Source organism: Pseudomonas sp. MRSN 12121 (assembly GCF_000931465.1).
Lineage (GTDB): Bacteria > Pseudomonadota > Gammaproteobacteria > Pseudomonadales > Pseudomonadaceae > Aquipseudomonas.
Window position 1 is genome coordinate 5,609,229 of the sequence record NZ_CP010892.1, and the last position, 57,671, is coordinate 5,666,899.

A 57,671-nucleotide genomic window follows, 5' to 3' on the forward strand; every position below is an offset into this window, starting at 1 on the left:
CCGGGCGCGTCCTATCGCAACGATATCTACCCGGGTGACCTCCTCAGGAAAAGCCACCGTCTTGGGCATCCGGATAGCCTGGCCACGGTTTTTTTTGAATACTGATCCTTGCTCCATGACATCACCTCCGGGACAGGTTCAATGTATGTCCAGTCTATCGAGCAGCATGGATATGCCAAAGGCAAATCCCTGTGTATCTAACGACACCAAGCCCAAAAGCATGCCTACCCATGCACTCTTCAAAGCCCCTGATTGGCCTTCCTCCCAAACTCCAGCTTTGCAAACGAAAGGCGAAGGCACACTATCTCCTCGCATCGATCCCCACGGTTTATTGAACGGACGCACCTGGCGATTCAGACATGGAAGACTTCAGCCCCTCGGATCTGAAAACGATCCTGCACTCCAAGCGTGCGAACATTTATTACCTGCAGCACTGCCGGGTACTGGTCAACGGCGGGCGCGTCGAATACGTGACCGACGCCGGTAAACAATCGCTCTACTGGAATATCCCGATTGCCAATACCACCACGGTCCTGTTGGGTACAGGCACCTCGGTGACCCAGGCCGCCATGCGCGAACTGGCCCGAGCCGGGGTCCTGGTCGGTTTTTGCGGTGGCGGTGGCACGCCGTTGTTCAGTGCCAACGAGATCGATATCGAAGTCGCCTGGTTCTCACCGCAAAGCGAGTACCGCCCCACCGAGTATCTGCAGCGCTGGGTCAGTTTCTGGTTCGACGACAAGCTCCGCCTGGAAGCGGCCAAGGCCTTTCAACGACTGCGCCTGGAACACGTTCGACGCCACTGGGGAGCCAAGGGGCTGTTCGCCAAGGAAGGGGTTCGGATCGATCCCGTGGAATTGGAACAGGCCCTCCAGCAATCCCTGGACCGCCTGAACGCGGCCCCGGACCATAGCTTCCTGCTGACCGAAGAGGCACGCCTGACCAAGCGCCTGTTCAAACTGGCAGCCAATGCGATGCAGTATGGCGACTTCGTCAGGGCCAAGCGCGGCACGGGCAACGATCCGGCCAACCGCTTTCTCGACCATGGCAACTACCTGGCTTATGGCCTGGCGGCGACCGCCACCTGGGTATTGGGATTGCCTCATGGCCTGGCGGTCCTGCACGGCAAGACCCGACGTGGCGGGCTGGTTTTCGACGTGGCCGATCTGGTCAAGGACGGGCTCATCCTGCCGCAAGCCTTTATTTCGGCCATGCGCGGCGACGATGAGCAGGCCTTCCGCCAGGCCTGCATCGAAAACCTGACCCGCAGCGAAGCCCTGGACTTCATGATCGACAGCCTCAAAGAGCTTGCTCAACAACTGGGAACGCCAGCCCCTTGAACATTCTGCTGATCTGCCAATGCGACAAGCGGGCACTGACCGAAACCCGGCGGATTCTCGATCAATTCGCCGAACGCCGCGGCGACCGGACCTGGCAAACCGCGATCACCCAGGCCGGCCTCGACACCCTGCGGCGCTTGTTGAAAAAGACCGCGCGGCGCAACACGGCGGTGGCCTGCCACTGGATCAGAGGGCTCGACCACAGCGAACTGCTGTGGATAGTCGGTGACGCCAGCCGCTTCAACGAACAAGGCGCGGTCCCCACCAACATCACTCGGCGCAACGTGCTGCGGCAAAACGACGAGAACGACTGGCACACCGCACAAGACATCAAGCTGCTGGCCCAGCTGTCGGCCCTGCTGCACGACCTGGGCAAAGCCAGCCTCGCTTTCCAAGAACGCTTGCGCCAGCAAAGGACGGAGAAAAACCTGTTCCGCCACGAATGGGTTTCGCTGCGGTTGTTCCTCGCCTTCGTCGGCCAGGACGACGACCCGACCTGGCTGGCGCGCCTGGCCGCGCCAACGGAGGCCGACGACGCCAGCTGGACCGCCGCAGAGCGCTATTTTCGAGACGGCCTGGACGCCAGCGCACCACCGCCCTTTCGCCAGCTACCGCCTCTGGCCAGCGCCATTGCCTGGCTGGTCGTCAGCCATCATCGCCTGCCGGTACTTCCTGCCGAGGGCAACCTCGACCAGCAACAGCCCTGGTTCGGACAGAAGTCCAAGACCTTCAATCCCGCCCAACTGCCCCGTTTGCTCGAAGGCATCACCCACGAGTGGAACGAACTCAAAAGTGCCGCTCCCCATGACGCCATGGAGCCCTACTGGAATTTTGCGCATGCGCTGCCGGTGACCTTTCCCAAATGGCGCACGCAAGCGGCAAAAATCGCCGGACAACTGTCGGTCCTGCATGGCAAGGCCGGCAAGCGCGATTGGCTGGACAACCCTTATGTCATGCACCTGGCACGCCTGAGCCTGATGCTGGCCGACCATCACTATTCTGCCCTGCCACCGGATTCCGCCCAGCGGGTACGAGGTGACAACACCCATCTGCTGTATGCCAATACCCATACCGACGGCTCCTTGAAGCAACCGCTGGATGAGCATCTGCTGGGCGTCGCGCGCTTGAGCGCCAGCATCGTTCACGGCCTGCCTGGCTTCGAACGCCATCTCCCGCGCCTGGCTCGCCACCGGGGCCTGAAAAAGCGCAGCGCCTCGGAGCGTTTTCGCTGGCAGGACAAAGCCAGCGATGCCGCCACCAGCCTGCGGACGCAGGCCTTCGCCGAAGGTGCCTTCATCGTCAACATGGCCTCCACCGGGTGCGGCAAGACCCTGGCCAACGCCCGCATCATGTATGCCCTGGCCGATCCGCAGCTGGGCATGCGCTGCACCTTCGCCCTCGGCCTGCGCACCCTGACCCTGCAAACCGCGAACAGCTATCGCCAGGATTTGCACCTGGCCGAGGATGAGTTGGCCGTGCGCGTCGGTGGCTCCGCCAGCCGTGCCCTGTTCGACCACTTCCAGGCGCAGGCCGAGGCGACGGGCTCGGCCTCCACGCAAAGGCTGATCGAAGAAGACAGCCATGTCCTGTACGAAGGCCAGAGCGCCGATCATGGCTTGCTGTCGAAGGCCATGGACGACCCGGCCATTCGTTCGTTGCTCAGCGCGCCGATGCTGGCATGCACCATCGACCACCTGATGCCCGCCACCGAGGCACAACGCGCCGGCCGGCAGATCGCCCCCATGCTGCGCCTGATGAGCAGCGACCTGGTGCTCGACGAACTGGATGATTTCGACCTCGCCGATCTGCCCGCGCTGACCCGCCTGGTGCACTGGGCGGGCATGCTCGGCAGCCGCGTACTGCTGTCTTCGGCCACCCTGCCGCCCGCCCTGCTGGACGGCATGTTCCAGGCCTATCGGGCCGGGCGCCGACACTATCGGCGCAATCGCGGGACGCCCCGGGAACAACATGCGCCGCAGCCCGAGATCCCCTGCCTGTGGGTCGACGAGTTCGGCAGCCATGCGTTGCAATGCCAGGACCCGGAGCACTTTCTCGAACAGCACAGGCAATTCGTCGAGCGTCGGGTCCAGGCCCTGGAAAAAGTCGAGCCACGGCGGCGCGGCGAGCTGGTGCCGCTGAAGATCGAAGCCACCGACAAAGAGGCGATTCGCGCGAGCTATGCCCGGCAGGTGCATGAAACCTGGTTGCAGGCACACACTCGTCATGCCCAGACCTGCCCGCACAGTGGCAAGCGGATCAGTTTTGGCCTGGTCCGCATGGCCAATATCGACCCCTTGTTCGATGTCGCCCAGATGCTGTTCCAGCTAGGGGCGGATGCCGACCATCACATCCATCTGTGCGTCTATCACTCCCGCTTCCCGCTGTTGCAGCGCTCGGCCATCGAGCGCCAACTCGACAGCGCGCTCAACCGTCGCGACGAGCAGGCGGTCTATCGACTGCCCGAAATACGCCGCGCTATCGACAGTTTTCCCCAGCACAATCATCTGTTCGTCGTCCTCGGTTCGCCGGTGACAGAGGTCGGCCGGGATCACGACTACGACTGGGCCATAGTCGAGCCCTCGTCCATGCGCTCATTGATTCAATTGGCAGGCCGGGTTCAGCGCCACCGCAACCGGCCCTGCCAGTCGCCGAACATTTTCATTTTCGATACCAACCTGCGGCACTTTGAAAAAAACCAGGATCGGCACGGTCAAGCCGCTGCGTTTGTGCGGCCCGGCTTCGAGCAGGAAGACAGCCCGATCGACCATCCTTTCCGCCTGGCCAGTCATCGCCTGGGCAAGCTGTTGGCAGAAGACGAATATCGAACCCTGACCGCTCGCCCGCGCATCCAGCCGCGCCCCGCAGCCGACCGGCAGCCCAAGTTCAGCCTGGTCGACCTGGAACATGCGCGGCTCGCAGCCCGGATGTTGCCCAAGGACCGCAGCCAGGCCACCCAGGCGCCCCGCCGCGGCGTCAAGCAGCCGGAGCTGGCCCTGGACGCTGCCTGCGCCTGGCAATACCCCAACGCGGCCCTGACCTGGGCCCTGCCGCAGCAGCAACCCTTTCGCGAAAGCACGCTAAGGGAAACCGAACTGGTGTTTCTGCCGGATGAGGACCAGGAACAGTTGGTGTTGCACCGGATCCACGAGCAAGCCCAACGCGGCAAGCCGGCGATCTACGTCCCCGTGGAAGGTAGCCTGCTGGAGCGGGTCGACCTCGACGCACGGATGGGCCCGGGCATTTCACCCTGGGGGCAGCATGAACTGATGGCATTGCTGGGCGAGCTGGGCGAAGCGCAAGGCCTGGCGCTGGAGAAATGCGCCGAACGTTTCACCGTGCTGAGCGTGCCGCAAAGCACCTATGGCTGGCGGTATCACCCGGTGCTGGGGTTTACGAAGAAAAAGTAAGCCGGGCAAGACCCTGCCCGGCTATTTGAAGCTGCTTGTTCAGCAGTGGAGGTAAAGCAAACACAGCATTTTCTGAGCTGCTGATTCAGCATTATCTGAAAGCGAATAAAGCGTGGTTGGTTTTAAAAAAACCTGATTACTATCCAGTTTCCCTGAGAGGTATTGGTGCATCTCCCCTGGACGTCAATTCGAACGGACTCATGACATGAACAATGAATCTGCTCCAACACAACGCTCTACCCTCTTTCATTCCGCCATCACCGCCTTCATCCATGAACGTCGCGAAGCCAAGCTCAAAGGCGACGACACCGACGCGCAAACCACCGCCAAATACGACTACGGCACCTGGCTGGCCGATGCCGCGCGGCGGGTCTCGCAGATCCAGGCCGTAACCCACGTGCTCAAGGCCACCCACCCCGACGCCCGTGGCAGCAGCCTGCACGTCACCCCGGCTGGCTTGCCCCGGCATGCGGAAGTCGGCACCCACGTATTGGCGAACGACTGCGCCGACGATGTGGTCGGCAACGCCGCCGCCCTCGACGTCTATAAATTTCTCAAGCTCGAAGTCGAAGAGCGCCGGCTGCTCGACTGGCTGCTCCAGGACGATCAGGACCTGTTGCAGGCCCTGCATCCGGACCCCGGCACCGCCCGGGAATGGGCGAGCGCCTTCAAGGGCTTGATCCGCCCCGCCGAACGCTGGTCGTCCCATGCGCTGGCCAAGCAGGTTTACTGGAGTGTCAGCGGTGAACCCGGCGACGACACTGGCTTCCACCTGCTGCAACCGCTGTTCTCCAGCAGCCTGGCCCATGCGGCGCATGCGCAAATCAACGACGCACGCTTCGGCGAAAGCAACAAGGCCGCACGCCAGGCCAAACGCGCCAACGTCCCTCATGACGGGCCATACCGCGACTACCGCAACCTGGTGGTGCGCAAACTCGGGGGCACCAAGCCGCAAAACGTCAGCCAACTCAACAGCGAGCGCGGCGGTGTGAACTACCTGCTGGCGTCCCTTCCCCCCCAATGGCAGCAGGCCCAGCCTGGGCCCTTTCTGTCTGAGTCATCCGTATTCGAGCGCTTTCGCCGATTCGAAGGGGTCGAGGAACTGATTCAGGGGCTATGCGCCTTGCTGGAAAGCGATCCCCCCAAGACCCTGGCTACCCGACTCCAACGCGAACGCCTGGAACGCGGAACGCGCCTGGAACAGGGCCTGGGCCAGGCACTGGCGGCGTTCGGCCTGGCCAGTCGCGAACGGCTGGAGCCAGGGTGGAGCCGCCACCGCGATTGTGAACTGCCGCTGTGCGAACAACTGTGGCTCGATCCGCGACGTACCGAATTGCCGTTGCGCGACGATCACCAGGAGCAAGACCAGGCCTTCAATGCCGCCTTCGAATTCAAGGACTGGCCCGACCAGGTCGCCCACCGCTTCGGCAACTGGCTGAACGCCATTCTCCAGCAACGCGGCCTGCCGGTGGGCGATGTCGAGCATGCCCATTGGGCCAGGCAAGCGCTGATCGACGCCGAGTGGCCCGCGCCGATGCAACGCCGCGTCCGCCCTTCAAGCAATGGCCCGGAGCCCCTCCATGATTGACTGCCCAGCCTTCGAGCACCTGCTGATCATCCCGCGCCTGCGTGTACAAAACGCCAATGCGCTGTCCAGCCCGCTGACCCACGGGTTTCCCTCGATGACCGCCTTTCTCGGCCTGATGTGGGCCCTGGAGCGCAAGACCTCGGCCGCCGGGCTGGACCTTCAGTTCAATGCCATCGGCGTGGTCGTCCACCGCCATCAAGAACAGATCACCGCAGACGGCTTCATCAATACCCTGCGCCTGACCCGCAACCCGATTAACCGGGATGGCAGCACCGCAGCCATTGTCGAAGAGGGGCGCATCCACCTGGAAATCAGCCTGGTGCTGGCCGTCCAGAGCGAAGCGCTCAACACCGCCCCTGGCACTGGCGACGAGCTCGCCCGGCAAGTACGCGACCTGCTGCTACAGATGCGGATCGCCGGCGGCAGCGTGATTCCCTCCACGGCGACTCCCGGCAGACAGCGACCTTATCTGCTGCCCCTGACCGGCGATGAAAGCGCCCGCCACGAACTGTTCAACCGCGCCAAGCTGCGCCTGCTGCCGGGCTTCGTGCTGGTCGATCGCCAGGACCTGCTGGAGCAACGCCATCAGGCGCTGCAAGCCACTACCCCTGAGGCGACCAAGCTGGACGCCTGGCTGTCCTTGTCCCGTATCAACTGGAACTACGCGCCAGACGCCGAGGACGGCGCAAGCAAAGGCAACTGGACCCACGACCGGGAAAACCTGGGCTGGATCGTGCCGATCCCGGTCGGCTATGGGGCATTGGGCGAGGTGCTGGAACCAGGCTCGGTGAGCAACGCCCGCGACGGGCACACCGCTTTCCGTTTCGTCGAGAGCCTGTACGGCATCGGCCAATGGATCAGCCCGCACCGCCTGCAATCGCCGCAACAACTGCTCTGGTATGCCGACTCGCACCCCGAACAGGGGTTGTATCGCTGCCACAACGATTACCGACCTACCGCGCTGTACGACCTCGACTGATTCATCGCCTACTTCATAAAGGATGCTGACTATGGCTAACGACACACTCAAGACCGCTTCCGTGCTCGCCTTCGAGCGCAAGCTAGATCCCTCCGACGCGTTGTTTCATGCTGGCGACTGGCACTCGCGCAAGCAATGGACGCCCGTGGCCATCCGCGAGAAGTCGGTGCGTGGCACCATTTCCAACCGTTTGAAAACCAAGGACCAGGACCCGGCGAAACTCGACGCCGCCATCGAGAACCCCAACCTGCAAACCGTCGACGTCGCCGCCCTGCCCCATGACGCCGACACCCTGCGCGTCAGCTTTACCCTGCGGGTACTGGGCGGCACCGGCCAGCCCTCGGCCTGCAATGACTTCGACTACCGACAAAAACTGCTCGCCACCGTCGACAGCTACGTGCAGGCCAACGGCTTCCAGGAGCTGGCGCGGCGCTATGCCCACAACCTGGCCAACGGTCGTTTCCTGTGGCGCAACCGCATCGGCGCGGAGCAGGTAGAAGTCCACATCGCCCATCTGGTCGACGGCCAGGCCGCCAGCGAGTGGACCTTCGACGGCCTGGCCCTGTCCCTGCGCGACTTCGACGCCAGCGCCGAAAGCGCGGGCGCGCTGGACCAGGTGGGCCAACTGATCGCCCAGGGCCTGGCCGGTCACCAGCATGTACTGCTGGGGATCACCGCCTATGTGCGCATGGGCGTCGGCCAGGAAGTCTTCCCTTCCCAGGAATTGATCCTGGAGCGCGGACGCGGCGACAAAAGCAAGACGCTCTATCAGGTCAACGACGTGGCTGGCCTTCACTCACAAAAGATCGGCAACGCCATCCGCAGTATCGACACCTGGTACCAGCAGGCCGACGTCAACGGCCCGATCGCCGTGGAACCCTACGGCTCGGTGACCACCCAAGGCAAAGCCTACCGGCAGCCGCGCAAGACCAACGATGACTTCTACACCCTGCTGGACAACTGGGTCCTCAAGGACAAGGTCCCCGCCCTCGACCAGCAACATTTCGTGATCGCGACCCTGATTCGTGGCGGCGTCTTCGGCGAGGCGGGCTAAGCCATGGACCACTACATCGACCTGCAACTGCGCGCCGACCCGGAGTTCGCGGCGACGCAGTTGATGAGTGCCCTGTTGTCCAAGCTGCACCGCGGCCTGCATGACCTGCGCCGAGACGATATCGGGATCAGCTTTCCGCAGATCGACAACCCGGCCCGCAACCTCGGCGCGCACCTGCGCCTGCACGGCAGCGCCCAGGCGCTCGCCAGCCTGCTGGCGCTGAACTGGCTGAGCGGCATGCGCGATCACGTGCAGGTGGGCAAGCCAAGCCCGGTGCCCGCCAACGTGCGCTACCGCCACGTCAGCCGGGTCCAGGTGGACAGCAACCCCGAACGCCTGCGCCGCCGCTTGATCAAGCGCCATGCCCTGAGCGAAGCCCAGGCGCGCGAACGCATCCCCGACACCGCCGCCAAGCACTGCAACCTGCCCTTCGCGCAACTGCGCAGCCACGGCAGCGGCCAGGTCTTTCGCCTGTTCATCCGCCACGGCCCCTTGCTCGACACCCCGCAACCCGGCCGCTTCGGCAGCTATGGCTTGAGCAGCACGGCAACCGTCCCCTGGTTCTGACCCTCTTTTCCCCCGACCGAAATGCCCCACGTAAAATCAAGGACTTACGTGGGGTCTCAAAAAAAGCCTGAAAACCTGGTTTTGGGGTAGTTTTTCTTCGGGAACAAATGGTTAGGGAGTTTATGGTCGAGTTCACTGCCGTATAGGCAGCTCAGAAAAGGGCCAGGAGGCGCCCGGGGTGGCCAGTGAAGTTCACTGCCGTATAGGCAGCTCAGAAAAACCCCGACGGCCCCGGCCAGAAGTGGGTGATGTTCACTGCCGTATAGGCAGCTCAGAAACGAGAACAATGACCCGGTGATCATTATCGAACCGTTCACTGCCGTATAGGCAGCTCAGAAAGGGCGCAGCGGGAAATCCTGCCGCTCGATCTAGTTCACTGCCGTGTAGGCAGTTCAGAAATTGTGGGTGTACTTGCCGGCCAGCGCTTCGTCGTTCACTGCCGTGTAGGCAGCGGCCACCGGTGAGTTCACTGCCGTGTAGACAGCTCAGAAAAGTTCGCCGTCGCGCAGGACGGAGGTCTCTTTGTTCACTGCCGTGTAGGCCACTCAGAAAAGATCCCCGTCCGCGTCATACAGGCCGAGTTCGTTCACTGCCGCATAGCCAGCTCCTCCCTACCCTATAGAAAGCCCCCCAATCCCCAACCAGAATTTTCATACTGACCCCCGCACTTTATTTCGTTTGCGACCCCACCTCGCTCCTGGCTTAGATAGCTCCCACGTTCCAGCTAGCCAGAGCCTTTAGTCCATGAGCAGCGAAAGCATCAGCCAGTCGATTTCCATCGTGCATCCCATCCGCCTGAGCCATGGCTGCAATGCCGAGGTGTGGGACGAGGATGGCAGGCGTTATATCGATTTTGTCGGGGGGATTGGCGTGCTCAACCTGGGGCATTGCCATCCGCGGGTGGTGGCGGCGATTCAACAGCAGGCCACCCGGCTGACTCACTATGCGTTCAACGCGGCGCCCCATGGGCCTTACGTGGAATTCATGGAGCGGCTGGCGCGGTTCGTGCCGCTGGGGTATCCGGTCAGTGGCATGCTCACCAACAGCGGCGCGGAGGCGGCGGAGAATGCCTTGAAGATCGTCCGCGGCGCCACCGGGCGCACGGCGGTGATCGCCTTCGACGGCGGTTTCCATGGCCGCACCCTGGCGGCCCTCAACCTCAATGGCAAGGTCGCGCCCTACAAGCAGAAAATCGGCGTGCTGCCCGGCCCGGTGTATCACTTGCCCTACCCCAGCGCGGACAACGGCGTGACCTGCGAGGACGCGCTGAAGGCCATGCAGCGTTTGTTCAGCGTCGAGATCGACGTCGCCGAAGTGGCCTGTTTCATCGTCGAGCCGGTGCAGGGCGAGGCGGGTTTCCTGGCCCTGGACAGCACCTTCGCCAAGGCCCTGCGGCGCTTCTGCGACGAGCAGGGCATCCTGCTGATCGTCGATGAAATCCAGTCCGGTTTCGGCCGCACCGGCCAGCGCTTCGCGTTCTCGCGCCTGGGGATCGAGCCGGACCTGGTGCTGCTGGGCAAAAGCATCGCCGGCGGCGTGCCGCTGGGCGCGGTGCTCGGGCGCAAGGCCTTGCTGGACAACCTGCCCAGGGGTGGCCTGGGCGGGACCTATTCCGGCAACCCGATCGCCTGCGCGGCGGCCATGGCGACCCTGGAAGAAATGAGCGACTCGAACCTGCAAGCCTGGGGCGAACGCCAGGAGCAGGCGATTGTCAGCCGCTACCAGCGCTGGCAGGCCGAGCGCCTGACGCCCTACCTCGGGCGCCTGACCGGGGTCGGCGCCATGCGCGGCATCGAGCTGGTCAAGGCCGATGGCTCACCGGCCCCGGAGCAACTGAGCGCGCTGCTGGTTGCCGCCCGGGAAGCCGGCCTGCTATTGATGCCCAGCGGCAAGGCGCGGCACATCGTCCGCCTGCTGGCGCCGCTGACCATCGAATCCGAAGTGCTGGAGGAAGGCCTGGATATCCTGCAGGCCTGCCTGGCACGGCTGGAATAACCGGCGGCCTACAGCTGAAACACCCGCCGCGCATTGCCGTGCAGGAATTGCTCCTGCACTTCGGCGGGCAACTCCAGCGCCTTGACCTGGGCCATGCATTTGTCGAACGGCAGCTGCGGGAAGTTGCTGCCGAACAGCACCTTGTCCTGGCCGTAGGTGCGCATGAAGTGCAGCAGCTGCGGCGGGTAATAGGCCGGCAGGTAGGCCGAGGTGTCGATGTAGAGGTTGTCGTGCTTCCAGGCCAGGCCGATCATTTCGTCGGTCCAGGGGTGGCCGATATGCCCGGCGACGATTCGTAGCTCCGGAAAGTCCAGCGCCACCTCGTCCAGATAGGGCACCGGCCGCCCGGTTTCCGAAGGCATCAGCGGGCCGGTGTGGCCCACCTGGGTGCAGAAGGCGATGCCCAGCTCCACGCACTTGGCGTACAGCGGGTAATACAGGCGGTGGTTGGGCGGCAGTTTCCACAGCCAGGGCACGATGCGCAGGGCCTTGCAGCCCAGTTCCTCGACAGCCCGTTGCAACTCGGCCAGCGCCGCCATCGGCCGGCTCAGGTCCACCGCGGCCACGCCCACGAACCGCTCGGGATAGGCCCGGGTATAGGCCGCGACTTCATCGTTGCTGAACACCCAGCGCTCCGGCCGGCACCAGGCCGCCAGCATCAGCTTCTCCACCCCGGCCTGGTCCATCAGCTCGACGGTCTGTTCGATGCTCAGCGGCTGGTCCAGCCAGCGCGCCGAACCCGACTTCTCGAACAGCCGCACCACCTCCGGCAACAATTGCCGTGCCCGGCCGTTGGCCGGTTGTGCCCAGGCGTCGATGGCTCCTTTCATTGACCTATCCCCTCTGCTGACAGTGATCCAGGCGAAGAGCGATTCAGGCTACGTCCGTGAGATGACAGCGACAATGTTCGCAGCGCTCGGCGGCGTTGACCGATCCGTCCAGCCTGCGCCTCCGCCCTTTTCCCTGTCCCCACTTCCCTTCCTGCCCTCGGCCCGACCAGCGGTTGCAAGAATGAACTTTGCAGGCATCGTCGTGGAACTGGCAGAAAACCAACTTCTATAAACTCCTCAAGCTGAAACGTATCAGCTTATGCAAAAGCGCCAATTATGCATAAATGCAAATTCATCCTTGACCCGAAAAACCGACTCGCCCAAGATGAAATTGCTGTATGCACATACAGTATTTCTGATGCGTTATTTATCCGCATCCATTCACGGACGAGGTAATTCCTATGCAAAACAATCCTGAGAAATTTGGCAAAACACCCCATCGGCCCAGCCTGTGGACCCGCGCCGATGCGCTGAAAGTCCATGCGGACGATCCCACCACCACCCAGCCGCTGGTCAGCGCGGACTTCCCGGTCCTGAGCGACCAAGTATTCATCTGGGACACCATGCCGCTGCGCGACATGGACGGAAACATAACCTCCGTCGACGGCTGGTCGGTGATCTTCACCCTGACCGCCGATCGTCATCCGAACGACCCGCAGTACCTCGATGAAAACGGCAACTACGACATCACCCGCGACTGGAACGACCGCCACGGCCGGGCAAAGATGTACTACTGGTTTTCCCGTACCGGCAAGGACTGGGAGCTCGGCGGCCGGGTCATGGCCGAAGGGGTCTCGCCGACCGTTCGCGAATGGGCCGGCACACCGGTCCTGTTGAACGAACGGGGTGAGGTGGACCTGTATTACACCGCCGTCACGCCGGGCGCGACCATCGTCAAGGTACGGGGCCGCGTGGTCACCACCGAGCATGGCGTCAGCCTGGTCGGCTTCGAGAAGGTCAAGCCGCTGTTCGAGGCCGACGGCAAGATGTACCAGACCGAAGCACAGAACCCGTTCTGGGGTTTCCGCGACCCGTGGCCGTTTCGCGACCCCAACGACGGCAAGCTGTACATGCTGTTCGAGGGCAACGTGGCCGGCGAGCGCGGCTCGCACAAGGTCGGCGAAGCGGAAATCGGCGATGTGCCGCCCGGCCATGAAGACGTCGGCAACTCGCGCTTCCAGACCGCCTGCGTCGGTATCGCCGTGGCCCGCGACGAAGACGGCGACGACTGGGAAATGCTGCCGCCGCTGCTGACCGCGGTCGGCGTCAACGACCAGACCGAACGCCCGCACTTCGTGTTCCAGGACGGCAAGTACTACCTGTTCACCATCAGCCACACCTTCACCTATGCCGACGGGGTGACCGGGCCGGACGGGGTGTACGGTTTCGTCGCGGACTCGCTGTTCGGCCCCTACGTGCCGTTGAACGGTTCCGGCCTGGTACTGGGCAATCCATCGTCCCAGCCGTTCCAGACCTACTCGCATTGTGTGATGCCCAACGGCCTGGTGACCTCCTTCATCGACAGCGTACCGACCGCCGATGGCGGCATCCGTATCGGCGGCACCGAAGCACCGACGGTGGAGATCAGGATCAAAGGCCAGCAGACCTTCGTGGTGGCCGAGTACGACTATGGCTACATCCCGCCGATGCTCGATGTAACGCTCAAGTAATAGCGACACAGGGCGCTCAGGCAGCGGGTTCGAGTTCGATGAAGAACCCGTCGTGGATATGATCGAGATATCCGGCCTGACTCACTGCGACTTTGCTCAGGAGCTTTATTGAACAATGCGTAGTACCGCCCCTTCGGAGCTGGCTACACGGATGTAGCCAGTTCTGCTCCTGCTTGCGCAAACCGCAGCAGCGCCCTCCTCTCTCCGGCCCGCAGCGGCCTTCCCGGGTCAGTTCCCGGTCTTGACCTTGCTCCACACCCGGGTGCGTACCCGCTCCATCTTCAGCGGCAGCGGTTCCAGCGGGAACAGCGTGGCCATCACCTCGGCGGAAGGATAGACCTCGCGGTTGTCGCGGATCTTCGGGTCCACCAGGGCAGTGGCATCGCGGTTGGCGTTGGGGTAGCCCAGGTAGTCGGATGACTGGGCAATCACGGACGGGCGCAGCAGGTAGTCGATGAACTTCAGGCCGTCCTGTGGATGCGGCGCATCCTTGAGCAGGACCAGGTTTTCCATCCAGACCGGCCCGCCCTCACGAGGAATGCTGTAGAGCAGATGACGGCCGTTGTTGGCCTTCTGCGAAGCGACCTGGGCATCGAACACCCCGCCGCTCCAGCCGACCACCACGCAGATGTTGCCGTTGGCCAGGTCGGTGATGAATCTTGACGAGTCGAAGTAGCGGATATGCGGGCGCACCTTGAGCAACAAGGCCTCGGCCTTCTTGTAGTCCTCGGGGTTCTGGCTGTTGTAGGGCAGGCCCAGGTAATGCAGGGCGATCGGGATGATTTCCCCCGGGGCATCGAGCATGGCGACCCCGCACTGGCCGAGCCTGGCCAGGTTCTCTTCCTTGAAGATCAGGTCCCAGGAGTCCACCGGCGCCTGGTCGCCGAGCAGCGCCTTGACCTTGTCGGCGTCGTAGCCGATGCCCGTGGTGCCCCACAGGTAAGGCGCGGCGAAGCGGTTGCCGGGGTCGTTGCTCTGCACCTTGGCCAGCATCGCCGGGTCCAGGTGCGACCAGTTGCCCAGCTGGCTGCGGTCCAGCTCCTGGAGCACCCCGGCCTTGATCAGGTTCGGCAACAGGTCACTGCTGGCCACCACCACGTCATAGCCGCTGCGTCCGGCCATCAGCTTGCTCTGCATCACGTCGCTGTTGTCGAAGGTGTCCTGCAGCACGCTGATGCCGGTTTCCTTGTGAAACTGGCCGGGCGTGTCCGGGGCGATGTAGTCGTACCAGTTATAGAAGTGCACGCTCGGTTCGGCGGCCTGGGCCGTAGCGAAACCGAACAGTGCGACCAGGGCCAGGGGTAAACAACGGATAGCATTCATCTGAGGGCTCCGAGCGTTGGCACCCGTCCACGGACGTGTACCGCGCCTGCTGATTGTGGATTGTTATGGCAGGGCCGAAAGCGGCGGAAAAACAGCGGTGGGACTTAGGGAATCAACAACTCGCGACGGCCGTCGGCATGTTCGACGCATTCGCCGGGCAGGTGCAGGCGCCGGTCGCGCAGGTAGTCGTAGTCGCGGCGGGCAGCCTTGAGTTGCCCGAGATCGAGTTCCAGCACCTGCCGGCACTCGTCGCGACCGGCCTCGAACAGCATCCGGCCGAAGGGGTCGACCACCGCGCTGCCGCCAGCGAACACCAGGCCATCGCCGCCATCGCCGACGCGGTTCGCCATCACCGCGAACGCCTGGTTCTCCTGGGCCCGGGCCATGATCGCGGTGCGGTGCACCGGGCCGTAGGGGTCCATGTTGCCGTTGCTCACCAGGATCAGTTCGGCGCCCAATTGGCCGAGGGCACGGGCGGTTTCGGGCAGTTCGATGTCGTAGCAGATCAGCAGCCCGACCCGCACACCCCGCCAGAGCACGGTGGTGTAGCGATCGCCCGGCTGGAACAGGCCGCGCTCGTCGGGCCACAGATGGGTCTTGCGATAACTCGTCGCTATCCCTTCGGGGGTCACCAGCAGCGAGGTGTTGTAGTAGTGACCGGCGGCGGCTTCGGCGATGCCGACCACCACCGCGACCCCCTTCTCGCGCACGGCCCGCAACACCGCCTGGATGCTCGGCCCGTCCACGGCCTCGGCCACCTCGGGCAACTGCTGCCGATTGGCAAAACCGCTGATCTGGGTCTCCGGGAATACCAGCAGGTCGATGTCGTCAGCACAGTCGGCAATGCCCCGCAGGACCCGCTCAAGGTTGTAGGCCGTGTCACCGTCGCGGCCGGCCAGTTGCATCAGTTCAATTTTCATTGTGGGTCCCTTGAAGTGCCGGCGGGTCCTGGAACGCCGCATTGGCGGCACCCGGCGGGCTGGCAGCGAGTATGGAGGGCCCGCGGCCGCAAGGTAATCACTTCAAGAGAGTACCCCGCCGGGGTTAGTCGACGGGGCGGTCAGCACCAGGCGTGAGGGTTCAGGCGCTCCCCAGCGGCTGGCGCGAAGCCTGCGGCGCCTTCAGCGCACGCCAGGTCCACAGCGCGCTGCACAGGTCCGGCAGGGCCAGCAGCAACAGCACTGGCGCTACCAGCCCGGCGGTGACGAAGGCGGCAAAGAACAGCGGCACCGACAGGCGGATGGCCACGGTCAGGGCCATGAATTCGCGCCGTTCGGTATAGCCGGCCCACACGTAATACACCCCCAGGTACAGCGCCAGCTGGCCCATCACCCGGATCCACACCTCGTCGGTCGGGGCAAAGCCGAACAGCGGCAACAGCAGGTTGGGCGCCAGCACCAGCGCGGCGCCGAGCAGCAACATGTACAGGCCGAACAGCAACACGCTCTTGCCCGGATGGCTCATGGTTTCACTCCTTGGATGGGGGCGGTGAGGCGGTAGGCCTCGGCATCGAAACGCCGGGTCTGCCGGCGGAACTGCCAGGTGAACCCCGGCCACAGGGCGACATTGCGCCCGCTGTGCGGGTCCCGGTACCAGCTCTGGCAACTGCCGACGCTCCACACCGTGCCGCGCAGCCTGTCGCGCAGGCCCTGGTTGAACCGTTCCTGGGCCTGCGGATCGACGTCGAGGCTGGTCACCCCCAGCCGTTGCAGGGTCTCCAGGGCGCCGAGGATGTAGGCGATCTGCGACTCGATCATGTAGACGATGGAGTTGTGCCCCAGGCCGGTGTTGGGCCCCATCAGCAGGAACAGGTTGGGAAAGCCGCTGACCGTAGTGCCCTTGTAGGCTTCGCTGCCCTGCTGCCAGGTCTCGACGATGTCCACCCCGCCGCGCCCGAGGATCATCCCCGCCGGGAACGGCATGCGGGCCTTGAAGCCGGTGCCGAGGATCAGCGCGTCCAGGACGTGGCGCTGGCCGTCGACGGTGACCAGCGCATCCTCGGTGACTTCGCGGATGCCGCTGGTGACCAGCCGCGCGTTGGCCTGGGCCAGGGCCGGAAAATAGTCGTTGGACAACAGGATGCGCTTGCAGCCGATGCGGTAGTCGGGGGTCAGGCGCCGGCGCAGCTCCGGGTCCTTGACCTGGCGCCGCAGCAGGTTGAGCGCCAGCCATTGGTGCAGGCCCATCAGCCGCGGATTGAACACGAAGCCCAGGACCCGGGTTTCATGGGCGGTGTAGATCAGCCCGCGCAGCAGCCGCTGCAGCGCCGGAAATCGCCGCAGCAGGCGCTGGGCCATGCCGGAGAACGCCCGGTCCGGCTTGGGGATGATCCACGGCGGCGTGCGCTGGAACACTGCCAGGCTGGCCACCCGTGGCTGGATCTGCGGCACGAACTGGATCGCCGAGGCGCCGGTGCCGATCACCCCGACCCGCTTGCCGGCCAGGTCGTAGTCGTGATCCCAGCGCTGGGAATGGAAGACCCGGCCCTTGAAACGCTCCAGCCCCGGCAACCGGGGGTAATCCGGGGTCGACAGGGCCCCGGTGCCGGCCACCACCACCTGGGCGAAGCGCACGCCGCCGCGGGCGTCCGTCACCTGCCACAGCGCGCGTTCTTCCAGCCAGCGCAGGCCGGTGACCCGGGTGTCGAAGCAGCAGTGTTGCAGCACCCGGTATTTGTCGGCGCAGTGCTTGAGGTAGTCGCGGATCTCCGGCTGCGGCGAATAGCGCCGCGACCAGCCGGGGTTGGGCTCGAAGGAAAACGAATACAGGTGGGAGGGAATGTCGCAGGCGCACCCGGGGTACTGGTTGACCCACCAGGTACCGCCGACGCCGGCCTCCTGTTCGAGGACGAGAAAATCCTCCTCGCCGCGCTCGCGCAGCTTGATCGCCATGCCGATCCCGGAAAACCCGGCACCGATGATCAGCACCCGGTAGACCCGCGCCGGATCGGCCTGCTCCTTGGATAACGCACTCATGTTCCTGACTCCTGTCGGCAAAAACACCGGGCGCGACTGTCCACAGCCCATGCCCGGCTGGCGTTTGCGCAATGCGCTGGATCGAGGACGGGCCGTGCGGCGGCCCGAGTGGCTAGGCCGATTCGGCGCGCAACTGGCTGGTGCGGTGCGCCAGGTTCTCCAGCGCCTGCGGGTCGAGTTCGGCGGCAATCACCAGGGCCTGGCGCCGCAGGGTTTCCAGCGGCGTGCGACGGCCGAAGATGCCGGTGAAATGCATGAACATGCGCATCCCAAAGCCCAGCCCATCGCCCCGCTGCCGCGGCACCAGATGCAGGTGGGCATGGGGAATGTGCTGGTTGGTGGCCTTGCCGTCGTTGACGATCAGGTGCGTGCCCTCCACGCCGAAGCCGGCGCGCCGCTGGGCGGCGAGCAAGGTGTCGAACACCTGGTACAGGTGCTGGCGCACGACCGTGGGCAGCTGTTCGAGCTTCTCCACGTGGGCCAGCGGTATCAGCAGCAGATGGCCCTGGCCCAGCGGGTGGACGTCCATGAACGCCATGCAGTACGGGTCGCGATAGACCATGGCGCTGGGCAATTGGTCGGCCGCGATCTGGCAGAAAATACAGGTCATCCGTGAGTCCTCGGTGGGTGGCAGTCCGTTGGGCGCAGTAAATGTAGCTCACGCTGCCCGCCGAGGTTCGGTGCAAGTTGTTACCGGACGTCGCGCGAACATCCGCGCCAGCAGCCAGCGGTCGCGCAGGTAAGGCTTGTCGGCCAGCAGCGCCGCCAGTTGCGGCAGGTTGACGAAGGGCACGCCGGGGTAGATGTGATGCTCGACGTGGTAATTGATATTGGCCCACAGCAGGCCGATCAGCCGGTCGCTGACGGTCACGGTGTTTTTCGCCAGGTCCAGGCGCTGCGGGTCGTCCACCTCCAGGGTGGCCATGGGGAAGTGTTCGTAGCCCCGGGATATCGGGTTGATCACCAGCGCCAGCACCAGCAGCGGCGCGACGAAGATCAGCACGAATTGCAGCAGCAGGCCCTGGCTATGGCACCAGACGCCGATCGCCGCCATCGACAGCAGGTTGAACGCCAGCTCGCGCAGGACCCGGTTGCGCACCGCCTTGCCGTAGCGCACCAGGGAGAAGTAGATGAAACGCGGCACGAACACGGCGATGCGCAGGAACATCCACTTCACCCCGCCGGTGTAGTTCCAGTCGTCGGGGTCCTGGTCCGGGTCGCCCAGGTAGCGGTGATGGTATTTGTGGCACTCGGTGAAGGAGGAAAACGGGAACACGATGAACCAGGCCATGAAGCGTCCGAGCCACAGGTTGCACGCCGCCGAACGGAACGCGCTGGCATGCCCGCAGTCGTGTTGCAGCACGGTGAAGGCATGCAGCTGGTTGCCCAGTACCAGCACCGCCAGGGCCATGCCCCAGGGGTTGTCGCCGAGCAGGATGTACAACGCCGCCGCGCACCAGACCAGCACATGCAGCAACGACCACAGCGCGAACTTCAGCGGCTGCGGCTGCATCAGCGCCTGTAACTGGGCCAGGCGCTCGCGGTCGACCCGCAGCTCGGCGCGCTTGGCCAGCCGCAGTTGGTCCGCGGCGCCGTGATGGGTTGAATGACTCATGAATTGACCTTCCTCTGTCTGGATCGCTAATCGACTTGCAGGCGCACGTCGTCTGTCATGGGGTAGCCCACGCACAGCAGTGCCTGGTCCCGGTTGAGTTCGTCCGCCGACAGCCCGTGGTCCTCGCGCATGCGTACCTGCCCCGCCAACCGGGTGCAGACGCAGGCGGTGCAGAAGCCGCTGCGGCAGGAAAACGGTGGCTGTATGCCGTTGGCCAGGGCCGCGTCGAGCAGGCTCTGGCCCGGGGCGACCGTGAAGCGATGGGCCTGGCCCTGCATCAGCAGCTCCACGCGTTTGGCCGTATCACCGCCGGGCGTCGGGGCCTCGGCCGGGGTGAAGCGCTCCTGGTGCACGCGTTCCGGGGCGATGCCCAGGGTCTCCAGGGCGGCGCTGACCTCGTCCATCATGCCGCTGGGGCCGCAGCTGTAGTACTCGCGGGCCTGGGGCCCGGGCAGCGCGCCGAGCAGGTCCAGCAGCCGCTGCCGGGTCAGGCGCCCTTCCTGGCCCCCCGGCCCCTGCGGCCGCGACAGCACGTGCACCAGTTGCAAGCGCTCGCCGAAGGTCTGCCGCAACTGGTCGAGCTTGTCGCCGAAGATCACCGACTGCCGGTTGCGGTTGCCGTAGATCAGCGACACCTGCGCGTCCGGCTCGAAGTGCAGCGCCGACTTGAGGATCGAGAAGATCGGCGTGATCCCGCTGCCCGCCGCCAGCAGCACCAGGTGCCGGCCCTGGCCCGGTTGCGGAACGAAGGTGAAGCGACCGTGGGTGCCCAGGGTCTGCACCGCGTCGCCGGCGCTCAACTCCTGCACCAGGCGGTTGGACACCTTGCCGCCGGCCACCCGCTTGACGGTGATCGACAGGGTCTTGTCCAGCCCCGGCGTGCTGCTGATGGAATAGGCGCGACAGCCCTTGGCGCCATCGACGTCGACCTCCAGGGTCAGGTACTGCCCGGCGCTGTAGCGGACTTTGCGCAGCAACGGCTGCTTGAGGTGAATGGTCACCGCGTCGTCGGTTTCCCGCTCGATGGCGGCGACTTTCAAGGTCAGGGGTCGGTTCATGGCTGGCCCAGGGCGCTGCGCGCGGGGGTAGGTTCATGGGCGTCTTGCGGGGTGTCGAGGTGCCGTTGATGGGCACGCTCGTGGGCCGCGATGGGCGCCGGCAGCACCCGCTGGCGCAACAGCCGGACTTTCCCGGCGTGGTCCAGCGGCTCCCACCAGTCCAGCTTGTGGGCCAGGGTGTCGAAGCGACGCAGCATCAGCAGCACGAACAGGTCGAACACGCTGAGGTCGCGAAACACCATGGAGCCCGCGGCGGCCAGTTCCGGCTTGAGCCGTTCGAACAGCGCCGGGCTCTCCGACCAGTGGCCGATGGCCCAGTGGTGGTGGCAGGCGTGGTAGCCCTCGTTGAAGCTGTTGACCGGGGTTTCCAGCAGGGTGACGGTGTTGTACATCCAGTCGCGCGGGTCTTGCTGGCCGCCGTAGAAGGCATGCTGGCTCCAGTGGATGACGCCCATCAGGAAATTGCTCGCGCACCAGGGCACCAGCATGTAGAGCACGGCGATCGGCAGGCTGTAGAGCGCCAGCGCGACGAACAGCCCGACGTGCACCAGGTTGCCCATGACCATGGCCCGCGCCTGGCTGCGCTTGTGCTTGCTCTTGAAGTACAGCCAGGGCGAGACCATGAACTGCTGGTACATCACCTCGCGCACCATGTACACGGCGAAATCCCAGGCGCTGGCGTGGTTGTAGCGCGCGGTGGCGTAGACATCCAGCGGCCCGGCGTTCTCCCGGTGGTGCTGTTGCAAGTGCGCCGCCGCGTGGGGGATCAGGCCCATGGGAATGGCGAAGAACATGTACAGGAAAGAGTTGCCGACCCAGCGATCGAGCAGGCTCGAACGCTTGAAGATGCCGCCGGGCACATGGCCTTCCTGGTGCATGGCACTGAAGGAACGGACGAAGCCGCGAATGTTCGGCCCATAGACGCAGGCATAGAACAGCAGCACCAGCAGCCAGGAGATTTCCTTGAGCCACAGCTGGGCGATGAACACCGGCCCGGCGGTCAGGCCCAGGCTGATGGCGGCGGCCAGGATCGGCTCGTCGCGCGGGTCCTTGAGCAGCCGGTCGGCCAGGGGCTGCAACAACCGGTGATACGCCCGGACCAGCCAGCCGCTCAGCGCGCTCACGCCCGGCAGCCGCGCCAGCAGCCAGCGCCCAGCGTGCAGGCTGTAGGACAGGGTCAGGATCACGGCGATGGCCGCGGTGTTGAACACCAGCAGCACGCCGAACAGGGGAATGGCCAGGCAGTGAAACCCGCGACCGACGTTGGCCGGCCGCTGCGGATAGAGAAAATCGCTACTCATGCTTCTACTCCATTAGGCATGTTGCCGGTGCCGCAGGCGACGCCGGGGCGCCGCGCCTGCGACCGCGGTAGCAGGCGAATCAGACGCTGTAGGACTCGCGCAGGAACTGCGCCAGCATCGGCGTGGCGGCGCTGCGGGAGATCGGGTGGAAGCAGATCGCCCGGGAGGCCGCCAGCAGGTAGGCCACCTCGTCGGAGGCGATGAACTCCATGCCGCCCAGCAGCTCGACGCTGAGGTTGGTCGAGCGCTCGATCGCCGCCTGCACCAGGAAGCGGGTGCACAGCGCCTTGTTGTAGGTGTTCATCGGCGTGTCCTGCTGGGCCTGCAATTCGCCGGCGGTGCCGATCAGCGCCTGGTGGGCGCCTTCCAGTTCGATGCCCAGCAGGGCCAGTTGCGCAGGATCCGCGAAGGGCTTGCGCAACAGCCGCTCGACCAGTGCCGAAGCCACGCCCAGGTAGCTGCCACCCACCATCAGCTGGAACCAGCTCAGGCCGTTGAGCGAGGTTTCCATGGCGGTGGCGGCCACCTCCGCGCTGTCGGCGCCATCGGCCAGGAGCATGCGCTCGCTGGGCACGAACACGCCGTTGAACACCAGTTCGTTGCTGTCGGTGGCGCGCAGTACCCTGGCGTTCCAGAAGGGTTCGCGGGTGACGTTGCTGCCGTCGGAGAAGACCACGGCAAAGCCCTGGCTGACGCTGCCGTCGTCCTGCTCGCAGGCGACGCCGACCACGATCACGTCCATGTGGTGGCTCATGGTGCAAGGCTTCTTGCTGCCGTCGAGGACGAAGCCGCCCTCCACCGGCCGCGCCTTGACGCTGGCGTTGAAGATCTGCGAACCCGGCTTGCCCTCGGCGAAGGCCGAGGCGATCAGCAACTGGTTCTGGGTGATGCCCCACAGCAGTTCTTCCGCCGCCGGGATCAGCCCGCCCAGTTGCACGATGGTGGCGATGGTGTGGTGGTGCATGGTCATCATCACCGCCAGGGACGGGCACAGCGAACCGATGGCCCGCAGGATCTCCACGGTTTCCTCCGGCGAGGCGCCGAGGCCGCCGTAGGTCTCGGGGATGATCAGGCCGGCGGCGCGGTAATCGCGAAACAGCGCGCAGAGCTCGGCCGGCTCGGCCTGTTCCAGGGCGCTCAGGCCACGTTCGCGCAGGGCGGCGAGCAAGCCTGGCAGGTACTTCTCGGTGGCGTTGCGGGCGTTGTGCATCGACATGGTGGGGACTCCTTTCTCGTGGTCAGGGTTAACCGGCTTTTTCGATCAACTGCTCCACCGCGGGGGCGAAACCGAAGGCTCGGGCCAGGTCGAAAATCGCTTCGGCATCCGCCAGCGGCGGGCGCTTGCCGATGCTGTAGTCGCGCCGCAGGCCGGCCATGGTCAGGACCATGGTTTCGGCCAGGCAGCTGAAGGTCACGCCGGTGGGCAGGCCGGTGAGGTTCTGCTGGCCGAAGCGCTGGCCGCGGTCGGGCAGGTGGATCAGGCCGCCTTCGATCACCGTGACGTCCGGGCGCAGCATCAGCGTGGCGTGGCCGATGTCCGGCGGCTGCGCGCAGTCGCAGATGATCGCGTTGTGGTGCAGCGCCACCGGGTCGATGAAGGCCGAACCGTTGGAGGTGGCCGAAAGCACCGCCTCCAGGCGCGGCAACCAGCTCGCCAGGTCGGCGGTGATCACCAGCGGCGGCTGCGCCTGGGGCTTGCTGCGAGCCAGGACATCGACGCTGTCGAACAGCGCGCGCAACTGGTTTTCGTCGTTCAGGTCGCGGTCCAGCAACTGCTCGACGCTGGCCAGGCTCGGTAACAACAGCACCAGGCTCTTGGCGATGCCGCTGCTGTGGCCGCCCTGGATCTGCAACAGGGCATCGCGATACAGCTCGCCGGCCACCAGCCGCAGCTCGTCCATCGCCCCGCGATTGGCGGCGTTGCCGAGCAGCACCAGGTGTTCGCAGAAGCGTCCCAGGCGCAGGCTGGCCAGGCGCCCCACCGAACCGTAGGCGCCGATCACCCCGGTCAGGCGCTTGGCCAGCGGCGCGCCGCGGTTGGCGCAGGTGCTCAGCAACGCATCGACGCCGACCATGGCGGTCAGGCTGTTGCCGGTGGTGGTGTGGAAACGCGGGTTGACGACGTCCAGGCCGGCGCTGGAAATCACCGAGGTGTAGGCCCCCAGCCCGACGAAATCCACCTCCAGCCCGGCGACGCTGTCCAGGTAGTTGGCCAGCAGCTTGCGCCGCTTGCCCAGGCTCAGGCGCATCAGGTCGCGTGGCAGCAGCAGGCTGCCGACCAGCCAGCCTTCGACGTAGTCGCCGGCATCGTTGTAGACCCGCCGCGCGTGGTAGGACACGCCGGCGTCGAGGTCGGGCTTGGCCCATTCGGAGAAGTCGTCGAGCCAGCCCTGCATGAAGGTCTTTTCCGCCGCCGACAGCCCCAGGCCGTCCACCACGCTGTCGCCGTTGACGCTCTCGGCGGTGGTCGGGTGCAGCAGGAAGGCGAAGCGTCCCAGGCAGCGTCCGCCGCTGCGCAGTTTGCCGGGCGCGCTCCAGGGGCTCAGGGCGCCCCGTGGCCCGGCGTAGCCATGGGCCTCGAGGATCAAGCGGTGTTGCTGGTCGTGCACCACCAACTCCGCCACCGCCTCAAGGCCTTCGAGCAGCACGTCGATATCGGCGCGCTCGATGCACAGTGGCGGCTGGATGCGCAGCACATTGCCTTCGGTGAGGGTCGGCAGGCAGTACACCCCATGCCGGCTTTTCAGATAGCCGCAGACGATCGGCACCAGGGCGCCGAAGGCACTGGCCAGGGACAGGGTGTAGAGGCGCTCGCCGCTCCAGCGACGGAATTTCAGGCCGAGCATCAGGCCGCGACCGTCTAGGCTTTCGAACACCTCGGGATAGTTGCGCACCAGGCGCGACAAGCCGGCGTGCAGGTAGGCGCCCTGCTCTGCCGCGTGCTTGAGCAGCGCCCCGTCGTTGGCCGTGAGCTGGTCGAGCACCGCCAGGCCGATGGTGGCGCTGAAGCCGTTCACGGCGAAAGTGGAACTGTGATGGCGATCGAAATCGCGGCTCCAGCACTGCTCGCCGTAGATGCACGCACCGATGGCCGCGACCCCGCCGCCCAGGGCCTTGGCCAGCAGCACCACGTCCGGTTCCAGGCCGTGGGCGGTGGCGGCGAACAGCTCGCCGGTGCGCCCCAGGCCGGTCTGGATTTCATCGAGCACGAACAGCGTGCCGTACTGCCGGCAGAGCTGCTGCGCCGCCAGCAGGTAGCCGGGCGGCGGCGTGATCATGCCCGCCTCGCCCTGCACCGCCTCGACGAAAAAGGCCGCGGCGCGACGGCCCTTGAGTTGTTCTTCGAGGGCCTGCAGGTCGCCATAGGGCACATGGCTGAAACCCTCGGCGCGGATCTGGAACGGCTCGCGATAGATGGCCTTGCCGGTGACCGCCACCGCGCCCTGGGTCTTGCCGTGGAAGCCGGTCAGGGTGCCGATCACCTGCTCGCGCTGGGTCGCGGCGCGGCACAGCTTGATCGCCGCTTCGACCGTCTCCGCACCGCTGGTGGTGAAGGTCACTTTCGAATGCGTGCCCGGCGCCAGCTCGATCAGGCGCCGCGCCAACGCTTCGGCGGCGGGGTTGATCAGCGGCTGGATCAGCGAAGGCTGGCCGCTGGCGAGGAACGCCTGGATCGCCTCGGTGACCGGTGCCGCGCCATAACCGAAAGGCACCGCGCCGAACTGGCCGACGAAGTCGATCAGGGTCTGGCCGCTGGCGGTCTCGATACGCGTGCCCTGGGCACGCACCACCGTCTCGTTGAGGCCGACGAACTCCAGCAGTTCCTGGCGGGTGACATTGAGCAGCGAATCAGCCATGGCTCACCTCCGCCAGGGCCTGCAGCGCGCCCTGGTTGATGACGCCGTACAGGTGCTGGCTGACCTTGCGCACGGTGTCGTGCTGGTAGGCCAGCTCGGGGTCCAGGGAGATGCCGAAACGGTCCTCGAACTCGGCGGACATCCCGACGATCAGCACCGAGTCGACGCCCATTTCATGGAACGAACGCTCGACATCCAGCGACCCGGAATCGACCTCCAGCAGGCTGGCCAGGGTCTCGGTCACGGCAAAGGTTATTTCGTCTATGTGCACAGTCGCCTCCCAGCGTATTCCGCTTCCTTTGCATGGCCGTTGGCCCGCGCCACCCGAGCTGAAAAGCCGCGGAGAACGCTTGGACAGGCGTCTTGATGCAAACGCGTTTTGAGTGTGGATGGCCGCGGCAGGGCGGCCATTTGCTACACCCAGATGCTCGGCGCGATGGGGCCTGCGCTCAATACTCCGTAAGGAGTAGCGGCGGGCCGCAAGGCGTCACGGGATGGCACACGCAGCACATAACTCTGTAGCCGCTGCCGAGCCCCGGCGAGGCTGCGATCGACCCCGAAGGGGGCGCAGGATCCTGATACCGCCGGAGGACCTGCGGTCCTATCGCAGCCTCGCTAAGGCTCGGCAGCGGCTACGGGGAGCGGCGGGGGCTTGCCGACCCGTCGAGCAATGCATCCACCACGGCGCGCGCCATTTCCACCGAGTGGATCATCGACCAGATCAGACCGCGCTCCACGCCGCTGGCCCGTTCGGTGATCTCGTCGGAGACCTCCTCGGCCGCCTTGAGCAGGATCGACACATGCACCAGCGCCTCCTCGGCATTGACGCCCTCGCGCACGGCAAACAGCGAATCGCGGCCCACCGCATGCCCCGCGGTGGAGCCCAGGGACTGCAAGAGAAGCCCCTCCCCCGAACCCTTGGCCAGGGAATGCAGGACCGCCTTGTTCGTCAGGTCATGTTCTGGATTGCGACGTGCAGAAAGAAGAGAAACAGGTGGATCGGGGACGAGCTTTTTCATGGTGGATCCTCTTGGAATGGAGCCACCACCGACCGCTGCTAAACGAATAAGGGTGGCAGCTATACGCGGGTTAGCAGACCGGTCCAAGAATTCCGGCGCACCCAAGGGTGCCCCACGCATAGCCGCCATGACAGCAACCGAAATAACTGGTTGAGTTGAGCGCAATACCTGCGTGACTTGGAAGCGAGCTGCTAAACCCGATCACCGAAAATTCAGTGACGAACCCGAGGCTAGACAGCGCCCTTCCCAGACACAAGCGGCCCAGAGCTTCTCGGAAAAGCCCTACGAAAGAAAGCGAAGCGCCTCACTTTCAGACAGCGTCCTACAAGGCAAAACCTGTCTCATCCCAACAATCTGATCGCAAGCAAGCTCGCCCCTACACAAGGTCCCGATCTACCCGCGATCCTGTAGCCGCTGCCGAGCCCTAGCGAGGCTGCGATAGGACCGAAGGTCCTCCAGCGATTTCAAAATCCTGCGCCCGCTTCGCGGTCGATCGCAGCCTCGCTAGGGCTCGACAGCGGCTACAAAGGCGCACGCGACCGGAAAGCGCCGAGCCCCGTCAGCACTGTGGGATGGTTACTGGATAAACGGCAGGCAGGCGCCCTCACTCGTCGCAGAACAACGCCGCGATCTGCGCCCGACTCGACGCCTGGAGCTTGAAGAAGATGTTCTGCAGATGGGTCTTCACGGTCTTGTCGCTGATGCCGAGGATCTGACCAATCTCCCAGTTGGTCTTGCCTCGGGCCACCCAACGCGAAATCTCCGCTTCGCGGCCGGACAGCACGGATAACAGTTGATGGTTCGGCCCCGGGTTGTGGCGCAGCAGCTTGCTGCCCAGCGCCCGGTTCAGGGCGATGTGCAGGTAGGGCGCAAAGACCATCATGCGCATCTTGCTTTCATGGGCCACGGTGGCCGAGATGTTGTGAAAGAAATAGCCGGTGAAGGTATTGCGGTGCAGCCCGGGCAACAGCGTCCAGCCCAGATTGCGGATCCCGTGTTCGCGAAAGATCTTCGCCCACACCTGGTCCGCCGAATTGCCCAGGCGCTCCACCGTGGTGAACTTGGGGCGCCCGCAATGCTCGATGGGGTCGATGCCCAGCGGCGGGATCATGCCGTCGCGGCCGACGATGGCCTTGATCAGGCTGTCGGACACCGTGTCCGGATGGATCAGGTGGGAAAAGAACACCCGGTGCGCGCGGACCCGGCCGCTGGCGAACACGAAGTTCTCGCACGGCAGGATCTGCGGCAGCGCCAGCTGGGTCTGCTGCGTCAGCTCGGCGATGCTGCGCGCCGAGGTGATGGAGTTGAGCACGCTGGTCAGTTGCAGGCGCTGCTGGCTGTCGGTGGGCGGCAGCGCCAGCACCGTCCGCGGGCGGCTGGCCAGTTCCAGCCGCGGCTCGCAGAAGGCCGGCTGGGCGAACAGCAGCGCCGCGGGTTTGTGCGCATGCACCGGGCCGATCGATAGGCTAGTCATGCTTGCACGACCTGCGTATCGAGGGTGATGTCCCGCAGGATCCGGCCATTGCTCTGCACCGCGACCACCGATTTGTCCAGGGGATGGGCCTCGACCGGCGCCGCGCCATCCAGCGCCGCCAGCCAGGGCTCGAACTGCTTGCGGCATTCCTGGCGCTTGATCTTGCCGCTTGAAGTGCGCGGCAACGACCCGCCGAATACCAGCAACAGCACCGGCCGCGCCAATTGGTGCTGTTGCCATAGCCGCGTCTGCAATTCGCCGAACAGCTGCGGCAAGTCGAAACTGCGCAAGGCGCGCCGCTCGATCTCCTGGGCGATCACCACCTGCTCGCTGTCGCCGGCATCGATGCTGAAGGCCGCGGTGCCGTCCGGACGAAAACTGTCATGGGTGCGCAGCACGGTGTTCTCGATATCGCCGGGGTGATGGTTGACGCCATTGACGATGATCAGGTCCTTGAGCCGGCCGGTGACGAACAGCTCGCCGTCGAGCAGGAACCCCAAGTCGCCGGTGCGGAAGTAGCGCGGCCAGCCAAGCGTCGGCGGGGCCGGGCGAAAGGCCGCGGCGGTGCTGTCCGGGCGCTGCCAGTAACCGCTGGCGACGCTGTCGCCGAGGATGCAAATTTCCCCGACCCGGCCGTCCTCCAGCGGCTGCTCGGTGTGCGGGTCGCAGATGAACGGCCCCTGCCCCGGAATGCCGCGTCCGCTGCTGACCAGGGTGCGCAGGCGCAGCTCGGCCTCGTGGCCCGGGCCGTCATGCAGGCGCGCCACGTTGTCCTCCAGCAGGCCGGCATGGAACTGGCGGATCACCGGCTCGCGCTTGCTGCCGCCGGCGCTGACCATCAGCGTGCCCTCGGCCAGCCCGTAGCAGGGAAAGGCCGAGGTGCTGGCAAAGCCGGCGCGGGCGAAACGCGCCTGGAAGGCGGCGATGGTCTGCGCCCGCACATGTTCGGCGCCGTTGAAGGCCACCTCCCAGCAGCTCAGGTCGAGGCCGGCGAGCTCTTCGTCCTTGATCTTGCGCAGGCACAGTTCATAGGCGAAGTTCGGCCCGCCGCTGACCGTGCCGCGGTAGGTGCTGATGGCCTGCAACCAGCGCAGCGGCCGTTGCAGGAAGTGGATCGGCGCCAGCAGCGTCGAGCCGAAGCCGACGAACAGCGACTGCAGGATGCCGCCGATCAGCCCCATGTCGTGGTACGGCGGCAGCCAGCTCACCAGGTGGCTGTCCTTGTGGGTCAGGAAGCCGCGGCTGATGCTGCGCGAGTTGTGGATCAGGTTGCCGTGGGTCACCGCCACCCCGTTGGGCGTCCCGGTGGAACCGGAGGTGTATTGCAAGAAGGCGATGTCATCCCGGGTCACCGGCACGCTGCGCCACTGGCTGGCCAGCGCCAGGTCCAGGGTCGCCATGTCCAGCACCAGGGGCCGCGCGGCGTGCCCCAGCCGGGCCTGGATGGTCGCGACATCTTCGCCGCTGGCCAGCGCCGCCGTGGGCTGGCAGTCGTCGACGATGCCGTCGAGCCGGTCCAGGGTCTTGGTCGCCCCCGGCGGGTAGGCCGGCACCGCCACCAGCCCGGCATACAGGCAGCCCATGAAGGCAATCACATAGTCCAGGCCCGGCTTGAGCAGGATCAGCACCCGGTCCCCCGCCAGGCAATGCCCCTGCAACCGGGCCGCGGCCGCTCGTGCCGCGCGGTCCAGTTCGGAGAAGGTGATCAGGGTTGCTTCGTCGCGCCCGTTGTGCAGAAAACGATAGGCCAGTCGGTCCGGGATCGTATGGGCGTGAAGCTGCAGACATTCCGAAAAATTCGCATACGGAACGTCGCTATCGTGGTCGTTCGTAGTCATTATTTTGTCCAGGCAGCCGTACTTAGCCATCTCCCGCAAGGCCCGAAACATGCGGCCTTGCGCATCCATTACGCTTGATCATCCTCTGGGAGCGCGCAGTCGAAGTTAATACTCCGAACGGCGTATACCCGCAATTTCCGCCCCCGGCGCATATTCGCCCCATGGTTCGCCGCACGCCCGCTTTTTTGCCCCGGTTACCACTGTCATGCCCCCCGCAATGAGGTGAAGTCGATATCCGGAACCTGCGCAAGCCGGGCTTGTGTAACCAGCCATGTCATGAACAAAACCGGCCGGAACGGGAGCGTTCCGGCACCGCCATCAGCGTGCGCAGCACCGGGAGAACAGGATGTCTTTTAGCGAATACGCCAGCTTCGATGCGGTCGGCCTGGCCGATCTGGTCAAAAGAAAGCAAGTACGCCCCTCCGAATTGCTCGAGGAAGCCATACGCCGCATCGAGGCCTTCAACCCGGCGGTCAACGCCGTGGTCTACAAGGCCTACGACAAGGCCCGGGCCCAGGCCGCCGCCCAGGACAACGCACCCGCCACGGGCGCGCTGCACGGCGTGCCGTTCCTGCTCAAGGACATCCTCGGCGACTGCCAGGACCTGCCCTCGACCCTGGCCTCGCGCATGTTGCAAGCGCGGGTCATGCCCCAGGACTGCGAGCTGGTGAAACGCTTTCGCCAGGCCGGGCTGGTATTCGTCGGCAAGAGCAATGCCCCGGAATTCGGCATCCTGCCGACCACCGAAGGCGCCTTCTACGGCCCGGCGCGCAACCCGTGGAACCTGGAATATTCCACCGGCGGCTCCAGCGGTGGCGCCGCCGCGGCGGTAGCCACCGGCATGGTGCCGGCGGCGCACGGCAACGACGGTGGCGGCTCGATCCGCATTCCCGCATCCTGCTGCGGGCTGGTCGGCCTCAAGCCGACCCGGGCGCGCAATTCCCTGGCCCCGGACTTCGGCGAACTGCTCAGCGGCCTGCTGGACGAACATGTGCTGACCCGCAGCGTGCGCGACAGCGCCGCCCTGCTGGACGCCACCCACGGCGTGGTGCCGGGCGACCCGTACCGCGCGCCGCCCATGCAAGGGCGCTTTCTCGACCAGCTCGAGCGTGAACCCGGGCGCCTGCGCATCGCCTTCTCCAGCACCGACCCGGCCGGGCGGCCGCTGCACCCCGACTGCATCGCCGCGGTGGAAAGCACCGCGCGCCTGCTCGAATCCCTCGGCCACCATGTGGAAGAAGCCGCGCCGCCACTGGACCTGCAAAGCTTCGCCGAAGCCTTCAGCGCCCTGTGGTTCTCTGGCATCGCCTTCGCCGTGGAACTGATGAGCCTGCAACTGGGGCGCGGGCCGCTGCCCGGCGAACTGGAAAACCTGACCCAGGCCGTGCATCGACGCGGCCTCGGGGTCAGCGCGGTGGAGTACCAGATGTCCGAACTGGTGCTGCAACAGGTGGGCCGGGAAATGGCGCGTTTCCACCAGACCTACGATTGCTGGCTGACCCCGACCCTGGCCCGGCCGCCGCTGCGCAACGGGGTGGTGGATATCCATTCCAGCGACCTGGAAAACACCTACGGCCCGCTGATCGACTACAGCCCCTTCACCGCCATCCACAACGCTTCCGGGCAACCGGCGATTTCCCTGCCGCTGCACTGGAACGCCGAGGGCCTGCCGATCGGCCTGATGTTCAGCGCGGGCTTCGGCGAGGAAGCCCTGCTGTTCCGCCTGGCCGGCCAGCTGGAGCAGGCGCGGCCCTGGAAGGACCGGCGCCCGCCGCTGTTCCTGCAACATCGCCCGCACGAAGCGGTCATCGGCTAAGGAGAGCAGCCCCCATGCGCACGCTGGACACCCCGACCGCCCCACCCTATTGCCCGCCCGATCGCACCTCGCAGCCCCCGCCGGCGGGGACCATCCCCTGGCCCACCGACGGCCTGGACCGCGAGGCGCTGGCGCGCTACGGCAAGGAGCTGATTCGCCAGACACTGCCTTTCACCGTGGAAAACCGCCGCCTGAGCTGGTGGCATTTCTACTCGACGCTGCTGGTGATCGGGCTGTTCGGCGCGGCCGTGGCCATGCCGCTGTGGTGGCCGCTGCGCCTGGGGTGCAGCGTGCTGCTGGGTCTGTCGCTGGTGCGCATGTTCGTGCTGTACCACGACTACATGCACGGCGCGATTCTCAAGGGGTCGCGTTTCGCCGAGGTGTTCTTCAAGACCTTCGGCCTGCTGCTGATGGCCCCGCCGACCTTGTGGAAGCAGTCCCACGACTATCACCACGGTCACAGCTGCCAGTACGTCGGCGCGGAACACAATCGCCTGCCGCTGCTGTCCACCCATACGGACCTGGGCACCTTCCCGCTGCTGTCCACCGAGGAATATGCCCGGGCCGGGCGCCTCAAGCGCTTGCGCTACCGCATCGCCCGGCACCCGCTGATGATCCTGCTGGCCTCGTTCAGCATCTTTATCTTCAGCATCTGCCTGGTGTCGCTGCTCACCCAGCCGCGGCACCGGCCCTGGGCGCTGCTGGCCCTGGCGCTGAACCTGGCGAGCGCCATCGGCCTGGCGCTGCTGGCACCGGACATCCTGCTGTACGGCGTGCTGCTCCCCAGCCTGTCCGGCTCGGCGCTGGGCGCCTACATGTTCTACTGCCAGCACAACTTTCCCGGTGTGCGTTACCCCGCGCGCGCCGACTGGGACTACGCCGCCACCGCGGTGTTCTCCTCCAGCTACATGCGCACCGGGCCGCTCATGGCCTGGTTCACCGCCAACATCGGCTACCACCATGTGCACCACGCCAACTCGGGGATTCCCTTCTACCGCCTGCCGGAGGCCATGGCGGCGATCCCGGCGTTGCAGAACCCCATCACCACCTCCCTGCACCCGCGGGACATCTATCGCTGCCTGCGGCTCAAGCTCTGGGACCCGACGCGCCAGCGCATGGTGTCGTTCGCCGAGTTCCACCGGCCACTGCGACACTGAAGGAAACGAGGCAGGCACCGCCAGCACTCGGCCAGGAGGTTCGGCGCCGGAATTTTCCCGCCGATCGCCGGTCAGTAGAGCCACGCCTTCCGGCACCGGTCCGTTGGCCCGTGACAATGGGCCCCCGGTCCCCTAAATTAGGCGCCCTGAAAAGGCCCGGTGCTTTTCTAGCCTCATTTCCAGTTAAAAGAAGTAGTGAAAAATCAATGACTGATTCCAGTACAGAAGAATCCGTAAACGCCTTGTCGTCCAAAGCCGAATACGAAAACGCCATCAATCTTTCACAGCATGTTTCCCAGGCCAAGACCATCAGCGAGATGGTCCTCGACGCTTTCCAGTCCTCCAAGGAAAGCGACCAGATCCGCGAGCTGCGCACCGAGATCCGCCAGGCTCACGACCGCTTCGACGACGACCGCGCCTATGAACTGATGGGCCAGCTCAAACAGCTCAAGGACGCCGAGGCCGCCGACAGCGCCGCCCTGGAAGAACTGAGCAGCAAATTCCCGATCAGCCGCATCCTGTCCAGCTACAAGGACGACCCGAGCTTCCAGGAGCTGGTCTACGGCCTGGCGCTGAAGGTGTTGAACCAGACTCACCAGGCCATCAGCAACCCGGGCGGCGGCAAGAGCAAGGCACGGCCGAAGAAGGAAATGGAAGTGTTCGCCATCAGCAAGGACGGCATCAGCGTCACCCTGCCGATCCGCCCGCGCTCCAAGGCCAACGTCGACCGCGAAGCCTTCGAATTCCTCGGCTTCGCCTTCGTCGGCGAAGGCGACGAGGCGGAGCTGACCAGCGAAGTGTTCTTCGACAAGGACGGCAACGAACAGCCGGCCACCCGCAAGAACATCGTCACCGCGATCCAGCAGCAGACCGCGTTCGAAGGCTACAGCGCGCTGCAGCAGTAAGCCCTGGTATGGCGCCATCGCGAGCAGGCTCGCGATGGGCCCACCGCCGCACAGGCCAAAAAAAAGCCCCGCGCTTCTCTCGAAGGCGGGGCTTTTTTACAACCTTTGCCACTTACGGCGCGTAGGTCAGCAGCAGCTCGCTGGGTACCTTGAAATCCAGGGACATCATCACGCTCAGCGCGGTGATGGTGAAGATCGAGAACACGAACAGCTTGCGTGCCCAGACGGTGTCGTCCACCGCCTTGTAGCCGGTCCAGGCCATGTACAGCCAGTACATGCCCATCGCGGCCGCCACGGCCAGGTAGCTCATGCCGGCGTAGCCGCTGAAGGTCAGCATCAGGGTCGCCACCAGGAACGCCAGGATGTAGAGCAGGATGTGCTTCTTGGCCACCAGGATGCCGCGCTTCACCGGCAGCACCGGAATCGATGCGGCCAGGTAATCGTTGAAGCGGAAGATCGCGATGGCGTAGGAATGCGGCATCTGCCACAGGCTGAACATCACCAGCAGGGTCAGCGCGGCCATGTCGAAGCTGTTGCTCACGGCCACGTAGCCGATCACCGGTGGCATCGCCCCGGACAGGCTGCCCACCAGCGTGCCGTGCACCGACTTGCGCTTGAGGTACAGGCTGTAGAAGCCGACGTAGATGACGAAGCCGATCACGGCAAACAGCGCCGCCAGCGGATTGGCCACCTTGTACAACAACGCAACGCCGGCGACACCCAGGATGGTCGCGTAGGCCAGGGCCACTTTCAGGGAAATCAGGCCCTGGACCAGCACGCGGTTCTTGGTGCGCTCCATCTTCAGGTCGATGTCGCGGTCGATGCAGTTGTTGAACACGCAACCGGAAGCCACCACCAGGGACGTGCCGATCATCGCGGCCAGGAAGATGGCCAGATCGACATGTCCCTTGGAGGCCAGGAAAAAACCGCCCGCCACCGAAAGCACGTTACCGAAAATGATCCCCGGTTTGGTGATTTGGATAAAGTGCTTGAGCGACATCGGGTCTTACCTCACTTCGCCATCATGTAGGTGTGGATGCTGAACATGATCCACAGCGACAGGCCAACCAGCAGGATGATTACCAGGGCAGCGAAGACGAACGCGATCACGTTGTTGCGCTGGGCCTCGGAGCGGTCCAGGTGCAGGAAGTACACCAGGTGAACCAGGACCTGGATCACCGCGAACGCCAGGACGATCATCAAGGTGATCGACTTCGGCAAGGTCGGGTACATCACCAGGCCGAACGGGATCAGGGTCAGGATGACCGACAGGATGAAGCCGATAGCGTAAGACTTGACGCTGCCGTGGCCAGCATCATGGCTGTCATGGGAGTGTGCATTAGCCATTACAGGGTCCCCATCAGGTAGACAACGGTGAAGACGCAGATCCAGACCACGTCCAGGAAGTGCCAGAACAGGCTCAGGCAGCTCAGGCGGGTCTTGTTGGTCGCGGTCAGGCCGTGCTTGTTGACCTGATACATCATGACGGCCATCCAGATCAGGCCGGCGGTCACGTGCAGACCGTGGGTGCCCACCAGGGTGAAGAACCCGGACAGGAAGCCCGAACGGCTAGGGCCGTAGCCTTCGGAGATCAGCAGGTGGAACTCGTTGACCTCCATGCCGATGAAGCCCAGGCCGAACAGGAAGGTCAGGGCCAGCCAGCCCAGGACCTGCTTCTTGTTACCCCGGAAGAACGCCAGCATGGCGAAGCCGTAGGTGATCGAACTGAACAGCAGCAAGGCGGTTTCGCCGAGCACGTAAGGCAGTTCGAAGATGTCGTGGCCCGCCGGGCCACCCGCTACGTTGTTTACCAGTACCGCGTACACCGCGAAGATCGACGCAAACAGAATGCAGTCGGTCATCAGGTAGAGCCAGAAACCGTATACGGTCATCTCGCCCGAGTCGTGGTGGTGGTCATCGTGCCCATGGTCATCGACATGGGTGTGTCCAGCATTGGTCACTAAGTTCGACATGGTTTAAGCCTGTTCCAACGAGGTTTCTACACGGTTGGCCGGGATCTTCTTCTCGGCGACCAGGCGAGCGTGCTGCTCGGCTTCGATGCGTTCGATCACGTCGACCGGCACCATGTAGCCTTGATCATCACGCGCCGCGTGGATCACGAAATAGATCACGGTGCCAGCCAGGCTGGCGATCGCCATCCACCAGATGTGCCAGATCATCGCGAAACCGAACACGGTCAGCAGAGCACCCATCACCAGGCCGGTGGCGGTGTTGTTCGGCATGTGGATCGGCTCGTAGCGAGCAGGCTTCTGGTACGCGGTACCGTCTTCCTTGGCTTCGGTGAACGGATCGATGCTGTTGGCCTTCGGCAGCACGGCGAAGTTGTAGAACGGCGGTGGCGACGAAGTCGACCATTCCAGGGTGTGGGCATTCCATGGGTCGCCGGACACGCACTGGTTCTGCTTGCGATCGCGGATACTGACGTACAGCTGGATCAGCTGGCTGGCGATACCGCAGGCGATCAGCACCGCACCGAACATGGCGACGTACAGGTACGGCACCCACTCAGGGTTGGTAGTGGCGTTCAGGCGACGGGTCATGCCCATGAAGCCCAGTGCATAGAGCGGCATGAACGCGACGAAGAAGCCCGAGATCCAGAACCAGAACGCCGCCTTGCCCCAGCCTTCGTGCAGCTTGAAGCCGAACGCTTTCGGGAAGTAGAAGGCGAAACCTGCGATGTAGCCGAATACCGCACCGCCGATGATCACGTTATGGAAGTGCGCGATCACGAACAGGCTGTTGTGCAGCACGAAGTCGGCACCCGGAACGGCCAGCAGTACGCCGGTCATGCCGCCGATGGCGAAGGTCACCATGAAGCCCAGGGTCCACAACACGTGGCTGGTGAAGCGCAGGCGACCGTGGTAGATGGTGAACAGCCAGTTGAACAGCTTCACCCCCGTCGGGATGGAAATCAGCATGGTCGCCAGGCCGAAGAAGGCGTTGACGCTGGCGCCCGAACCCATGGTGAAGAAGTGGTGCAGCCAGACCATGAAGCCCAGTACCGAGATCGCGCCGGAAGCGTAGATCATCGAGTGGTGGCCGAACAGGCGCTTGCCCGAGAAGGTCGAGATGACTTCGGAGAAGATGCCGAACGCCGGCAGGATCAGGATGTACACCTCAGGGTGACCCCAGGCCCAGAACAGGTTCACGTACATCATCGGATTGCCACCAAGTTCATTGGTGAAAATGTGGAAATCCATGTAACGGTCGAGGGTCAGCAGTGCCAGCGTAGCGGTCAGGATCGGGAACGAAGCGACGATCAGCACGTTGGCCCAGGTGCAGGTCCAGGTGAAGATCGGCATGTCCATCAGCTTCATGCCAGGGGTACGCATTTTCAGCACGGTGGCCAGGAAGTTGACCCCCGTTAACGTCGTCCCTAGCCCTGATAGCTGTAGCGCCCAGATGTAGTAGTCCACACCCACGCCCGGACTGTATTGCAGGCCCGACAGCGGCGGATAGGCAACCCAGCCGGTCTTGGCGAATTCGCCGACGCCCAGGGACAGGTTGATCAGCACGACGCCGGAAACCAGCAGCCAGAAGCTCAGGGAGTTGAGGAACGGATAGGCAACGTCACGCGCGCCGATCTGCAGCGGCACTGCAAGGTTCATCAGGCCGGTGAAGAAAGGCATCGCCATGAAGATGATCATGATCACACCGTGGGCGGTGAAGATCTGGTCATAGTGTTCAGGCGGCAGGTAGCCGGGCGAGCCCTCGGTGGCCATGGCCATCTGGGTACGCATCATGATGGCGTCGGCGAAGCCGCGCAGGAGCATGACCATGGCGACGATGATGTACATCACGCCGATTTTCTTGTGGTCGACCGAGGTCAGCCATTCGGTCCACAGGTAGGACCACTTCTTGAAATAGGTGATACCCGCGACAAGCGCCAGACCACCGAGGATGATCATGGCAACGGTCACCATGACGATCGGCTCGTGGAACGGTATCGCGTCCAGACTTAATTTACCAAACATCGTTTACTCCTCTGCCCCAGCAGCTGAATGCGAGCTCATGTCCATCTCTGCAGCGGCCACTTCTTTCTTCTCGTGCTCGACCGGCTTGCCTGGTTTCATGCCTTCGTACTTGTCGACGATTTTCTGAAACAGGTTCGGCGTGAACGAGGAGTACAGCGCGACAGGATTGTTTTGGCTTGGCTTGGCCAGAGCGTCGTATTCAGCTTGATCAAGCTGTTTAGGTGCGGCCTTGACTTCGGCAACCCAGGCGTTGAAGTCTTCCTGGCTCGTCGAGATCGCTTTGAATTTCATGCCGGTGAAGCCAGCGCCGCTGTAGTTGGCGGAGATGCCTTCCATTTCAGCTTTCTGGTTGGCGATCAGGTGCAGCTTGGTCTGCATGCCTGCCATCGCGTAGATCTGGCCGCCCAGGCCCGGGATGAAGAACGAGTTCATCACGGCATCGGAGGTGATCTTGAAATTGACCGGGGTGTGCTCGGGGAACACGATCTTGTTGACGGTGGCGATGCCCTGGTCGGGGTAGATGAACAGCCACTTCCAGTCCAGCGCGACAACTTCGATGTTGATCGGCGCGGCCTCGGACTCCAGCGGACGGTAAGGGTCCAGCGCGTGGGTGGACTTGTAGGTCACATAACCCAGGGCAATGATGATGAGGATCGGTACCAGCCACACCGCGACTTCGATCTTGGTGGAGTGCGACCACTTCGGCGCATAGGTAGCGCTGGTGTTGGAGGCGCGGTATTTCCAGGCGAACGCGAGGGTCATCACGATCACCGGGACCACGACCAGCAACATCAGCAGGGTAGCGGTGATGATCAGGTTTCGTTCATCCAGACCGACCTGTCCCTTGGGGTCGAGCAAGGTCCATTTGCAGCCTCCCAGCAACAACATGCTGAGCAGCGGCAAAAAGCCTAGTAATCGGGGGTACCTGTTTTTACTCATCTCACGACCTCTAAAGCAGCTTGCGCAATGCAGTTGGGTTTTGATCGCCAACACTTCACCGTGCCAAGGGTTGGCATTTTTTCTTCGATTGAATAAGGGCCTGCCCGACGCATTACGCGCTGATCGACAAATCCTGGGCTAGCAGTGAGTTCTTATTCGAATTCGTGGTCAAAGGCCTTGTTACAGACCAATTCCATTTGGTGCGGAAATTTGGAAGGTGCCGACACCCGGGGTCGCATGGAGCGTCCAACGCTCCTCGACCGCCACCGTAAGCTCAGGGGTGAGCAGCGCCGGAATTTCAGTGCGGGCGATTGTAGATAGGTAGGGTTCTATACACCATGTCTTATCCCGAAATAATTTTTATCGGCTAGCGCAACAATGAGTGACGGTTATTGCCCAGGCTCGCGATCATATCGATATTCATTCGCATTAAAAAGCCCCAAAAACGCCTTCCCCGCCCGCTCGAAAAAGCCGCCTTTCGCCCTTGGGAAAAAACCGATGTCACCGCGCTATCCCTTGTAATACGAGGGTTGAGCCGGTTTATTCAGAACCCCGCGCCCGGCGCCCGAGGCACCTTGCGCAGCGAGACGAACTGACAGGCATTCATCGCCACCAGTGTTACAAAAAACGCTCCATGACCACCGACCCAAATGCCGCTGCGACAGCCTCCATGTGACAACATGTCGCACTTTTGCCGCGCCCTCCGTTGCCCCATATCAGCCCCCCTTGCGCACCTTGTCCTACACAAAAAAACCCCGGCCACCGAACGTCGGCGACCGGGGTCTTTTCCACCCGATCAGGCGGCTTGGCGACGATTGCGCACAATGCCCAGCGGCACCAATACCAGGGTCAGGACGAACGCCACCAGCGCCCATTGCGCCAGGGACAGGCCCAGTACCGGCGGGTACGGCGTGGAGCAGAAACCGTCGACCTGGAACCCCAGCGGGAACACCGTGGCCAGCGGCAGGCTGTCGACGATCGGCTGCAGCACATCGATGCCGCAACTGACGGCGGGATGCGCCTGGGTGTAGACGTGGTGCCCCGCCACTGCGGCGCCGAACAGCGCGCTGAGGACCACCAGGACCTCCAGCACGGTGAGGCTGCGACGGGTGCGCATGGCGGCGCCGATGAAGGCGAAAATGGCGATCAGCAGCAAGGCGTAGCGCTGCAGGATGCACAACGGGCATGGGGCCTCGCCCAACACCACCTGCATGTACAGCGCACCGCCGATCAACGCCAGGCAGATCACCCCCAGCAACACCAGAAAGCGTCGCTCGCGCCCCAGGCGCAGTGTGTCGTCAGTCATCCTCAATTCCTTTCCTGTGTGTGGTTCAACCCGGCGGCAACGCTTGCAGTTGCTGCATCAGGCTGAGGTTGTCTTCGATATGCCAGTTGGCGGCGATCCGCCCATCGGCGATCTGATAGATATCGGTTGCCCGGAAGTCTACACGCTGACCATGACCTTTGAGTGCATTGAAGGTCCCGCTGAAATGCCCGCGAAAATGCAGGTGCACCACCACCCGGTCCCCGGCCACGATCATCTGCTCGATCTCGGCGCTCAGGTCCGGCACCGCCGTGCGAAAGAAGCGCGAGGCCAGCAAGGGCCCGGTCGGGCCCTGGACCCGTCCTTCGGGCGGCGTCATGTCGACGAAGTGCTCCGCCAGCGCCGCCTTGGCCAGGCTCTCGTCGCCGCTGTTCCAGAAACTGCCGTAACGGCGCGCGGCCAGCTCCATCGCTTGTTGCTGGGCCTTGGGCAGGCTCTGATCGACGATCAGCGTCTGCGCCTGGAGCAAGGCCGGCTCGGCGAAAACCAGGGGGCTGGCGAGCAAGGTAGCGGCCAGGGTGAGACGGGAAATGGCTGGGAACTGCATGGAATGATCCTGATCAGTGCGAATGAACGCCTATCATCAGCATCGGGGAATTAACGATAAACAGGTTAAGAACGGATTAACCTTTAAAGGATTTTTAGCAATCCTTTGGGACCGCCGCCGCTGGGCGACCGAGCGTCAGCGGCAAGCGGAAAGCCAGCCTCCGGACGGAGGCTGGCGCAGGTCTCACTCCAGCGCCGCGGCCGGGCCGAAGAACTCGTAGCGGCTTTGCTGCTCCGGCACCCCGAGGGCCTTGAGGTGGCGCTTGACCGCCGCCATGAAGGCTTTCGGACCGAGGAAGTAGGCATCCACGTCGCGCTCTTGCGGCAACCATTGGGCCAGTTGCTCCTGGCTCAGCATGCCGACCTTGTCCGCCGCCGGGCTGACGCCGTCGTCCTCGGCATAGCAGTAGAAGCGCTTGAGCTGCGGATGACGCTCGGCCAGGCCGTCGACCCAGTCGCGGAATGCATGCACCCGGCCATTGCGCGCGCAATGAATGAAGTGCACCGGGCGCTCGGTGGCCAGCGCCGCTTCCAGCATCGGCAGGGTCGGGGTGATGCCGACGCCGCCACTGATCAGCACCAGCGGCTTGTCGCTGTCCGTCAGGGTGAACTCGCCCGCCGGCGGAAACAGCTGGATACGCGCACCGACCTGCAGCGCATCGTGCAGGTAGTTGGAGGCGCGGCCACCGGCTTCGCGCTTGACGCTGATGCGGTACTGGCCGGCGTCGGACAGGGCCGACAGCGAGTAGTTGCGACGGATTTCCTCGCCCTCGAGGAACAGCTGCATGCCGATGTACTGGCCGGGTTCGGCGGCGAGGATCGGGCCCTTGTCCACAGGCTCGAAATAGAACGAGGTGATTTCCGCGCTCTCCTGCTCGCGACGGACCAGGGTGAAGTCCCGCGCGCCGCGCCAGCCGCCCGGGGCCTGGGCCTTCTGGTCGTAGATCGCGCCTTCGGCGCCGATCAGGATATCCGCCAGCTGGTTATAGGCCGCGCCCCAGGCGCTCATCACCGCCGGCGTGGCAATCTCGTCGCCCAGCACTTCGGAAATGGCGCGCAGCAGGCAGCTGCCGACGATCGGGTAATGCTCCGGCAGGATCTGCAGGGCCACGTGCTTGTTGATGATCTTCGCCACCAGGTCGCCCAACTGGTCGAGCTGGTCGATATGCCGGGCGTACATCAATACGCCATTGGCCAGGGCCCGCGGCTGATCGCCGCTGGCCTGGTGCGCCTGGTTGAACAGCGGGCGCACTTGCGGATACTCGGAGAGCATCATCCGGTAGAAGTGAGTGATCAGGGCTTCGCCACCGCTTTCGAGCAGCGGGACGGTGGATTTGATGATGGCACGATCTTCGACGCTAAGCATGGGACGACTCCTGGGCTTTCTGGTTTCTTGCAGGTTGCCCTTTACCAGTCAGTTTTCATGCCAAAAATAAAAACCATAAAAATCAATAAGTTAAAATATAAATGGTCATATCGACCATCCGGCATTTATAGTCATTAAGACCATACGGAGTCATTATGACCGCAAAATCCCTGCTGACCGCCTTGCTGCCCCTGGTCGCCGACCTGTCCCGCGAACTGCCCGAAGGCGAGCGCTACCGCCGCCTGCTCGAAGCCATGCGCGCCCTGCTGCCCTGCGACGCCGCCGCACTGCTGCGCCTGGACGGCGAATGGCTGGTACCGCTGGCGGTGGACGGCCTGAGCACCGACACCCTGGGCCGCCGCTTCAAGGTCAGCGAACACCCGCGCTTCGCCGCCCTGCTCAGCCACAGCGGCCCGACCCGCTTCGCCAGCGACAGCGAGCTGCCGGACCCTTACGACGGCTTGGTGGAGGGTCTGCATGAGCACCTGGAAGTCCACGACTGCATGGGCTGCCCGCTGTTCATCGACGAACGCCCCTGGGGGCTGCTGACCCTCGATGCCCTCGACCCTCAGCGCTTCGAGCCGATCGAACTGGACGCCCTGCAAGCCTTCGCCAGCCTCGCGGCCGCCACGGTCAACGCCGCCGAGCGCATCGAGCGCCTGGCGCTACGCGCCGAAGACGAGCACCAGCGCGCCGAGGTCTATCGCCAGGCCAGCGGCCAGCATCGCGAGATGATCGGCCAGAGCAAGGCCCACAAGCGCTTGCAGGAAGAGATCGGCCTGGTCGGCGGCAGCGACCTGACCGTGCTGATCACCGGCGAAACCGGGGTCGGCAAGGAACTGGTGGCCCAGGCCATCCACGCCGCCTCGCCCCGCGCCCATCGGCCGCTGATCAGCCTCAACTGTGCCGCCCTGCCCGACACCCTGGTGGAAAGCGAACTGTTCGGCCATGTGCGCGGCGCCTTCACCGGCGCCACCAGCGACCGGCGCGGCAAGTTCGAGCTGGCCAATGGCGGCACGCTGTTTCTCGATGAAGTGGGCGAGTTGTCGCTGACCGTACAGGCCAAGCTGCTGCGCGTACTGCAAAGCGGCCAGCTGCAACGCCTGGGCTCGGACCAGGAGCATCAGGTCGACGTGCGCCTGATTGCCGCCACCAACCGCGACCTGGCCGAAGAAGTCCGCGCTGGCCGCTACCGCGCGGACTTCTATCACCGCCTCAGCGTGTACCCGCTGCTGGTGCCGGCGCTGCGCGATCGCGGTCGCGACGTGTTGCTGCTCAGCGGTTTTTTCCTCGAGCAGAACCGCTCGCGCATGGGCCTGGGCAGCCTGCGCCTGACCAGCGATGCCCAGGCGGCGCTGCTGGCGTATGCCTGGCCGGGCAACGTTCGCGAACTGGAGCACCTGATCGGCCGTAGCGCCCTCAAGGCGCTGGGCAACCACCGCGAGCGGCCGAGGATTCTCAGCCTGAGCGCCGCCGACCTGGACCTGCCGGCCGCCCTGCCTCCCCTCGAGCCCCAGCCGGCAACCCCGGCCACCCTGGCCGACAACCCCGCTGGCGATCTGCGCCAGGCCACCGAAAACTTCCAGCGCCAGTTGATCGACGCCTGCCTGGAACGCCACCAGCACAACTGGGCCGGCGCCGCCCGCGAACTGGGCCTGGACCGGGCCAACCTGGGGCGCCTGGCCAAGCGCCTGGGACTAAAATAAACAGCGCGAACCTTGTAGGAGCGAGCTTGCTCGCGAGGCGCCAGTGAGCTCACAAACGGCCTGCGGCCTATCGCGAGCAAGCTCGCTCCTACAGTTGCCGCCATACTGGATGCATTGACCCGGAAACCGACAATGCGCCTAAAGCCAGCCCCCTATGCGTCGATAACCCGTTATCGCTAGCTGTTCGCGACCTCGTTGCGCGAACCACCTTTTTCCACAGAAGGTTTTTATGTCCTCCAACAAAGCCCGCGCAGACTCTCTTTCGCTTCTGCTGTTCACCTTGCGCAGCGGCAAGCTGATGGCGATCAACCTGCTCAAAGTCAGTGAAATCATCCCCTGCCCGCCGCTGACCCGGCTGCCGGAATCGCACCCGCATGTAAAAGGCATCGCCACCTTGCGCGGCAATTCGCTGTCGGTCATCGACCTCAGCCGGGCCATCGGCGAACGGCCGCTGGAAGACCCGGACGGCGGCTGCCTGATCGTCACCGACGTCAGCCGCTCCAAGCAGGGCCTGCACGTGCAGGCGGTGAGCAAGATCGTGCATTGCCTGACCACCGACATCCGTCCGCCGCCCTACGGCTCCGGCGGGGTCAAGGCCTACATCACCGGGGTGACCCAGGTCGACGGCACGCTGGTGCAGGTGCTGGACATCGAGAAGGTCATCCACGGCATCGCGCCGGCGCAGATCGAAACCGCACCGACCGAACTGAGCATGGAAGACGCCGAACTGCTGGGCAACGCACGGATCCTGGTGGTGGACGACAGCCAGGTGGCCCTGCAGCAATCGGTGCACACCCTGCGCAACCTCGGCCTGCAGTGCCACACCGCCCGCAGCGCCAAGGAAGCCATCGACTGCCTGCTGGACCTGCAAGGCACGGCCCAGGAGATCAACCTGATCGTCTCGGATATCGAAATGTCGGAAATGGACGGTTACGCCCTGACCCGCACCCTGCGCGAGACCCCGGACTTCGCCCACCTGTACGTGCTGCTGCACACCTCGCTGGACAGCGCGATGAACGCGGAGAAGGCGCGCCTGGCCGGGGCCAACGCGGTACTGACCAAGTTCTCCTCGCCGGACCTGACCCGCTGCCTGATCGAAGCGGCCCGGCACGTCGCCGGCCAGGGGGCCTGAACCGTGGCCAGCGATTACTGCCTGCTGATGCGACGCGACCTGACCGGGGATTTGCCGTCCGGGGCCTGGCCCGAGGCTTTCACCCTCGAACGCTATCGACCGGAGCTGGCCGAAGCCGTGCATGGCCTGATGCACCTCGGCTACCAGGACGGCGGGGGCCGGGTGCCGGCGCTGGACAGCTGGCGCCAGCATTTCGAAAGCGACGCCGAATACGACCCGCAACTGTGCCTGGTGGCCCGGGATGCCGAGGGCGTCGTCGGCGTGGTCCAGGCCTGGACCAGCGCCTATATCAAGGATCTGGTGGTGCACCCGCGGGCCCGTGGTCAGGGCCTGGGCCGGGCGCTGCTGCTGCAGGCCTTCGAGATCTTTCGCCAGCGCCGCGAGGCCTTTGTCGACCTGCGGGTGCTGGAAGACAACCAGCGCGCCCGCGGGCTCTACGAAAGCGTGGGCATGCAGGTCATCCGTCGCGAGCAGGTTCCCCAAGCGACGCATTCCACCTGACCCACCGCGGAGTCAGGTTTGGCGGCAACTGCGTTGCCGATCGCAGCCTCGCTGGCGCTCGGCAGCGGCTACACGTTTTGTGTTGCACGCCAGCTTGAGGCACCACCCGATTCCAGTAGCCGCTGCCGAGCGTGAGCGAGGCTGCGATCGCCTGCGAAGCAGGCGTAATTCCACCTGCCCCACCGCAAAGCCAGCGGCGGACTTTCATCGTGTGTGCCTCAGGCATACTCCCGGGCACGACCGTGAATGGAGGAACACCTGCCATGAAAACCCTGTCCCTGAGCCTCGCCTTGTTGACCGCGCTCCTCGCCAACCCGGCCCAAGCCTCCAGCCCCGATGCCTGGGCCGCATTCGACAAGCAGGTCCTGGCCAGCTGCCTCAAGGCCAGCCAGCTGAAGAACACCAAGGCCATCGGCCAGGCCGCGCAGTTCGACGATCGGGTCGGCTACAGCGCCCTGCTGCTCCAGGGCCAATATCCGCAAAAACACATGAAGGGCCAGACCGGCGTCGAACTGTGCCTGTACGACAAACAGCGCAAGAGCGCCCATGTCACCGAGTGGGATTCGATCCGTCCCGCCCTCGGCGCCCAGGCTCAATGACTGGCGCACAACTTGCTTCGAGAATGCCCTCAACCCGGTAGCGCAAGACTTTCCGTCGCCGCTCCCGCCTCTCGACGATGGCTGCGTGCTCAATGAATACTCGTTTTTCCTGCATAGGCTGCGGCAAGTGCTGCAACGACCACCACGTTCCCCTGACACTCGGCGAAGCACGCCAGTGGGCGCGGGATGGCGGGCAAGTGATCGTGCTGGTGGAGGGCTTCCTGGGCAACGGCCTGGGGCTGCCGGCCGGGCAGCGTGAACACGCCGAACGACGCTCCTGCCTGGTGCCCAGCGGCAAGGCCCAGGCCCATGTGGCGATCACCTTCGCCGCCTACAACGTCGGCCCCTGCCGGAATCTTGACGAAGACAACCTCTGCCGGATCTATGAACGCCGGCCGCTGGTCTGCCGCATCTACCCGATGGAGATCAACCCGCACATCCCGCTCAACCCGGCGCTCAAGGAGTGCCCGCCCGAATCCTGGGAACAAGGCCCGGCGCTGATCGTTGGCGGCCAACTGGCGGACCAGGAACTGGCCGAACTGATCCAGCGCTCGCGCCAGGCCGACCGCGACGATATCCACAGTAAACAAGCCATCTGCCAACGGCTGGGGATTCACACCACTGCACTCAAGGGCGATGGTTTTACCGCCTACCTGCCGGACATGGCCGCCCTGGCCGAAGCCATCGAGCAGGTCCAGGCGCAAGCGACGACGGCAGCGCCCGGCGAATGGCAGTTCCATGTCTCAGGGACGGACGTCGCCGCCCAGGTGCAGGACGCCGGCGCCCAGGTCGTGACCGAGGCACCGCTCACCTACGCCTTCATTTCCCTGCGCGCCGCCTGACCTGCTGCCGACACGCAGGCGGCAGCTGAAAAAGCGCCCGGATCAGCGCTTGCCCATCGAGCGGCGGGTGCCGGGCGGCGCCGCGCCCGGGGTCTTGGCGTGACCGTCGGCGACGCCATTCTTGTACCAGGGCAATTGGTTATTCCTGGCTTGGGCGAATTCGGACGGTTTGAATGGAAACTTGAACGGCGCGATCGCCGGCTTGCCGTTGCCAGGCGCGCTGGCGTCGGCAGCCTGCTCGGCGCCAGGAGCGTCGGGCACAGGCGATTGATCAGGAGAGGTCATGGTGGCTCCGGGTGCGGAACGACCCGATGAACCGGGCCGCGAGGGCCGGCAGTATACCTGCGCAGCGCCGATCTTTAACCTGCCGCCCGACGCCCCGGTTCGGCCTTTGCTGACAGCGCTGTCAGGCAGGCGTCACGTTGCTGACCCGGTTGGCCGGCTATAACGGGGCCATTGATACTGGCCGTTTTCCCGTTCCCCTTGCCCCCCCGGCGCTGGCGTCCATGCGTAATCGAAAAACCGTCGTTGTGCTCGCAGGCGTGCTCGCCGTTATCGTTGCCGGGGGCCTGTGGCTCCAGCTCAAGCCCCCCGGCGCCAAGCTCGCCGCACCCACCGCGGTGCCGGTGCGAGTGGTCAGCGTGGCCCAGCAGGATGTGCCACGGCACGTGACCGGCATAGGTTCGGTGCTGTCGCTGCACAGCGTGGTGATCCGCCCGCAGGTGGACGGCATCCTGACCCGGTTGCTGGTCAAGGAAGGCCAGCTGGTGAAGACCGGCGACCTGCTGGCCACCCTCGACGACCGCTCGATCCGCGCCAGCCTCGACCAGGCCCGAGCGCAACTGGCGCAGAACCAGGCGCAGTTGCAAGTGGCCCAGGTCAACCTGCAACGCTACAAGCTGCTGTCGGTGGACGACGGCGTCTCCAGGCAGACCTACGACCAGCAGCAGGCACTGGTCAACCAGCTCAAGGCCAGCACCCAGGGCAACCAGGCGGCCATCGATGCGGCGCAGGTGCAACTGTCCTACACGCAGATTCGTTCGCCGGTGTCCGGCCGTGTCGGCATCCGTACCGTGGACGAAGGCAATTTCCTGCGCACCAGCGATACCCAGGGCCTGTTCTCGGTGACCCAGATCGATCCGATCGCGGTGGAGTTTTCCTTGCCGCAGCAGATGCTGCCAAGCCTGCAGGGGCTGCTGGCAACCTCCCCCCCGGCCTCGGTGGAGGCCTACCTCGGCGCCGATACCGATAGCGTGACCGGCGACCGCCTGGGCGAAGGCCACCTGAGCCTGATCGACAACCAGATCGATACCAATACCGGGACCATCCGCGCCAAGGCCGAGTTCGACAACCCCGGGCAAAAACTCTGGCCCGGCCAGCTGGTGACCATCAAGATCCGCACCGCCGTGGACAAAGGCGCCCTGGTAGTCCCGCCCGGCGTGGTGCAACGCGGCCTGGATAAACACTTCGTGTATCGGGTCAAGGACGACCAGGTGGAAATCGTCCCGGTGCAGATGGTCTACCAGGACAGCGGCCAGAACATCATCCAGGGCGTGCAGGCCGGCGACCGGCTGGTCAGCGACGGTCAGTCGCGGCTCAAGGCCGGCGCGCGTATCGAAGTGCTCAGCGAACCGCCGCAGCAGATCCAGGCGGCGAATACGGGGCCGCAGCCATGAAGGGCCGCGGCTCGATTTCGGCCTGGTGCGTCGACCATCCGGTCGCCACCCTGCTGCTGACGTTCGCCCTGGTACTGCTGGGCGCCATCGCCTTTCCCAGGCTGCCGGTGGCGCCGTTGCCCGAAGCGGAGTTCCCGACCATCCAGGTCAGCGCGCAACTGCCCGGCGCCAGCCCGGAAACCATGGCCTCGTCCGTGGCCACGCCGCTGGAGGTGCAATTCAGCGCCATCCCCGGCATGACCCAGATGACCTCCAGCAGTGCCCTGGGCTCGACCCTGCTGACCCTGCAATTCACCCTCGACAAGAGCATCGATACCGCCGCCCAGGAAGTGCAGGCGGCGATCAACACCGCCTCGGGCAAGCTGCCCAACGACATGCCGAGCCTGCCCACCTGGCGCAAGGTCAACCCGGCGGACAGCCCGGTGCTGATCCTCAGCATCAGTTCCACACAGATGCCCGGCACCGAGCTCAGCGACTACGTGGAAACCTTGCTGGCGCGGCAGATCAGCCAGATCAACGGCGTCGGCCTGATCAACATCACCGGCCAGCAGCGCCCGGCGATCCGCGTCCAGGCCTCGCCCGACCGGCTGGCGGCCATCGGCCTGACCCTGGCCGACATCCGCGTCGCCCTGCAACAGGCCAGCCTCAACCTGGCCAAGGGCGCGCTGTACGGTGAGTCGAGCATCTCGACCCTGTCGACCAACGACCAGCTGTTCCATCCCGACGATTACGCCCAGTTGATCGTCTCCTACAAGAACGGCGCGCCGGTGCAGCTCAAGGACGTCGCGCGGGTCATCAGCGGTCCGGAAAACGCCTATGTGCAGGCCTGGTCCAACGACCAGCCGGGGCTCAACCTGGTGATCTTCCGCCAGCCGGGGGCCAACATCGTCGACACCGTGGACCGCATCCAGGGCGAGCTGCCGCGGCTGCAAGCCATGCTGCCGGCCTCGGTGGACGTGACCGTGCTCTCGGACCGCACCACGACCATCCGCGCCTCCCTGCACGAAGTGGAACTCACCCTGCTGATCGCGGTGCTGCTGGTGGTGGCGGTGATGGCGCTGTTCCTGCGCCAGCTGTCGGCGACGCTGATCGTATCCAGCGTGCTCGGGGTGTCGCTGGTGGCCAGCTTCGCCCTGATGTACGTGATGGGCTTCAGCCTGAACAACCTGACCCTGGTAGCGATCGTGATCTCGGTGGGCTTCGTGGTCGACGACGCGATCGTGGTGGTGGAGAACATCCATCGCCACCTGGAGGCCGGCGACGGCATGCGCGAGGCGGCGATCAAGGGCGCCGGGGAAATCGGCTTCACCGTGGTCTCCATCAGTTTCTCGCTGATCGCCGCGTTCATTCCCCTGCTGTTCATGGGGGGCGTGGTCGGCCGGCTGTTCAAGGAGTTCGCCCTGACTGCCACCTCGACCATCCTGATTTCGGTCGCGGTATCGCTGACCCTGGCGCCCACCCTGGCGGCGCTGTTCATGCGCGCGCCGATTCATCATCCGCATGATCGCCCGGGCTTTGGCGAACGCCTGCTGGCCGTCTACGAACGCGGGCTGCGCCGGGCACTGGCCCACCAGCGCCTGATGCTCGGCCTGTTCGGCCTGACCCTGGGCCTGGCCGTCGCCGGCTATGTGTTCATCCCCAAGGGTTTCTTCCCGGTGCAGGACACCGGCTTCGTGCTGGGCACCAGCGAAGCGGCGGCCGACATTTCCTACCCGGACATGGTGGAAAAACACCTGGCCCTGTCGCGGATCCTCGGCGCCGACCCGGCGGTGGAGACCTTCTCGCATTCGGTGGGCGTCACCGGCAACAACCAGACCATCGCCAACGGCCGCTTCTGGATCGCCCTCAAGGACCGCGGCCAGCGCGACGTCTCCGCCAGCCAGTTCATCGACCGCATCCGCCCGCAACTGGCCAAGGTGCCGGGCATCGTCCTGTACCTGCGGGCCGGCCAGGACATCAACCTCAGCTCCGGGCCAAGCCGCAGCCAGTACCAGTACGTGCTCAAGAGCAACGACGGGCCGACCCTCACCACCTGGACCCAGCGCCTGACGGAAAAACTGCGGGCCAACCCGGCCTTTCGCGACCTGTCCAACGACCTGCAACTGGGCGGCAGCATCACCCACATCAGCATCGACCGCAGCGCCGCGGCGCGTTTCGGCCTGACCGCCACCGACGTCGACGAAGCCCTCTACGACGCCTTCGGCCAGCGCCAGGTCAACGAATTCCAGACCGAGACCAACCAGTACAACGTGATTCTCGAACTGGACGCCAAGCAGCGTGGCAAGGCCGAGAGCCTCAACTACTTCTATCTGCGCTCGCCCCTGAGCGGCGAGATGGTGCCGCTGTCGGCGCTGGCCAAGGTCGATCCGCCCACCGTCGGCCCGCTGTCCATCGCCCACGACGGCATGTTCCCGGCCGCCAACCTGTCGTTCAACCTGGCCCCCGGCGTGGCCCTGGGCGATGCGGTGATCATGCTCGACCAGGCGAAGAACGAGATCGGCATGCCCGCCTCCATCGCCGGCAACTTCCAGGGCGCGGCCCAGGCCTTCCAGAGCTCCCTGGCCAGCCAGCCATGGCTGATCCTCGCGGCGCTGGTGGCGGTGTACATCATCCTCGGCGTGCTCTACGAGAGTTTCGTGCATCCGTTGACCATCATCTCGACCCTGCCCTCGGCCGGCCTCGGCGCGCTGATCATGCTCTGGCTGCTCGGCCAGGACTTCTCGATCATGGCGCTGATCGGCCTGGTGCTGCTGATCGGCATCGTCAAGAAGAACGGCATCCTGATGATCGACTTCGCCCTCGAGGCCCAGCGCGAGGGCGGGCTGTCGCCGCAGGAGGCGATCTACCAGGCCTGCATCACGCGGTTCCGGCCAATCATCATGACCACCCTCGCCGCCCTGCTCGGCGCCCTGCCGCTGATGCTCGGCTATGGCGCCGGCGCCGAGCTGCGCCAGCCCCTGGGGATCGCCGTGGTCGGCGGCCTGCTGGTGAGCCAGGCGCTGACGCTGTTCACCACTCCGGTCATATACTTGTGGCTCGAGCGGCTATTCCATCGGCCCATACCAGCGCCGGCGCTGGCGACTACATCCTGAGGCGGGGTCATGCGCGTTCTGATTATCGAAGATGAAGAAAAAACCGCGGACTACCTGCACCGCGGCCTGACTGAACAAGGCTATACCGTGGACCTCGCGCGCGATGGCGTGGAGGGCCTGCACCTGGCGCTGGAAGGCGACTACGCGGTGATCGTGCTCGACGTGATGCTGCCGGGCATCGACGGTTTCGGCGTGCTGCGGGCCCTGCGCGCGCGCAAGCAGACGCCGGTGATCATGCTCACCGCCCGCGAGCGCGTCGAAGACCGCATCAAGGGCCTGCGCGACGGTGCCGACGATTACCTGGGCAAACCCTTTTCCTTCCTCGAACTGGTGGCGCGCCTGCAGGCCCTGACCCGCCGCAGCGGCGGCCACGAGCCGGTGCAGATCAGCATCGCCGACCTGTGGATCGACCTCATCAGCCGCAAGGCCAGCCGGGCCGGCACGCGCCTGGACCTGACCGCCAAGGAGTTCTCGCTGCTCAGCGTGCTCGCCCGGCGCCAGGGCGAGATCCTGTCGAAGACCGCGATCGCGGAAATGGTCTGGGACATCAATTTCGACAGCGACGCCAATGTCGTCGAGGTGGCGATCAAGCGCCTGCGGGCCAAGCTCGACGGGCCCTTCGAACAGAAGCTGCTGCACACCATCCGCGGCATGGGGTATGTGCTGGAGAACCGCAGTGTCTCGTAACTCGATCGCCCTGCGCCTGAGCGGGCTGTTCACCCTGGTCGCGCTGCTGGTGTTCCTGCTGATCGGCGGCGCGCTCTACCAACAGGTGGACAAGGGCCTGGGCCTGCTGCCCGAGGCCGAGCTGGACGCGCGCTACAGCGTGCTGGAGTCGGCCCTGACCCGCTTCGGCAACCCGGAGCACTGGGCCAAGATCCACAACAAGCTCAAGCTGCTCAGCGAAGAGGACAAACGCATCCGCTTCTGGGTGGTCAGCAGCGACCCCGCCTACGAATACGGTGACCCCGATCAGCGGCTCCGGCGTTTCGCCCAGGGCCCGGTGGGCATGCGTGACCTGACCCTGCCCGAGTATCGCCATCCGCTGAAAGTGCTGGTCAGCCAGCTGCCGGCCAAGGAGCAGCGACCGCCGCTGCGCTTTCTGATCGCCATCGACACCGAAGCGGTCTACGAGACCCAGCACCAGTTGCTGATCGCCCTTATCAGCCTGGCCATCGTCGGCGTGCTGCTGGCCTCGGCGCTGGGGTACTGGGTGGCGCGCATCGGCCTCAAGCCCTTGATCAGGTTATCCGAGGAGGCCCAGCGCCTGGCTCCGCCAAGGCTGTCCGGGCGCCTGCAACTGTCGTCGCTGCCGCCGGAGCTGACGCAGTTCGCCAATTCGTTCAACTCGACCCTGGAGCGGGTGGAACAAGCCTATTCGCGCCTGGAGTCGTTCAATGCCGATGTCGCCCACGAGTTGCGTTCGCCACTGACCAACCTGATCGGCCAGACCCAGGTGGCGCTGACCCGCGGGCGTTCCGCCGAGCATTATTTCGAGGTGCTGCAATCCAATCTCGAGGAGCTGGAACGGCTGCGTTCGATCATCAACGACATGCTGTTCCTGGCCAGCGCCGACCAGGGCAGCAAGGCCACCAAGCTCACCAGCACCTCCCTGGCCGGTGAAGTGGCGACCACCCTGGACTACCTGGATTTCATCCTCGAGGACGCCCAGGTCAAGGTCGAGGTCAGTGGCGATGCCCTGGTGCGGATCGAGATCGCCCACCTGCGCCGGGCGCTGATCAACCTGCTGAGCAATGCCGTGCAACACACCCGGCCCGGCCAGGTGATCCGGGTAGAAATCGATGCCCGGGAAGGCCAGGTGGCGATCGCCGTCAGCAACCCGGGCCAGGCCATTTCCAGCGAACACCTGCCCCGGCTGTTCGAGCGCTTCTACCGGGTCGATGCCTCCCGCAGCAACAGCGGCGCCAACCACGGCCTGGGGCTGGCGATCGTCAAGGCCATCGCCCTGATGCACGGCGGCGACGTATTCGTACGCAGCGATAAAGGCATCAACACCTTCGGCCTCTACCTGCCGGCCTGAGTGGCGATAGCGGTGCATCAGGCACACCGCATCGCCTGCATCGCCGGCAAGCCTGGCTCCTACAAAAAATGGATCGCCGCAGACCTGTAGGAGCGAGGCTTGCCCGCGATAGCGGTGCACCAGGCACACCGCATCGACTGCATCGCCGGCAAGCCGGCTCCTACGAAAGAGGCAATAACTATTGCTTTTGTGGTAACAGTCCTTATCCTGTTCGGCGCTTTTTCCAACGGCGTTGAAGTTATATTTTTGTCGCACCTAATTTGAACTTGCTCTGCAAGAAGGTCTTCAGAAATGTCCAACAGTATGGGTATTGCCAGCGCGTTTGTTTTGTCCTCCCTGTTCTTGGCCCCTATGGCCATGGCCGAAGAATCGCAGACTTTCGCCGCGCATAACGCCGCGCGCGCCGCTGCATTCCAGGAAGCCCGGGAAGCGCTGGTTGCCAAGCAACAGGGCAGTGAGCCGCAGGAAATCACCGCGGAACAACGCCAGCCGGAAGTTCGCAAAGACAGTTGATATTCATGACCGACTCGTTTCCCTCGACAACTTCTCTGCTCTAACCCTGGAGTAAGTTGTCTTAAAGCCGCTGACAACAGCGGCTTTTTTTTGCATGTAGCGCCGGACTTTCCATTCGTTTCATCCAGAACAAGAAACACCCGATTCGACAATAACAACGATCGTCATTTATCCAAGGAGCGCTATACCGGTGGAGGTCACATCAACACTCAGCCCATTGTTCATTGCAATGGCTGCAACTATCGCCCCCTGCGTGCAGGCCGCCGACGAGGCCCGCCCTGAAGGTTTCGTCGAAGGCGCCAGCCTCAAGCTCAACGCCCGCAACTACTACATGAATCGCAACCGTCACCAGCAGAACGACGACAACATTGAATGGGGCCAGGGCTTCCTGGGCATCTTCGAGTCCGGCTACACCCAGGGCACGGTCGGTTTCGGCATCGACGCCAACGCCATGCTCGGGCTGAAGCTCGATGGCGGTGGCGGCACCGATAGCTCGAGCATCCTGCCGATCAGCGACGGCAACGGCAAAGCGCCGACGGCGTTCTCCACCGCCGGTGCAACATTGAAGGTTCGCGCCTTCGACACCGAGCTCAAGGCCGGCGACCTGTTCCTCAACAACCCGGTGATCGCCGGCGGCCAGTCGCGCATGCTGCCGCAGACCTTCCGCGGCGTCAGCCTGACCAACCACAGCTTCGACGGCTGGCAGCTCGAAGGCGGCCAGGCCAGCTTCACCAAGCTCTACAACCAGAGCGGCCGCCAGCGTATCGGCAGCGCCTACAGCAATCCGGCGAACAGCGTCGACAGCCGACACCTGAACTGGGCCGGCGTGGCCTGGAGCGGCGCCAGCGGGTTGACCAGCAGCCTGTACGCAGCCGAGCTCAAGGACATCTGGAACCAGTATTACTACGACCTGGACTACACCTACGCGGTCAACGAACTGGTCAGCCTGAATCCGGGGCTGCACTTCTATCACACCCAGGACACCGGCGACGCCCTGCTGGGCGACATCGACAACAACACCTACAGCCTGCACTTCACCGTCGGCGTCGGGCACCACAGCCTCACTGCCGCCTACCAGCGGGTAAATGGCAATACGCCCTTCGACTACATCCAGCAGGGCGACAGCATCTACCTGGACAACTCCCAGCAGTATTCGGATTTCAACGGCCCCAACGAACGCTCGTGGAAGCTCAAGTACGCCTACGACTTCGCCGGCCTCGGCCTGCCGGGCCTGACCTCGGCGCTCTCCTATTCGCGCGGCGAACTGGACCTGACCAAGGTCGACCCGCAGAGCCCCGGCTATGCCCAGTGGTACAGCGCCGATGGCGAGCATGCCAAGCATTGGGAGCGCGACGTGGACCTCAAGTATGTGGTCCAGGGCGGCAAGGCCAAGGATCTGTCGGTCCGCCTGCAATGGGCGACCAACCGTGGCGGTAACGGTTATGGCGCGCTGGACAACGACACCGACGAATACCGGGTGATCGTCGATTACCCGCTCAATCTGTTCTAAGCTCGAATCAGCAAAAGGCCAGCATCATTTTGCTGGCCTTTTTCTTGTCCGGGATTTATACATGCGCCCGCAGGCGCAATCGGTCTCTGCAACTCTGCTCGCCTTACCGGAACACCCTTACAACGTATACATCGCAGAAGTCAGAACCATGAGTGTGAGTAGTGCGACACCCCGCAACACGACCACTTTGACACGGTCGGAAAGGATGCTGATTCTTGGTAGCTCGCTGATGGTCATCTCCATCCTGAGCATCGTGACTTTCTTGCTGATTCGCGAACGCGGCAGCGTCGAAATGGCCGCCACTCGCGCGGCGTCCAACATCGTGCAACTGATCGACGCCGACGTGCTGCGTAATGTCGAGCTGTACGACGTTTCCCTGCGCGGCCTGATCAGCGCTTCGCAACGCGAGGACCTGAAACAGGTCTCGCCGACCATCCGCCATATGGCCCTGTTCGATCGGGCCACCGCGGCCCCTTACAAGGGCAATATCCTGCTGCTCGATGCCCATGGCGATGTGCTCGCCGACTCCGCTTCGGTCGAGCCGCGCCAGGGCAACTTCGCCGATCGGGAGTACTTCCAGTCCCATGTGCACAACCCCGATCCGGGCATGCTGATCAGCCGCCCCTTCCGCGCCCGCCCTCCCGAGCTGGACTGGCGCATCAGCTTCAGCCGACGGGTCTCCGGCGAGCACGGAGAGTTCCTTGGCGTGGCCGAGGCGGCGATGCGCCTGGATTACTTCAGCCAGCTGTTCAAGAGCCTGAATGTCGGCCGCGACAGCTCGGTCAACCTGATCAGCAGTGACGGTATCCTGCTGGCCCAGGAACCACCGCGGGCCGACAACCTGATCGGCCAGGACTTCAGCCAGCGGCCCAACTTCATCCGCATCCTGCGCGAAGGCAACGGCAGCTTCAAAGGCCTGTCCAGCACCCAGCAACCGCGCCTGTACACCTTCTCCCAGGTCGGCAACCTGCCGCTGATCGTGATCGTCGCGCTCTCCAGCCAGGAGGTCTTCGCCTCCTGGCAACGCACCGCGCTGGCGGTCGGGGGCGCCACCGGAGCGCTGTGCCTGGGCCTGCTGTGGCTGACCTGCTTACTGTGCCGGGAACTGCGTCGCCGCCAGCATGCCGAGCTGGAGCTCGCACAACTGGCCGCCACCGATGCCCTCACCGGCCTGGATAACCGCCGCAGCCTGGACCAGACCCTCACCCGCGAATGGGCACGCGCGCAGCGCACGCAGAATGCCCTGTCGCTGCTGATGCTCGATGTCGATCATTTCAAGGCCTTCAACGACCGCCATGGCCATCCGCTGGGCGACAAGGCCCTGCGTCTCGTTGCCCGGGTCATCAGCGGCAACATTCGCCGCCCCGGCGACCTGGCCGCGCGGTATGGCGGCGAGGAGTTCGCCGTGGTCCTGCCCGAGACCGACCACGAAGGCGCCCGGCAGATCGCCGAACATATCCGCCAGGCCGTCGAGGCCCTGCCTCCCATCCGGGACGGAGCCTCGCCGATCACCATCAGCATCGGCCTCAGCACCTGGTCGAGCTCACAAAAATCCAGCCTGGAAGCCTTGTGCTCGGCAGCCGACAAAGCGCTGTACCGGGCCAAGGCCGAAGGGCGGAATCGGGTGGTCGCGCAGGATTGAGGCGGGTGCTTCATCGCGGGCAAGCCTCATCAGCCGCGCATGAATCCACCGGCATAAAAAAAGGCCACCCGAAGGCAGCCTTTAAAAACTAAAGAAAGAGAGTGTTACTTACACGGCCGCAACCGGACGCATGTAAGAGATCGGTGCGGTGCTGGCATCTTCGAAGGTCACGACTTCCCAAGCGTCTTTCTGCTCAATGAGCTTGCGCAGAAGCTGGTTGTTCAGTGCATGGCCCGACTTGAAGCCTTTGAACTCGCCTATCAGGCTGTTGCCCAGCAGGTAGAGGTCACCAATTGCATCGAGGATCTTGTGCTTCACGAATTCGTCTTCATAGCGAAGGCCGTCTTCGTTCAGTACACCATCCGCGTCGACCACGATGGCGTTTTCCACGCTGCCGCCGAGTGCGAGGTTGTGCTTGCGCAGGTACTCGATGTCACTCATGAAACCAAAGGTACGGGCGCGGCTGACTTCTTTTACGAACG

General features: G+C 64.5%; 49 protein-coding genes and 1 CRISPR repeat array (2 of these 50 cut by a window edge). Of the genes, 23 read left to right on the forward strand and 26 right to left on the reverse strand.

Annotation, left to right across the window (positions count from 1 at the left end):
• Positions 1-117, reverse strand: partial view of a type II toxin-antitoxin system VapB family antitoxin gene (vapB, locus tag TO66_RS25450; RefSeq protein ID WP_044464869.1) — the 5' portion only. Its footprint begins 120 nt before the window's first position; the window shows 117 of its 237 coding nt (coding positions 1-117); the start codon lies at positions 115-117; its stop codon lies off the left edge, out of view.
• Between the two features lie 242 nt (positions 118-359).
• On the opposite strand from vapB, the gene cas1f reads away from it, so the two are divergent.
• The 7 genes from cas1f to TO66_RS25485 all read left to right on the forward strand — a co-directional run bounded on the left by cas1f (position 360) and on the right by TO66_RS25485 (position 10,927).
• On the forward strand, positions 360-1,337 hold the full coding sequence (gene cas1f, locus TO66_RS25455) for a type I-F CRISPR-associated endonuclease Cas1f (protein WP_044464870.1): 978 nt from the start codon (positions 360-362) through the stop codon (positions 1,335-1,337).
• Complete coding sequence (gene cas3f / locus TO66_RS25460) at positions 1,334-4,744, forward strand: type I-F CRISPR-associated helicase Cas3f (RefSeq protein ID WP_044464871.1); 3,411 nt, start codon at positions 1,334-1,336, stop codon at positions 4,742-4,744. Before cas1f ends, cas3f begins: the two co-directional genes overlap by 4 nt.
• Positions 4,745-4,949: 205 nt before the next feature.
• Entirely contained in the window at positions 4,950-6,332 is a 1,383-nt protein-coding gene (gene csy1, locus TO66_RS25465) for a type I-F CRISPR-associated protein Csy1 (protein WP_044464872.1), read from the forward strand.
• On the forward strand, positions 6,325-7,311 hold the full coding sequence (gene csy2 / locus TO66_RS25470; RefSeq protein ID WP_044464873.1) for a type I-F CRISPR-associated protein Csy2: 987 nt from the start codon (positions 6,325-6,327) through the stop codon (positions 7,309-7,311). Before csy1 ends, csy2 begins: the two co-directional genes overlap by 8 nt.
• A gap of 31 nt (positions 7,312-7,342) precedes the next feature.
• The gene (gene csy3 / locus TO66_RS25475; RefSeq protein WP_044464874.1) at positions 7,343-8,365 is read left to right on the forward strand and encodes a type I-F CRISPR-associated protein Csy3; all 1,023 of its coding nucleotides are present in this window, start codon (positions 7,343-7,345) and stop codon (positions 8,363-8,365) included.
• 3 nt (positions 8,366-8,368) lie between these two features.
• The gene (gene cas6f / locus TO66_RS25480) at positions 8,369-8,932 is read left to right on the forward strand and encodes a type I-F CRISPR-associated endoribonuclease Cas6/Csy4 (RefSeq protein WP_044464875.1); all 564 of its coding nucleotides are present in this window, start codon (positions 8,369-8,371) and stop codon (positions 8,930-8,932) included.
• A 130-nt stretch (positions 8,933-9,062) separates the two neighbouring features.
• A CRISPR array of direct repeats spans positions 9,063-9,484; the repeat unit is 28 nt; unit sequence GTTCACTGCCGTATAGGCAGCTCAGAAA.
• Between the two features lie 192 nt (positions 9,485-9,676).
• Positions 9,677-10,927: an aspartate aminotransferase family protein gene (locus TO66_RS25485; RefSeq protein ID WP_044464876.1), complete on the forward strand. Its 1,251-nt coding sequence runs from the start codon at positions 9,677-9,679 to the stop codon at positions 10,925-10,927.
• 8 nt (positions 10,928-10,935) lie between these two features.
• Here the strand turns inward: TO66_RS25485 and TO66_RS25490 are convergent, their stop codons facing one another.
• A complete protein-coding gene (locus tag TO66_RS25490; RefSeq protein WP_044464877.1) occupies positions 10,936-11,757 on the reverse strand; it encodes an amidohydrolase family protein in 822 nt (273 codons plus the stop codon).
• A gap of 401 nt (positions 11,758-12,158) precedes the next feature.
• Between TO66_RS25490 and TO66_RS25495 the strand changes: the two genes are divergently transcribed.
• Entirely contained in the window at positions 12,159-13,427 is a 1,269-nt protein-coding gene (locus TO66_RS25495; protein WP_044464878.1) for a glycoside hydrolase family 68 protein, read from the forward strand.
• A gap of 228 nt (positions 13,428-13,655) precedes the next feature.
• Here TO66_RS25495 and TO66_RS25500 read toward each other — a convergent pair whose 3' ends face one another.
• The 14 genes from TO66_RS25500 to TO66_RS25565 form a co-directional block, all read right to left on the reverse strand.
• Positions 13,656-14,750, reverse strand: coding sequence for a polyamine ABC transporter substrate-binding protein (locus tag TO66_RS25500; protein WP_044464879.1), 1,095 nt, complete (start codon positions 14,748-14,750; stop codon positions 13,656-13,658).
• 104 nt (positions 14,751-14,854) lie between these two features.
• Positions 14,855-15,670 carry a carbon-nitrogen hydrolase family protein gene (locus tag TO66_RS25505; RefSeq protein WP_044464880.1) on the reverse strand — a complete coding sequence of 272 codons (816 nt, stop codon included), beginning with the start codon at positions 15,668-15,670 and terminating at the stop codon, positions 14,855-14,857.
• Between the two features lie 160 nt (positions 15,671-15,830).
• The gene (locus TO66_RS25510; RefSeq protein ID WP_044464881.1) at positions 15,831-16,214 is read right to left on the reverse strand and encodes a hypothetical protein; all 384 of its coding nucleotides are present in this window, start codon (positions 16,212-16,214) and stop codon (positions 15,831-15,833) included.
• A complete protein-coding gene (locus TO66_RS25515; RefSeq protein ID WP_044464882.1) occupies positions 16,211-17,725 on the reverse strand; it encodes an NAD(P)/FAD-dependent oxidoreductase in 1,515 nt (504 codons plus the stop codon). The genes TO66_RS25510 and TO66_RS25515 overlap by 4 nt, the downstream gene beginning before the upstream one ends.
• Positions 17,726-17,837: 112 nt before the next feature.
• Positions 17,838-18,335 carry an HIT family protein gene (locus TO66_RS25520; RefSeq protein ID WP_044464883.1) on the reverse strand — a complete coding sequence of 166 codons (498 nt, stop codon included), beginning with the start codon at positions 18,333-18,335 and terminating at the stop codon, positions 17,838-17,840.
• Positions 18,336-18,383: 48 nt separating this feature from the next.
• Positions 18,384-19,340 carry a fatty acid desaturase gene (locus tag TO66_RS25525; protein ID WP_044464884.1) on the reverse strand — a complete coding sequence of 319 codons (957 nt, stop codon included), beginning with the start codon at positions 19,338-19,340 and terminating at the stop codon, positions 18,384-18,386.
• Positions 19,341-19,366: 26 nt separating this feature from the next.
• Positions 19,367-20,398, reverse strand: coding sequence for a ferredoxin--NADP reductase (locus TO66_RS25530; protein ID WP_044464885.1), 1,032 nt, complete (start codon positions 20,396-20,398; stop codon positions 19,367-19,369).
• Positions 20,395-21,699 carry a fatty acid desaturase gene (locus TO66_RS25535; RefSeq protein WP_044464886.1) on the reverse strand — a complete coding sequence of 435 codons (1,305 nt, stop codon included), beginning with the start codon at positions 21,697-21,699 and terminating at the stop codon, positions 20,395-20,397. The genes TO66_RS25530 and TO66_RS25535 overlap by 4 nt, the downstream gene beginning before the upstream one ends.
• 79 nt (positions 21,700-21,778) lie before the next feature.
• Positions 21,779-22,915 (reverse strand): acyl-CoA dehydrogenase family protein, encoded by a 1,137-nt coding sequence (locus TO66_RS25540; protein ID WP_044464887.1) that lies wholly within the window; start codon positions 22,913-22,915, stop codon positions 21,779-21,781.
• 28 nt (positions 22,916-22,943) lie between these two features.
• The gene (locus TO66_RS25545; protein WP_044464888.1) at positions 22,944-25,556 is read right to left on the reverse strand and encodes an aminotransferase class III-fold pyridoxal phosphate-dependent enzyme; all 2,613 of its coding nucleotides are present in this window, start codon (positions 25,554-25,556) and stop codon (positions 22,944-22,946) included.
• Positions 25,549-25,827: an acyl carrier protein gene (locus TO66_RS25550; protein ID WP_044464889.1), complete on the reverse strand. Its 279-nt coding sequence runs from the start codon at positions 25,825-25,827 to the stop codon at positions 25,549-25,551. Before TO66_RS25550 ends, TO66_RS25545 begins: the two co-directional genes overlap by 8 nt.
• 361 nt (positions 25,828-26,188) lie before the next feature.
• Entirely contained in the window at positions 26,189-26,575 is a 387-nt protein-coding gene (locus tag TO66_RS25555) for a DUF6124 family protein (protein ID WP_044464890.1), read from the reverse strand.
• A gap of 604 nt (positions 26,576-27,179) precedes the next feature.
• Positions 27,180-28,049 carry a LuxR C-terminal-related transcriptional regulator gene (locus tag TO66_RS25560; protein ID WP_044464891.1) on the reverse strand — a complete coding sequence of 290 codons (870 nt, stop codon included), beginning with the start codon at positions 28,047-28,049 and terminating at the stop codon, positions 27,180-27,182.
• Complete coding sequence (locus tag TO66_RS25565; protein WP_044466158.1) at positions 28,046-29,887, reverse strand: fatty acyl-AMP ligase; 1,842 nt, start codon at positions 29,885-29,887, stop codon at positions 28,046-28,048. The genes TO66_RS25560 and TO66_RS25565 overlap by 4 nt, the downstream gene beginning before the upstream one ends.
• 346 nt (positions 29,888-30,233) lie before the next feature.
• Here TO66_RS25565 and TO66_RS25570 point away from each other — a divergent pair, with 346 nt between their 5' ends.
• From TO66_RS25570 to TO66_RS25580, 3 genes are all read left to right on the forward strand, one after another.
• Positions 30,234-31,703, forward strand: coding sequence for an amidase (locus tag TO66_RS25570; RefSeq protein WP_044464892.1), 1,470 nt, complete (start codon positions 30,234-30,236; stop codon positions 31,701-31,703).
• Positions 31,704-31,717: 14 nt separating this feature from the next.
• A complete protein-coding gene (locus TO66_RS25575) occupies positions 31,718-32,860 on the forward strand; it encodes a fatty acid desaturase (RefSeq protein WP_044464893.1) in 1,143 nt (380 codons plus the stop codon).
• A 206-nt stretch (positions 32,861-33,066) separates the two neighbouring features.
• Positions 33,067-33,765, forward strand: coding sequence for a hypothetical protein (locus TO66_RS25580; RefSeq protein ID WP_044464894.1), 699 nt, complete (start codon positions 33,067-33,069; stop codon positions 33,763-33,765).
• Positions 33,766-33,877: 112 nt separating this feature from the next.
• Here the strand turns inward: TO66_RS25580 and cyoE are convergent, their stop codons facing one another.
• The 8 genes from cyoE to hmpA form a co-directional block, all read right to left on the reverse strand.
• Entirely contained in the window at positions 33,878-34,765 is an 888-nt protein-coding gene (gene cyoE / locus TO66_RS25585) for a heme o synthase (RefSeq protein WP_044464895.1), read from the reverse strand.
• 11 nt (positions 34,766-34,776) lie between these two features.
• Positions 34,777-35,112, reverse strand: coding sequence for a cytochrome o ubiquinol oxidase subunit IV (cyoD, locus tag TO66_RS25590; RefSeq protein WP_044464896.1), 336 nt, complete (start codon positions 35,110-35,112; stop codon positions 34,777-34,779).
• Complete coding sequence (locus TO66_RS25595; protein WP_044464897.1) at positions 35,112-35,738, reverse strand: cytochrome o ubiquinol oxidase subunit III; 627 nt, start codon at positions 35,736-35,738, stop codon at positions 35,112-35,114. The genes cyoD and TO66_RS25595 overlap by 1 nt, the downstream gene beginning before the upstream one ends.
• Positions 35,739-35,741: 3 nt before the next feature.
• Complete coding sequence (cyoB, locus tag TO66_RS25600; RefSeq protein ID WP_044464898.1) at positions 35,742-37,760, reverse strand: cytochrome o ubiquinol oxidase subunit I; 2,019 nt, start codon at positions 37,758-37,760, stop codon at positions 35,742-35,744.
• A 3-nt stretch (positions 37,761-37,763) separates the two neighbouring features.
• Complete coding sequence (gene cyoA, locus TO66_RS25605; protein WP_044464899.1) at positions 37,764-38,699, reverse strand: ubiquinol oxidase subunit II; 936 nt, start codon at positions 38,697-38,699, stop codon at positions 37,764-37,766.
• Between the two features lie 796 nt (positions 38,700-39,495).
• Positions 39,496-40,005, reverse strand: a complete 510-nt coding sequence (locus tag TO66_RS25610; RefSeq protein ID WP_044464900.1) for a disulfide bond formation protein B — start codon at positions 40,003-40,005, stop codon at positions 39,496-39,498.
• 25 nt (positions 40,006-40,030) lie between these two features.
• Complete coding sequence (locus tag TO66_RS25615; RefSeq protein WP_044464901.1) at positions 40,031-40,570, reverse strand: ester cyclase; 540 nt, start codon at positions 40,568-40,570, stop codon at positions 40,031-40,033.
• Positions 40,571-40,753: 183 nt separating this feature from the next.
• Positions 40,754-41,935 (reverse strand): NO-inducible flavohemoprotein, encoded by a 1,182-nt coding sequence (gene hmpA / locus TO66_RS25620; RefSeq protein ID WP_044464902.1) that lies wholly within the window; start codon positions 41,933-41,935, stop codon positions 40,754-40,756.
• Between the two features lie 155 nt (positions 41,936-42,090).
• Between hmpA and norR the strand changes: the two genes are divergently transcribed.
• From norR to TO66_RS25645, 5 genes are all read left to right on the forward strand, one after another.
• Positions 42,091-43,641 (forward strand): nitric oxide reductase transcriptional regulator NorR, encoded by a 1,551-nt coding sequence (gene norR, locus TO66_RS25625; RefSeq protein WP_044464903.1) that lies wholly within the window; start codon positions 42,091-42,093, stop codon positions 43,639-43,641.
• A 229-nt stretch (positions 43,642-43,870) separates the two neighbouring features.
• The gene (locus TO66_RS25630; protein ID WP_044464904.1) at positions 43,871-44,773 is read left to right on the forward strand and encodes a chemotaxis protein CheV; all 903 of its coding nucleotides are present in this window, start codon (positions 43,871-43,873) and stop codon (positions 44,771-44,773) included.
• Positions 44,774-44,776: 3 nt separating this feature from the next.
• On the forward strand, positions 44,777-45,274 hold the full coding sequence (locus tag TO66_RS25635) for an N-acetyltransferase (RefSeq protein ID WP_044464905.1): 498 nt from the start codon (positions 44,777-44,779) through the stop codon (positions 45,272-45,274).
• A gap of 263 nt (positions 45,275-45,537) precedes the next feature.
• On the forward strand, positions 45,538-45,873 hold the full coding sequence (locus tag TO66_RS25640; protein WP_044464906.1) for a hypothetical protein: 336 nt from the start codon (positions 45,538-45,540) through the stop codon (positions 45,871-45,873).
• Between the two features lie 92 nt (positions 45,874-45,965).
• A complete protein-coding gene (locus tag TO66_RS25645) occupies positions 45,966-46,715 on the forward strand; it encodes a YkgJ family cysteine cluster protein (RefSeq protein ID WP_044464907.1) in 750 nt (249 codons plus the stop codon).
• A gap of 42 nt (positions 46,716-46,757) precedes the next feature.
• Here the strand turns inward: TO66_RS25645 and TO66_RS25650 are convergent, their stop codons facing one another.
• Positions 46,758-47,000 (reverse strand): hypothetical protein, encoded by a 243-nt coding sequence (locus TO66_RS25650; RefSeq protein ID WP_044464908.1) that lies wholly within the window; start codon positions 46,998-47,000, stop codon positions 46,758-46,760.
• Between the two features lie 221 nt (positions 47,001-47,221).
• Here TO66_RS25650 and TO66_RS25655 point away from each other — a divergent pair, with 221 nt between their 5' ends.
• The 7 genes from TO66_RS25655 (at position 47,222) to TO66_RS25685 (ending at position 57,189) form a co-directional block, all read left to right on the forward strand.
• The gene (locus tag TO66_RS25655; protein ID WP_044464909.1) at positions 47,222-48,391 is read left to right on the forward strand and encodes an efflux RND transporter periplasmic adaptor subunit; all 1,170 of its coding nucleotides are present in this window, start codon (positions 47,222-47,224) and stop codon (positions 48,389-48,391) included.
• Positions 48,388-51,483 (forward strand): multidrug efflux RND transporter permease subunit, encoded by a 3,096-nt coding sequence (locus tag TO66_RS25660; protein WP_044464910.1) that lies wholly within the window; start codon positions 48,388-48,390, stop codon positions 51,481-51,483. The genes TO66_RS25655 and TO66_RS25660 overlap by 4 nt, the downstream gene beginning before the upstream one ends.
• 9 nt (positions 51,484-51,492) lie before the next feature.
• Positions 51,493-52,170 (forward strand): heavy metal response regulator transcription factor, encoded by a 678-nt coding sequence (locus TO66_RS25665; protein ID WP_044464911.1) that lies wholly within the window; start codon positions 51,493-51,495, stop codon positions 52,168-52,170.
• The gene (locus tag TO66_RS25670; protein ID WP_044464912.1) at positions 52,160-53,524 is read left to right on the forward strand and encodes a heavy metal sensor histidine kinase; all 1,365 of its coding nucleotides are present in this window, start codon (positions 52,160-52,162) and stop codon (positions 53,522-53,524) included. Before TO66_RS25665 ends, TO66_RS25670 begins: the two co-directional genes overlap by 11 nt.
• 291 nt (positions 53,525-53,815) lie before the next feature.
• On the forward strand, positions 53,816-54,037 hold the full coding sequence (locus TO66_RS25675) for a hypothetical protein (protein WP_044464913.1): 222 nt from the start codon (positions 53,816-53,818) through the stop codon (positions 54,035-54,037).
• A gap of 229 nt (positions 54,038-54,266) precedes the next feature.
• Positions 54,267-55,547 (forward strand): OprD family porin, encoded by a 1,281-nt coding sequence (locus tag TO66_RS25680; protein WP_044464914.1) that lies wholly within the window; start codon positions 54,267-54,269, stop codon positions 55,545-55,547.
• Between the two features lie 148 nt (positions 55,548-55,695).
• Positions 55,696-57,189, forward strand: coding sequence for a diguanylate cyclase (locus TO66_RS25685; RefSeq protein ID WP_044464915.1), 1,494 nt, complete (start codon positions 55,696-55,698; stop codon positions 57,187-57,189).
• 108 nt (positions 57,190-57,297) lie between these two features.
• Here the strand turns inward: TO66_RS25685 and lpxC are convergent, their stop codons facing one another.
• Positions 57,298-57,671 carry the 3' portion of a UDP-3-O-acyl-N-acetylglucosamine deacetylase gene (gene lpxC, locus TO66_RS25690; RefSeq protein WP_009045509.1) on the reverse strand. It continues 538 nt past the right edge of the window, so the window shows 374 of its 912 coding nt (coding positions 539-912); the start codon falls outside the window, past its right edge; it ends in the stop codon at positions 57,298-57,300.

What these genes read in the sequence shown, in the direction of transcription:
- TO66_RS25675 (WP_044464913.1), top strand. Translation starts at nt 53,816, where the DNA reads ATGTCCAACAGTATGGGTATTGCCAGCGCGTTTGTTTTGTCCTCCCTG.
- cyoB (WP_044464898.1), bottom strand. Translation starts at nt 37,760, where the DNA reads ATGTTTGGTAAATTAAGTCTGGACGCGATACCGTTCCACGAGCCGATC.
- csy1 (WP_044464872.1), top strand. Translation starts at nt 4,950, where the DNA reads ATGAACAATGAATCTGCTCCAACACAACGCTCTACCCTCTTTCATTCC.
- TO66_RS25515 (WP_044464882.1), bottom strand. Translation starts at nt 17,725, where the DNA reads ATGAGTGCGTTATCCAAGGAGCAGGCCGATCCGGCGCGGGTCTACCGG.
- TO66_RS25500 (WP_044464879.1), bottom strand. Translation starts at nt 14,750, where the DNA reads ATGAATGCTATCCGTTGTTTACCCCTGGCCCTGGTCGCACTGTTCGGT.
- hmpA (WP_044464902.1), bottom strand. Translation starts at nt 41,935, where the DNA reads ATGCTTAGCGTCGAAGATCGTGCCATCATCAAATCCACCGTCCCGCTG.
- TO66_RS25685 (WP_044464915.1), top strand. Translation starts at nt 55,696, where the DNA reads ATGAGTGTGAGTAGTGCGACACCCCGCAACACGACCACTTTGACACGG.
- csy2 (WP_044464873.1), top strand. Translation starts at nt 6,325, where the DNA reads ATGATTGACTGCCCAGCCTTCGAGCACCTGCTGATCATCCCGCGCCTG.
- TO66_RS25580 (WP_044464894.1), top strand. Translation starts at nt 33,067, where the DNA reads ATGACTGATTCCAGTACAGAAGAATCCGTAAACGCCTTGTCGTCCAAA.
- TO66_RS25575 (WP_044464893.1), top strand. Translation starts at nt 31,718, where the DNA reads ATGCGCACGCTGGACACCCCGACCGCCCCACCCTATTGCCCGCCCGAT.
- TO66_RS25560 (WP_044464891.1), bottom strand. Translation starts at nt 28,049, where the DNA reads ATGACTAGCCTATCGATCGGCCCGGTGCATGCGCACAAACCCGCGGCG.
- norR (WP_044464903.1), top strand. Translation starts at nt 42,091, where the DNA reads ATGACCGCAAAATCCCTGCTGACCGCCTTGCTGCCCCTGGTCGCCGAC.
- TO66_RS25520 (WP_044464883.1), bottom strand. Translation starts at nt 18,335, where the DNA reads ATGACCTGTATTTTCTGCCAGATCGCGGCCGACCAATTGCCCAGCGCC.
- TO66_RS25485 (WP_044464876.1), top strand. Translation starts at nt 9,677, where the DNA reads ATGAGCAGCGAAAGCATCAGCCAGTCGATTTCCATCGTGCATCCCATC.
- TO66_RS25640 (WP_044464906.1), top strand. Translation starts at nt 45,538, where the DNA reads ATGAAAACCCTGTCCCTGAGCCTCGCCTTGTTGACCGCGCTCCTCGCC.
- TO66_RS25555 (WP_044464890.1), bottom strand. Translation starts at nt 26,575, where the DNA reads ATGAAAAAGCTCGTCCCCGATCCACCTGTTTCTCTTCTTTCTGCACGT.
- TO66_RS25615 (WP_044464901.1), bottom strand. Translation starts at nt 40,570, where the DNA reads ATGCAGTTCCCAGCCATTTCCCGTCTCACCCTGGCCGCTACCTTGCTC.
- TO66_RS25565 (WP_044466158.1), bottom strand. Translation starts at nt 29,887, where the DNA reads ATGACTACGAACGACCACGATAGCGACGTTCCGTATGCGAATTTTTCG.
- TO66_RS25525 (WP_044464884.1), bottom strand. Translation starts at nt 19,340, where the DNA reads ATGAGTCATTCAACCCATCACGGCGCCGCGGACCAACTGCGGCTGGCC.
- TO66_RS25530 (WP_044464885.1), bottom strand. Translation starts at nt 20,398, where the DNA reads ATGAACCGACCCCTGACCTTGAAAGTCGCCGCCATCGAGCGGGAAACC.
- TO66_RS25595 (WP_044464897.1), bottom strand. Translation starts at nt 35,738, where the DNA reads ATGTCGAACTTAGTGACCAATGCTGGACACACCCATGTCGATGACCAT.
- cyoA (WP_044464899.1), bottom strand. Translation starts at nt 38,699, where the DNA reads ATGAGTAAAAACAGGTACCCCCGATTACTAGGCTTTTTGCCGCTGCTC.
- TO66_RS25680 (WP_044464914.1), top strand. Translation starts at nt 54,267, where the DNA reads ATGGCTGCAACTATCGCCCCCTGCGTGCAGGCCGCCGACGAGGCCCGC.
- TO66_RS25665 (WP_044464911.1), top strand. Translation starts at nt 51,493, where the DNA reads ATGCGCGTTCTGATTATCGAAGATGAAGAAAAAACCGCGGACTACCTG.
- TO66_RS25505 (WP_044464880.1), bottom strand. Translation starts at nt 15,670, where the DNA reads ATGAAAATTGAACTGATGCAACTGGCCGGCCGCGACGGTGACACGGCC.
- cas1f (WP_044464870.1), top strand. Translation starts at nt 360, where the DNA reads ATGGAAGACTTCAGCCCCTCGGATCTGAAAACGATCCTGCACTCCAAG.
- cas6f (WP_044464875.1), top strand. Translation starts at nt 8,369, where the DNA reads ATGGACCACTACATCGACCTGCAACTGCGCGCCGACCCGGAGTTCGCG.
- TO66_RS25570 (WP_044464892.1), top strand. Translation starts at nt 30,234, where the DNA reads ATGTCTTTTAGCGAATACGCCAGCTTCGATGCGGTCGGCCTGGCCGAT.
- TO66_RS25650 (WP_044464908.1), bottom strand. Translation starts at nt 47,000, where the DNA reads ATGACCTCTCCTGATCAATCGCCTGTGCCCGACGCTCCTGGCGCCGAG.
- TO66_RS25490 (WP_044464877.1), bottom strand. Translation starts at nt 11,757, where the DNA reads ATGAAAGGAGCCATCGACGCCTGGGCACAACCGGCCAACGGCCGGGCA.
- TO66_RS25495 (WP_044464878.1), top strand. Translation starts at nt 12,159, where the DNA reads ATGCAAAACAATCCTGAGAAATTTGGCAAAACACCCCATCGGCCCAGC.
- cyoD (WP_044464896.1), bottom strand. Translation starts at nt 35,112, where the DNA reads ATGGCTAATGCACACTCCCATGACAGCCATGATGCTGGCCACGGCAGC.
- TO66_RS25655 (WP_044464909.1), top strand. Translation starts at nt 47,222, where the DNA reads ATGCGTAATCGAAAAACCGTCGTTGTGCTCGCAGGCGTGCTCGCCGTT.
- csy3 (WP_044464874.1), top strand. Translation starts at nt 7,343, where the DNA reads ATGGCTAACGACACACTCAAGACCGCTTCCGTGCTCGCCTTCGAGCGC.
- TO66_RS25630 (WP_044464904.1), top strand. Translation starts at nt 43,871, where the DNA reads ATGTCCTCCAACAAAGCCCGCGCAGACTCTCTTTCGCTTCTGCTGTTC.
- TO66_RS25645 (WP_044464907.1), top strand. Translation starts at nt 45,966, where the DNA reads ATGAATACTCGTTTTTCCTGCATAGGCTGCGGCAAGTGCTGCAACGAC.
- TO66_RS25535 (WP_044464886.1), bottom strand. Translation starts at nt 21,699, where the DNA reads ATGAGTAGCGATTTTCTCTATCCGCAGCGGCCGGCCAACGTCGGTCGC.
- TO66_RS25510 (WP_044464881.1), bottom strand. Translation starts at nt 16,214, where the DNA reads ATGAGCCATCCGGGCAAGAGCGTGTTGCTGTTCGGCCTGTACATGTTG.
- TO66_RS25660 (WP_044464910.1), top strand. Translation starts at nt 48,388, where the DNA reads ATGAAGGGCCGCGGCTCGATTTCGGCCTGGTGCGTCGACCATCCGGTC.
- TO66_RS25540 (WP_044464887.1), bottom strand. Translation starts at nt 22,915, where the DNA reads ATGTCGATGCACAACGCCCGCAACGCCACCGAGAAGTACCTGCCAGGC.
- TO66_RS25610 (WP_044464900.1), bottom strand. Translation starts at nt 40,005, where the DNA reads ATGACTGACGACACACTGCGCCTGGGGCGCGAGCGACGCTTTCTGGTG.
- TO66_RS25545 (WP_044464888.1), bottom strand. Translation starts at nt 25,556, where the DNA reads ATGGCTGATTCGCTGCTCAATGTCACCCGCCAGGAACTGCTGGAGTTC.
- cyoE (WP_044464895.1), bottom strand. Translation starts at nt 34,765, where the DNA reads ATGTCGCTCAAGCACTTTATCCAAATCACCAAACCGGGGATCATTTTC.